Source organism: Gordonia sp. NPDC062954 (assembly GCF_044543825.1).
Taxonomy (GTDB): domain Bacteria; phylum Actinomycetota; class Actinomycetes; order Mycobacteriales; family Mycobacteriaceae; genus Gordonia; species Gordonia tangerina.
The window spans coordinates 112,608-167,926 of the sequence record NZ_JBITWL010000010.1 but is presented as its reverse complement, the minus strand read 5'-3'; the positions used below and the strand labels follow the sequence as shown (position 1 = coordinate 167,926).

General features: G+C 67.2%; 54 protein-coding genes (1 of these 54 only partly in view). 30 read left to right on the top strand and 24 right to left on the bottom strand.

The window, feature by feature from the left end; translation table 11 throughout:
• Positions 1 to 229: 229 nt before the first annotated feature.
• On the bottom strand, positions 230 to 1,501 hold the full coding sequence (locus tag ACIGKQ_RS12435) for a VWA domain-containing protein (RefSeq protein ID WP_396573848.1): 1,272 nt from the start codon (positions 1,499 to 1,501) through the stop codon (positions 230 to 232).
• 97 nt (positions 1,502 to 1,598) lie between these two features.
• Between ACIGKQ_RS12435 and ACIGKQ_RS12430 the strand changes: the two genes are divergently transcribed.
• Entirely contained in the window at positions 1,599 to 2,315 is a 717-nt protein-coding gene (locus ACIGKQ_RS12430; protein ID WP_396573846.1) for an NrtR DNA-binding winged helix domain-containing protein, read from the top strand.
• Positions 2,316 to 2,382: 67 nt separating this feature from the next.
• Here ACIGKQ_RS12430 and ACIGKQ_RS12425 read toward each other — a convergent pair whose 3' ends face one another.
• Together ACIGKQ_RS12425 and ACIGKQ_RS12420 are read right to left on the bottom strand one after the other, a co-directional pair.
• Positions 2,383 to 2,853: a hypothetical protein gene (locus ACIGKQ_RS12425; protein WP_396573844.1), complete on the bottom strand. Its 471-nt coding sequence runs from the start codon at positions 2,851 to 2,853 to the stop codon at positions 2,383 to 2,385.
• 144 nt (positions 2,854 to 2,997) lie between these two features.
• The gene (locus tag ACIGKQ_RS12420; RefSeq protein WP_396573842.1) at positions 2,998 to 3,870 is read right to left on the bottom strand and encodes a MerR family transcriptional regulator; all 873 of its coding nucleotides are present in this window, start codon (positions 3,868 to 3,870) and stop codon (positions 2,998 to 3,000) included.
• A 125-nt stretch (positions 3,871 to 3,995) separates the two neighbouring features.
• Here ACIGKQ_RS12420 and ACIGKQ_RS12415 point away from each other — a divergent pair, with 125 nt between their 5' ends.
• The 6 genes from ACIGKQ_RS12415 (at position 3,996) to ACIGKQ_RS12390 (ending at position 10,332) form a co-directional block, all read left to right on the top strand.
• Complete coding sequence (locus tag ACIGKQ_RS12415) at positions 3,996 to 4,976, top strand: alpha/beta hydrolase (RefSeq protein ID WP_328715622.1); 981 nt, start codon at positions 3,996 to 3,998, stop codon at positions 4,974 to 4,976.
• Positions 4,973 to 5,830, top strand: coding sequence for an SDR family NAD(P)-dependent oxidoreductase (locus tag ACIGKQ_RS12410; RefSeq protein WP_328715624.1), 858 nt, complete (start codon positions 4,973 to 4,975; stop codon positions 5,828 to 5,830). Before ACIGKQ_RS12415 ends, ACIGKQ_RS12410 begins: the two co-directional genes overlap by 4 nt.
• Before the next feature lies 1 nt (position 5,831).
• Positions 5,832 to 6,749, top strand: coding sequence for a ferritin-like domain-containing protein (locus ACIGKQ_RS12405; RefSeq protein WP_328715626.1), 918 nt, complete (start codon positions 5,832 to 5,834; stop codon positions 6,747 to 6,749).
• Complete coding sequence (locus ACIGKQ_RS12400) at positions 6,746 to 8,254, top strand: flavin-containing monooxygenase (RefSeq protein ID WP_396573839.1); 1,509 nt, start codon at positions 6,746 to 6,748, stop codon at positions 8,252 to 8,254. The genes ACIGKQ_RS12405 and ACIGKQ_RS12400 overlap by 4 nt, the downstream gene beginning before the upstream one ends.
• Before the next feature lie 93 nt (positions 8,255 to 8,347).
• Positions 8,348 to 8,653: a hypothetical protein gene (locus ACIGKQ_RS12395; RefSeq protein WP_266063273.1), complete on the top strand. Its 306-nt coding sequence runs from the start codon at positions 8,348 to 8,350 to the stop codon at positions 8,651 to 8,653.
• A gap of 113 nt (positions 8,654 to 8,766) precedes the next feature.
• Positions 8,767 to 10,332 (top strand): acyl--CoA ligase family protein, encoded by a 1,566-nt coding sequence (locus tag ACIGKQ_RS12390; RefSeq protein WP_235721630.1) that lies wholly within the window; start codon positions 8,767 to 8,769, stop codon positions 10,330 to 10,332.
• A 71-nt stretch (positions 10,333 to 10,403) separates the two neighbouring features.
• On the opposite strand, the gene ACIGKQ_RS12385 is transcribed toward ACIGKQ_RS12390, so the two are convergent.
• On the bottom strand, positions 10,404 to 10,799 hold the full coding sequence (locus ACIGKQ_RS12385; RefSeq protein WP_235721631.1) for a hypothetical protein: 396 nt from the start codon (positions 10,797 to 10,799) through the stop codon (positions 10,404 to 10,406).
• 177 nt (positions 10,800 to 10,976) lie between these two features.
• On the opposite strand from ACIGKQ_RS12385, the gene ACIGKQ_RS12380 reads away from it, so the two are divergent.
• The 4 genes from ACIGKQ_RS12380 to ACIGKQ_RS12365 all read left to right on the top strand — a co-directional run bounded on the left by ACIGKQ_RS12380 (position 10,977) and on the right by ACIGKQ_RS12365 (position 14,434).
• On the top strand, positions 10,977 to 11,453 hold the full coding sequence (locus tag ACIGKQ_RS12380; RefSeq protein ID WP_266063275.1) for a hypothetical protein: 477 nt from the start codon (positions 10,977 to 10,979) through the stop codon (positions 11,451 to 11,453).
• A gap of 412 nt (positions 11,454 to 11,865) precedes the next feature.
• Positions 11,866 to 13,158, top strand: a complete 1,293-nt coding sequence (locus ACIGKQ_RS12375; protein WP_396573836.1) for a hypothetical protein — start codon at positions 11,866 to 11,868, stop codon at positions 13,156 to 13,158.
• A 43-nt stretch (positions 13,159 to 13,201) separates the two neighbouring features.
• Positions 13,202 to 13,723: a nuclear transport factor 2 family protein gene (locus ACIGKQ_RS12370; RefSeq protein WP_235721634.1), complete on the top strand. Its 522-nt coding sequence runs from the start codon at positions 13,202 to 13,204 to the stop codon at positions 13,721 to 13,723.
• A 216-nt stretch (positions 13,724 to 13,939) separates the two neighbouring features.
• A complete protein-coding gene (locus tag ACIGKQ_RS12365) occupies positions 13,940 to 14,434 on the top strand; it encodes a hypothetical protein (protein WP_396573834.1) in 495 nt (164 codons plus the stop codon).
• Here ACIGKQ_RS12365 and ACIGKQ_RS12360 read toward each other — a convergent pair.
• Both ACIGKQ_RS12360 and ACIGKQ_RS12355 read right to left on the bottom strand, forming a co-directional pair.
• A complete protein-coding gene (locus ACIGKQ_RS12360; protein ID WP_396573832.1) occupies positions 14,427 to 17,699 on the bottom strand; it encodes a BTAD domain-containing putative transcriptional regulator in 3,273 nt (1,090 codons plus the stop codon). The two genes, ACIGKQ_RS12365 and ACIGKQ_RS12360, sit on opposite strands and share 8 nt — an antisense overlap.
• A gap of 217 nt (positions 17,700 to 17,916) precedes the next feature.
• The gene (locus ACIGKQ_RS12355; protein ID WP_235721637.1) at positions 17,917 to 18,342 is read right to left on the bottom strand and encodes a DUF309 domain-containing protein; all 426 of its coding nucleotides are present in this window, start codon (positions 18,340 to 18,342) and stop codon (positions 17,917 to 17,919) included.
• Between the two features lie 84 nt (positions 18,343 to 18,426).
• Between ACIGKQ_RS12355 and ACIGKQ_RS12350 the strand changes: the two genes are divergently transcribed.
• A complete protein-coding gene (locus ACIGKQ_RS12350; RefSeq protein WP_266063281.1) occupies positions 18,427 to 18,594 on the top strand; it encodes a hypothetical protein in 168 nt (55 codons plus the stop codon).
• A 132-nt stretch (positions 18,595 to 18,726) separates the two neighbouring features.
• Here ACIGKQ_RS12350 and ACIGKQ_RS12345 read toward each other — a convergent pair whose 3' ends face one another.
• From ACIGKQ_RS12345 to ACIGKQ_RS12335, 3 genes are all read right to left on the bottom strand, one after another.
• Positions 18,727 to 20,001, bottom strand: coding sequence for an APC family permease (locus tag ACIGKQ_RS12345; RefSeq protein WP_396573858.1), 1,275 nt, complete (start codon positions 19,999 to 20,001; stop codon positions 18,727 to 18,729).
• Positions 19,998 to 20,900, bottom strand: a complete 903-nt coding sequence (locus ACIGKQ_RS12340; RefSeq protein WP_396573830.1) for a serine hydrolase — start codon at positions 20,898 to 20,900, stop codon at positions 19,998 to 20,000. The genes ACIGKQ_RS12345 and ACIGKQ_RS12340 overlap by 4 nt, the downstream gene beginning before the upstream one ends.
• A gap of 154 nt (positions 20,901 to 21,054) precedes the next feature.
• Entirely contained in the window at positions 21,055 to 21,939 is an 885-nt protein-coding gene (locus ACIGKQ_RS12335; RefSeq protein ID WP_396573828.1) for a phosphoesterase, read from the bottom strand.
• Positions 21,940 to 22,116: 177 nt separating this feature from the next.
• Between ACIGKQ_RS12335 and ACIGKQ_RS12330 the strand changes: the two genes are divergently transcribed.
• Positions 22,117 to 23,229, top strand: coding sequence for a ferredoxin reductase (locus ACIGKQ_RS12330; protein ID WP_396573826.1), 1,113 nt, complete (start codon positions 22,117 to 22,119; stop codon positions 23,227 to 23,229).
• Positions 23,230 to 23,237: 8 nt separating this feature from the next.
• The gene (locus ACIGKQ_RS12325; RefSeq protein WP_396573824.1) at positions 23,238 to 24,479 is read left to right on the top strand and encodes a fatty acid desaturase family protein; all 1,242 of its coding nucleotides are present in this window, start codon (positions 23,238 to 23,240) and stop codon (positions 24,477 to 24,479) included.
• Positions 24,480 to 24,576: 97 nt separating this feature from the next.
• On the opposite strand, the gene fmdA is transcribed toward ACIGKQ_RS12325, so the two are convergent.
• On the bottom strand, positions 24,577 to 25,830 hold the full coding sequence (gene fmdA, locus ACIGKQ_RS12320) for a formamidase (RefSeq protein ID WP_396573822.1): 1,254 nt from the start codon (positions 25,828 to 25,830) through the stop codon (positions 24,577 to 24,579).
• A gap of 153 nt (positions 25,831 to 25,983) precedes the next feature.
• Here fmdA and ACIGKQ_RS12315 point away from each other — a divergent pair, with 153 nt between their 5' ends.
• The gene (locus ACIGKQ_RS12315; RefSeq protein WP_396573820.1) at positions 25,984 to 26,271 is read left to right on the top strand and encodes an FmdB family zinc ribbon protein; all 288 of its coding nucleotides are present in this window, start codon (positions 25,984 to 25,986) and stop codon (positions 26,269 to 26,271) included.
• A gap of 56 nt (positions 26,272 to 26,327) precedes the next feature.
• Here ACIGKQ_RS12315 and ACIGKQ_RS12310 read toward each other — a convergent pair whose 3' ends face one another.
• Positions 26,328 to 27,581, bottom strand: a complete 1,254-nt coding sequence (locus ACIGKQ_RS12310) for a lipase family alpha/beta hydrolase (RefSeq protein WP_396573818.1) — start codon at positions 27,579 to 27,581, stop codon at positions 26,328 to 26,330.
• Positions 27,582 to 27,918: 337 nt separating this feature from the next.
• Here ACIGKQ_RS12310 and ACIGKQ_RS12305 point away from each other — a divergent pair, with 337 nt between their 5' ends.
• Together ACIGKQ_RS12305 and ACIGKQ_RS12300 are read left to right on the top strand one after the other, a co-directional pair.
• On the top strand, positions 27,919 to 29,037 hold the full coding sequence (locus tag ACIGKQ_RS12305) for a hypothetical protein (RefSeq protein ID WP_396573816.1): 1,119 nt from the start codon (positions 27,919 to 27,921) through the stop codon (positions 29,035 to 29,037).
• A gap of 19 nt (positions 29,038 to 29,056) precedes the next feature.
• Positions 29,057 to 29,524 carry a hypothetical protein gene (locus ACIGKQ_RS12300; protein WP_396573814.1) on the top strand — a complete coding sequence of 156 codons (468 nt, stop codon included), beginning with the start codon at positions 29,057 to 29,059 and terminating at the stop codon, positions 29,522 to 29,524.
• Between the two features lie 188 nt (positions 29,525 to 29,712).
• Here ACIGKQ_RS12300 and ACIGKQ_RS12295 read toward each other — a convergent pair whose 3' ends face one another.
• Positions 29,713 to 30,381, bottom strand: coding sequence for a fasciclin domain-containing protein (locus tag ACIGKQ_RS12295; RefSeq protein ID WP_235721647.1), 669 nt, complete (start codon positions 30,379 to 30,381; stop codon positions 29,713 to 29,715).
• 200 nt (positions 30,382 to 30,581) lie between these two features.
• Between ACIGKQ_RS12295 and ACIGKQ_RS12290 the strand changes: the two genes are divergently transcribed.
• Positions 30,582 to 32,111: a molybdopterin-dependent oxidoreductase gene (locus ACIGKQ_RS12290; RefSeq protein WP_396573812.1), complete on the top strand. Its 1,530-nt coding sequence runs from the start codon at positions 30,582 to 30,584 to the stop codon at positions 32,109 to 32,111.
• On the opposite strand, the gene ACIGKQ_RS12285 is transcribed toward ACIGKQ_RS12290, so the two are convergent.
• Positions 32,103 to 33,617, bottom strand: a complete 1,515-nt coding sequence (locus ACIGKQ_RS12285; protein ID WP_396573810.1) for a flavin-containing monooxygenase — start codon at positions 33,615 to 33,617, stop codon at positions 32,103 to 32,105. The two genes, ACIGKQ_RS12290 and ACIGKQ_RS12285, sit on opposite strands and share 9 nt — an antisense overlap.
• A gap of 337 nt (positions 33,618 to 33,954) precedes the next feature.
• Here ACIGKQ_RS12285 and ACIGKQ_RS12280 point away from each other — a divergent pair, with 337 nt between their 5' ends.
• Both ACIGKQ_RS12280 and ACIGKQ_RS12275 read left to right on the top strand, forming a co-directional pair.
• Positions 33,955 to 34,530 carry a TetR/AcrR family transcriptional regulator gene (locus ACIGKQ_RS12280; protein WP_235721650.1) on the top strand — a complete coding sequence of 192 codons (576 nt, stop codon included), beginning with the start codon at positions 33,955 to 33,957 and terminating at the stop codon, positions 34,528 to 34,530.
• An 88-nt stretch (positions 34,531 to 34,618) separates the two neighbouring features.
• Positions 34,619 to 36,868, top strand: coding sequence for a molybdopterin-dependent oxidoreductase (locus tag ACIGKQ_RS12275; RefSeq protein WP_396573808.1), 2,250 nt, complete (start codon positions 34,619 to 34,621; stop codon positions 36,866 to 36,868).
• On the opposite strand, the gene ACIGKQ_RS12270 is transcribed toward ACIGKQ_RS12275, so the two are convergent.
• Both ACIGKQ_RS12270 and ACIGKQ_RS12265 read right to left on the bottom strand, forming a co-directional pair.
• Positions 36,829 to 37,398 carry a DinB family protein gene (locus ACIGKQ_RS12270; protein WP_235721651.1) on the bottom strand — a complete coding sequence of 190 codons (570 nt, stop codon included), beginning with the start codon at positions 37,396 to 37,398 and terminating at the stop codon, positions 36,829 to 36,831. The genes ACIGKQ_RS12275 and ACIGKQ_RS12270 overlap by 40 nt on opposite strands.
• A 112-nt stretch (positions 37,399 to 37,510) precedes the next feature.
• Entirely contained in the window at positions 37,511 to 39,082 is a 1,572-nt protein-coding gene (locus ACIGKQ_RS12265; protein ID WP_396573806.1) for an AMP-binding protein, read from the bottom strand.
• 135 nt (positions 39,083 to 39,217) lie between these two features.
• Here ACIGKQ_RS12265 and ACIGKQ_RS12260 point away from each other — a divergent pair, with 135 nt between their 5' ends.
• On the top strand, positions 39,218 to 40,027 hold the full coding sequence (locus ACIGKQ_RS12260; RefSeq protein ID WP_396573804.1) for a LuxR C-terminal-related transcriptional regulator: 810 nt from the start codon (positions 39,218 to 39,220) through the stop codon (positions 40,025 to 40,027).
• A gap of 140 nt (positions 40,028 to 40,167) precedes the next feature.
• Here the strand turns inward: ACIGKQ_RS12260 and ACIGKQ_RS12255 are convergent, their stop codons facing one another.
• Positions 40,168 to 40,437: a Rho termination factor N-terminal domain-containing protein gene (locus ACIGKQ_RS12255; protein WP_235721654.1), complete on the bottom strand. Its 270-nt coding sequence runs from the start codon at positions 40,435 to 40,437 to the stop codon at positions 40,168 to 40,170.
• 165 nt (positions 40,438 to 40,602) lie between these two features.
• On the opposite strand from ACIGKQ_RS12255, the gene ACIGKQ_RS12250 reads away from it, so the two are divergent.
• From ACIGKQ_RS12250 to ACIGKQ_RS12225, 6 genes are all read left to right on the top strand, one after another.
• The gene (locus ACIGKQ_RS12250) at positions 40,603 to 41,091 is read left to right on the top strand and encodes a Rho termination factor N-terminal domain-containing protein (protein WP_235721655.1); all 489 of its coding nucleotides are present in this window, start codon (positions 40,603 to 40,605) and stop codon (positions 41,089 to 41,091) included.
• 112 nt (positions 41,092 to 41,203) lie between these two features.
• Entirely contained in the window at positions 41,204 to 42,457 is a 1,254-nt protein-coding gene (locus ACIGKQ_RS12245) for a LuxR C-terminal-related transcriptional regulator (protein WP_235721990.1), read from the top strand.
• Between the two features lie 146 nt (positions 42,458 to 42,603).
• Positions 42,604 to 43,692, top strand: a complete 1,089-nt coding sequence (locus tag ACIGKQ_RS12240) for an S-(hydroxymethyl)mycothiol dehydrogenase (protein ID WP_235721656.1) — start codon at positions 42,604 to 42,606, stop codon at positions 43,690 to 43,692.
• Between the two features lie 2 nt (positions 43,693 to 43,694).
• Complete coding sequence (locus ACIGKQ_RS12235; protein WP_396573801.1) at positions 43,695 to 44,321, top strand: MBL fold metallo-hydrolase; 627 nt, start codon at positions 43,695 to 43,697, stop codon at positions 44,319 to 44,321.
• Positions 44,322 to 44,390: 69 nt separating this feature from the next.
• A complete protein-coding gene (locus tag ACIGKQ_RS12230; RefSeq protein ID WP_235721658.1) occupies positions 44,391 to 44,843 on the top strand; it encodes a DoxX family protein in 453 nt (150 codons plus the stop codon).
• Positions 44,844 to 44,991: 148 nt separating this feature from the next.
• Complete coding sequence (locus ACIGKQ_RS12225) at positions 44,992 to 46,518, top strand: ATP-dependent DNA ligase (protein WP_396573799.1); 1,527 nt, start codon at positions 44,992 to 44,994, stop codon at positions 46,516 to 46,518.
• Between the two features lie 207 nt (positions 46,519 to 46,725).
• Here ACIGKQ_RS12225 and ACIGKQ_RS12220 read toward each other — a convergent pair whose 3' ends face one another.
• The 7 genes from ACIGKQ_RS12220 to ACIGKQ_RS12190 all read right to left on the bottom strand — a co-directional run bounded on the left by ACIGKQ_RS12220 (position 46,726) and on the right by ACIGKQ_RS12190 (position 53,206).
• Entirely contained in the window at positions 46,726 to 47,514 is a 789-nt protein-coding gene (locus ACIGKQ_RS12220; protein ID WP_396573797.1) for an anti-sigma factor, read from the bottom strand.
• Positions 47,507 to 48,193 carry an ECF RNA polymerase sigma factor SigK gene (gene sigK, locus ACIGKQ_RS12215; protein WP_268899804.1) on the bottom strand — a complete coding sequence of 229 codons (687 nt, stop codon included), beginning with the start codon at positions 48,191 to 48,193 and terminating at the stop codon, positions 47,507 to 47,509. Before sigK ends, ACIGKQ_RS12220 begins: the two co-directional genes overlap by 8 nt.
• A complete protein-coding gene (locus ACIGKQ_RS12210) occupies positions 48,190 to 49,014 on the bottom strand; it encodes a DUF1295 domain-containing protein (protein WP_396573794.1) in 825 nt (274 codons plus the stop codon). Before ACIGKQ_RS12210 ends, sigK begins: the two co-directional genes overlap by 4 nt.
• On the bottom strand, positions 49,011 to 50,363 hold the full coding sequence (locus tag ACIGKQ_RS12205) for a class I SAM-dependent methyltransferase (protein ID WP_396573792.1): 1,353 nt from the start codon (positions 50,361 to 50,363) through the stop codon (positions 49,011 to 49,013). Before ACIGKQ_RS12205 ends, ACIGKQ_RS12210 begins: the two co-directional genes overlap by 4 nt.
• The gene (locus tag ACIGKQ_RS12200) at positions 50,344 to 51,186 is read right to left on the bottom strand and encodes a DUF1365 domain-containing protein (protein ID WP_266063314.1); all 843 of its coding nucleotides are present in this window, start codon (positions 51,184 to 51,186) and stop codon (positions 50,344 to 50,346) included. The genes ACIGKQ_RS12205 and ACIGKQ_RS12200 overlap by 20 nt, the downstream gene beginning before the upstream one ends.
• A gap of 212 nt (positions 51,187 to 51,398) precedes the next feature.
• A complete protein-coding gene (locus ACIGKQ_RS12195) occupies positions 51,399 to 52,697 on the bottom strand; it encodes an NAD(P)/FAD-dependent oxidoreductase (protein ID WP_266063306.1) in 1,299 nt (432 codons plus the stop codon).
• Positions 52,698 to 52,786: 89 nt separating this feature from the next.
• The gene (locus tag ACIGKQ_RS12190; protein WP_235721667.1) at positions 52,787 to 53,206 is read right to left on the bottom strand and encodes a YccF domain-containing protein; all 420 of its coding nucleotides are present in this window, start codon (positions 53,204 to 53,206) and stop codon (positions 52,787 to 52,789) included.
• A 97-nt stretch (positions 53,207 to 53,303) separates the two neighbouring features.
• Here ACIGKQ_RS12190 and ACIGKQ_RS12185 point away from each other — a divergent pair, with 97 nt between their 5' ends.
• A complete protein-coding gene (locus tag ACIGKQ_RS12185; protein ID WP_235721993.1) occupies positions 53,304 to 53,549 on the top strand; it encodes a hypothetical protein in 246 nt (81 codons plus the stop codon).
• A 6-nt stretch (positions 53,550 to 53,555) separates the two neighbouring features.
• Here ACIGKQ_RS12185 and ACIGKQ_RS12180 read toward each other — a convergent pair whose 3' ends face one another.
• Positions 53,556 to 54,134 carry a TIGR03086 family metal-binding protein gene (locus ACIGKQ_RS12180; RefSeq protein WP_266063307.1) on the bottom strand — a complete coding sequence of 193 codons (579 nt, stop codon included), beginning with the start codon at positions 54,132 to 54,134 and terminating at the stop codon, positions 53,556 to 53,558.
• A 37-nt stretch (positions 54,135 to 54,171) separates the two neighbouring features.
• Here ACIGKQ_RS12180 and ACIGKQ_RS12175 point away from each other — a divergent pair, with 37 nt between their 5' ends.
• Positions 54,172 to 55,017 (top strand): AraC family transcriptional regulator, encoded by an 846-nt coding sequence (locus ACIGKQ_RS12175; RefSeq protein WP_266063308.1) that lies wholly within the window; start codon positions 54,172 to 54,174, stop codon positions 55,015 to 55,017.
• 100 nt (positions 55,018 to 55,117) lie between these two features.
• Positions 55,118 to 55,319, top strand: the 5' portion of a protein-coding gene (locus ACIGKQ_RS12170) for a GAF domain-containing protein (RefSeq protein ID WP_396573788.1). 1,070 nt of this gene lie beyond the right edge of the window; 202 of the gene's 1,272 nt are visible here — the first part of the coding sequence; it begins with the start codon at positions 55,118 to 55,120; its stop codon lies off the right edge, out of view.

The following is a 55,319-nucleotide window of genomic DNA, read 5'->3' as shown; positions in this document are numbered from 1 at the left end:
ACCGCGCCGCCGCGATCAACCTGCGCCGCCTGATCACCCTGGGGCTGAGCACCACCAACAACACCTGGACCCTGACCACCGCCTGACCCCGCGGGACAAGCGCCCGAGCAACACTCGCCCGCGATCAACAGACCCAGCATTACCGACGGCCAGCCGCACACAGACCACTTCTTCAGCAGCCTCCTAGGGGCTCGCGGGCTACTCGACCAGCAGTTACTGGGTATCGAGATCAGTCCCGCCGACGGCCGCGCTTGCGGTTGCCGAGGTGGTAGGAGTCGCGGGTGGCTTTGGAGGCATAGATGGCTCCGGTAATGGTCGCCTCGGCGCTGAGCTCTTCGATCATGGTGAGTTCGGCGTCGATTGCCGCGCGATCCTCGGGCATCGCCAACGCGGAGGCGGCCTGCAGGCGGTCGCGGGAGGCGCGCATCGACGCCAATCCGGCGTCGAGGTCACCGGCCTCGTAGGCCTGCGATGCCTCCAACTTGGCCGCCTGCGCTTCCTGGTACAGCCGCTCGGACTGCACCTTCGGGTCGGGCACGCGGTCACCGAGCTCGTCGCCGGGCACCACGTTGACCGAGATCGGCAGCGACACCGTGTGTTCGGTGAGGGTGGCCGTCTCCACATACCGCAGTTCCAGCGATGCGATCTGCGCGAGTCCGAGTGCGGCGAGGCCGTCGACCTTCATCCGCAGCAACAGTTTGCGCTCCTCGAGCGCGTAGAGATCACCGAGTTCGATCATCACCTCGCCGTCGGCGGTCTGGTGCGCGGGTAGGTCGTTGTACACCGAGAGCTCCTGAACCTGCGGCACGAACCGCACGGTCAGCGTCACCGCCTGCGCCGACTTCGCCAGCAGCCCCTCGACCTCGCCGGCGATGGCGCTGCCGGCGGCGTCCGGGTCGTCGGCGAACACGTGATTGCCGTTGCCGGAGCGGGCAATCGCCGACAGCAGTGTCTCGTCGTAGCCGCGGCCGTACCCCAACGTGGAGGTGACGATGCCGTCGGCGGCGGCCTTCGCGGTGATGCTCGCGAACTCGTCGAGATCCTGAATCCCGCGGTTGACGTGTCCGTCGCTGATCACCAGCACCGTGCCGCCGCGGATGCCGGCCGCGGTGGTGGCGCGACGCAGTTCCTGCAGACCCCGCAGGTAGCCCGACGACAGGTCGGTGCAGCCGCCGGGCGTGATCGCGGTGATCGCGTCGGTGGCGCGTTGCTTGTCGGCCAGTGTTGCGGCGGGGACCACGACCTGGGCGGAGTCGTCGAAGGTGACCACACCGAACACATCGGACGGATCGAGCTGCGCGACCACCCCGGCCAACGCTGCGCGGGCACCCTCGAGAGGCGGCCCGGACATCGACCCGCTGCGGTCGAGCACCACCTGCAGTGCGGTGGGGGCACGGTCGGTGCCCGGCGCGGCGGGTGCCTGCAATTCCAACAACACGGTGACCTCGTCGGCGGCCTCGTGAGCCACCACCTCGACGTCGAGAGCGGCGGAGAGTTTCATCGTCATTCCTTCCTCCCACCTGGCATCCGACCGAGGCGGTGACTTTGCGCGATTTTGAGAATACAACTTTGCGCAGACATTCGCATAGGGTTGGGTCGTGAGTGCATGTTCGACCTCTCGCCTCAGCGACTATCCGCGGCCCAACGTCGCCGTCGACATCGCCGTTCTCACGGTGCTCGACGGTTCGTTGTGCGTGGTGATCCAACGAAATCCGGACTCCGCAGGTGCGGCGTTGCCGGGCCGGTTCGTCCGCGAACGGCGGACCGTCGACGAGACGGTGCGTGAGGTTCTCGAACTCAAACTGGGGCTCTCGCCCGACCACGTCCGACCGCATCTGTTGGCGGTCTTCAGTGATCCAGATCGAGATCCTCGCGGGTGGACGATCTCGATCGCGCATGCCGTGGCATTGCCTGCCGCGGACTTGTCCGAGGTCGACGGTGAGCTCGCACCGCTCACCTCGCACGGTCGGTTGGCCTCAGGTGAGCGGTTGCTGTTCGACCACGACGCGATCATTGCAGCCGCCACCGACAACCTTCGTGATCGCTACGAGGACCAGCCCGATCCGGACAACCTGCTGCACCCGCCTTACACGCTCTCGGAGCTGCGTGAGCTGCACGAAGCCATCCTCGGACGGCGGTTGATGCGTGATTCGTTCAACCGTCGGGTGCAGCCGCTGCTGGCCGCCGAGATCACCCCGGAGGGCAAGCCGGCGACGCGAGTCGGTGGTGGGCGCCCGGCGCGGCTCTACACCAAGGACGCACCGCCGACGGCGACGTTCGGGTGGCGGCTGCCGACGGCGGAGAGTGGGGAGTAATCGACCGGCCGCGCGCGAGTTGGCTCGCCGAAACCGCCCCAGGGGCCGCCCACTCCCATCGGCCCACTCACCACTGATCGAAGCCGACGTTCACATTCGGGTAGCGGCTGCTGATGGTGTGGCTCATCCAGTAGTTCTGGGCGTGCGGGCCCCAGATGCCGCTCATCGAGGTGTTGACGTTGCCCTTCATGTTCTCGATCTCGTAGTTCGCGGTCGGTCCGACGTGGCCGATCTTGTACTGCGCGTTGGCCGTCAGATAGTTGCTGAACGGGGCCACGGCAGTGATGGTTTCGCTGGCACCCGGGTACAGCACACGCTGCGGCGCATTCACCCACTGACCGGACTGTCCGGTGGTGGCCCCGATGAGGTACTCGGGCTTGTCGGTGTGGTTCGTGATGGTCATCGCGACGGTCGGTTCGCCGGGACGCGTGACGGGCAGGGTGCCGGCGTTGGCGGCTCCGGCGACGGCGAATCCGATGCCCGCGGTGGCGGCGATAACGGCTGCTCCGGCGGCGATGCGGCGAGTGGTGGTGTTCATGATCGTTCTCCTGGGTTCGGGCCGGGGCGGTGGTCGTTCCGGCGACACCCATGACTCTGCTCCGGTCGGCACCGATGCGGATTCCGCCGACCGGGTGATGTGCCGGTGGACTGCGGGGTCCACCGATTGGGGGACAGTCGTTGCTCAGTCGGCAGTCGGTCCGCTGGTCTGATCCGAGAGTGACTGTGCCAGCAGCGTGTTCGTCGTCTGAGTGAGTGTGGCGCGGGTGGCCGCATCGGCCAGTGCCCGTAGTTGGATCAGGGTGAGGGTCACTTCGGTGAGCTGTTGATCCGAGGTGCCGCCGGCCGGTGTGGTGAGCGTGTCGGCGGCTTCGACCAGCGTCTGATGTAGCGCCTCGAAGGCCGGGTAGACGCGCTCGACGACGTCGATCACGGTTGCGGCCGAACGGGTTTCGGTGATCAGCGGCAAGATCGCATTCAGCACGTCCGGCTCGTCGACCGTCACCTCATCGTCGGCGATGATCGTGATGATGTTCAGCTTCGCCAATCGGGTGGCCGCATCGTCGTCGATGCCGGCCTCGGACAACTCGGCCAGCGTGGTGCTCCGCACACCACCGGACTCCTGGATCTCGGTCAGATCGTGTTCGAGGCCCAGGACGTCGGCGATCTGACCGCCGTTCTGCCAGGCGGTCAGCAACTCGTCGATGTGGGCGAGGGCGTAGCCGCGCGACAGCATCGAACTGATCAACGCCAGGCGCGAGACATGCGCGTCGGAGTACAGCGTCACGCGTCCGACGCGGCGCGGTGCGGGTAGCAACCCCCGCTCGCGATACACCCGGATGTTGCGAGTGGTGACCCCGGAGACCCGCGCCAGATCGTCAATCCGGTAGCGCGCCACCTCGGGTTGGCGTGACGCCTGATGGGTGGCGCCGGCGAGGAATCGGGCGACCGCAGTTTCGAGATCACGTGACTGTTTTCCGACGTATCGGGGTGTGGCCGACAGTTGCTCGATCAGCGTCGTCAGCTGAGCCAAGCGCGTCGACGGCACTCGCGCCATCTCCCTGGTACCTCCCGACCTCCGTGGTGCGCCCCACCTTACAAGGCAGGTCCGGCGGGGCCCGGCAGCCAGGCATTACTGATTGTGCCATTGACAGATGGCGCAGTCAGTGTTGCGATCTGGGTGTGACGGAAACCTCATCGGCCTCTCGCCTCGCGAACTGGGTGACCCGGCGGACGCTCCGACCGTTCGCCGAGATACTGCCGGGTGGCGCCCTGCAGATCCGGACCTCGCGCATGATCGTGGCCGCCGGCATGCTGATCGGCTGCCCGCCGCCGCACCACGTTCGCGTTGAGCGTCTGGCCACCGGCACCTTTCGTGGCGAATGGGTGTATCCACCCGACGTGATGCAGTCGCGCCAGATCATCCTCTATGTTCACGGCAGTGGGTATGCCGTGTGCTCGGCGCGCACCCATCGCGGTCTCGTCGCCCGCCTGACGCATCTCACTGGAATGCCGGCGTTCACCGTCGACTACCGCCTCGCCCCGGAGCATCCGTTCCCGGCGGCCGCCGACGACGTAGAAGCCGCCTACGCCTGGCTGCAGGACATCGGCTACCGGCCGGAGAACATCACCGTCGCCGGTGACTCGGCGGGCGGCCACCTCATCCTGGATCTGTTGGCCGAGAACGTTCGTCACGGGCGGCCGCAACCCCGTTCGGTGGTGTTGATGTCGCCGCTGGTCGACCTCACCCTGACTCTCGCCGCACTGCGCGAACGCGAGCACGGCCCCGATCCGCTGATCTCCGCGCGGGCGGCACGCAGACTAGTGCGGCACTACACCCGAGGCCAACCCGACGACCTGCCACGGCTCAAGCTCACCCTCGAACGCGCCGACGATCTGCCACGCAGCCTCATCCATGTCGGCGGCGCCGAGATGCTGGGGACCGACGCCCGGCAGGCGCAGCGGATGCTCATCGACGCCGGCAGCGACTGCGAACTCCGGGAATGGCCGGGCCAAACCCATGTGTTCCAAGCACTTCCGGCGCTCATTCCGGAAGCCACCCCTGCCCTGCGGCAGATCGCCGCGTTCATCCGGCAGCCCTTCGGTCCATCCGCAGACGTCGATGTGACCGTCGCCCAGCAGAAGGATCACGCCACGACATGACCAGTAAACGATCACACCAGGCCCGCGCCGTCGTCACCGGTGCAGGCAGCGGTATCGGACGAGCCTTCGCGCTGGAACTCGCCGCCCGCGGCGGTCGCGTACTGTGCGCCGACATCGACGTCGACCGCGCCCTCGACACCGTCCGGCTCATCGGCGATTCCGGGAGCGGCCAGGCCGAGGCGCTGTTCTGCGACGTCGCCGACCCCGACGACATGCGCACCCTGGCCGCGCGGGCACCCGAACTCCTCGGCGGACCCACCTCGCTGATGATCAACAACGCCGGCGTCGGCATCGGCGGGCGCGCCGTCGGCGACATCGGCATCGACGACTGGGACTGGGCGCTGGGAATCAACCTGCGCGGCATGGTCTTCGGCTCGGAACTCTTCCTGCCGCAACTGCGCGAATCCGGCCGAGGCGGACTGATCAACGTGGCGTCGGCCGCCGCCTTCGCCGCAGGCCCCGGCATGGCGCCCTACAACGTCGGCAAGGCCGGGGTGCTGGCGCTGTCGGAGACCATCTCCGCCGAACTGTCCGGCACCGACCTCGCCGTCACCGTGCTGTGCCCGACCTTCGTCAAGACCAATGTTGCCGCCGACGGCCGGATCACCGGGGAGGCACAGAAACTCGCCGAGACCCTGATGCGCGTCAGCGGCCGGTCACCCGAGCAGGTGGCGCGGCAGACGCTCGACGCCAACGACCGCGGCCACCTGTATGTGGTGCCCCAACTCGAAGCCAAAGCGATCTGGCTGACCAAACGACTGCTGCCGCGCACCTACACCTTCGGCGCCGGCATTCTGCACCGACTCGCACCCACCACCACCCAACCTGCCGATCGCATCACGGAAGGAGCCTGACATGCCCATCGTGCTCGAGGACATGCTGCAGACCATCAAAGACCGTCAATGGGCGCTCGCCGACATCGACTGGGACGCCCCGGGTGCCGAGCTGATCACCGACGAACAGAAACCGAAACTCAAGGCATTCATGGCGGATCTGGTGTGGATCGAGAACGTCGGCGCCCGCGGCTTCGCGGCCCTGGCCAAGAAGGCCCCCGACGACACCCTCGCCGAGATCTACCGATACTTCCACGCCGAAGAACAGAAACACGCCAACGCCGAACTGGCCCTGATGCGGCGGTGGGGCATGCTCGAAGACGACGAGGTGCCCGAACCCAACGTCAACATCCGGCTGGCCATCGAATGGCTCGACACCTTCGCCGACCGGATGTCGTCGCCGGTGCTGGGCACGGTGATCCCCATGCTCGAGGTCGCGCTCGACGGTGCGCTGCTGAAGTTCCTGCTCGAAGAGGTGCACGACCCGGTGTGCCATGAGGCGTTCCGCAAGATCAACGCCGACGAATCACGCCACCTGGCCGTCGACTTCCACGCGCTGGACATGATCGGCAACGCCCGCGCTCGCAAACTCGTCATCGAAGCCGTCGGTACCGTCGCGTCGCCGGGCGTCCTCATCGGCGCCCTGATGTATGTTCCGCTGCTGAACAAGATGCGCGACAACATCGTCGACATGGGCCTCAAGGAAGAACGACTCTACGAAGCGATGAAGCGCTTCAAGAAGAACGGCGAGCGCGGCAACGGCACCCGGCTCATCACCTATCAGGTCCTCAAGTATCACGCCGGCTGGGTCATCAACCGCGACAGCCCCTATCACTACTTCGCCGACACCATGGTGAAGCTGACCGACCACTATCCACGCTTCCTGCTGCGACCTCAACCCAGTTGGTCGAAGGAACTGACCTACGAGCCGGTCGCATGAACGGGGGCACCACGGTGGTCGCCGACACCACCACAGTCATCATCGGCGCCGGATTCGCCGGCATCGGTACCGCCATCCGGTTGTTGCAATCCGGCCACGACGATTTCGTGATTCTGGAACGCGATGTGCGGCCTGGCGGTACCTGGCGCGACAACGACTATCCGGGAGCGGCTTGTGACATCCCGTCGCGGCTCTACTCGTATTCGTTTGCGCCCAATCCGGACTGGTCGCACACCTATTCGGGTAGCCGCGAGATCCTCGCCTACATCGACACGATGATCGCCGACCACGGTCTCGACCGACACATCCGCTACTCCCATCTCGTCACCGGCCTCGAGTTCGACGAGACCGCCGGCACCTGGCGTGTCGACATCGCCGACCGCAAACCGATCGTCGCGCGCACCGCAGTGATCGCATCGGGTCCGCTGTCCACGCCGGGCTACCCCGACATCCCGGGTATCGACGAATTCACCGGCCACCGCATGCATTCGGCGGCGTGGGACCATTCCTACGACTTCGCCGGCAAGAAGGTCGGCGTGATCGGTACCGGCGCGAGCGCGGTGCAGATCATCCCCGAACTGGTCCGCGACGGTGCCGATGTCACCGTGTTCCAACGCACCCCGGGATGGGTGCTGCCGCGGCTGGACAGAGCCATCTCCGGTTCGGCGCGACGGCTATACGGCGCCATCCCGCTCACGCAGAACCTCGCGCGTCAGCTGTGGTTCTGGGGACATGAGTCGGTGGCGGTGGGCGCGGTGTGGAATTCGCCGTTCACCCGGGTCATCGAGGCCGTCGCCAAGGCGAACCTGCGCGCACAGGTGCGCGACCCGTGGATGCGACGACAGCTGACCCCGGACTTCCGCGCCGGCTGTAAACGCCTGCTGATGACCAGCGACTACTACCCTGCGCTGCAAGCCGACAACTGCACGTTGGTGACCTGGCCGATCGCCCGGATCTGCGAACGAGGGGTGCGCAGCGTCGAAGGCATCGAACGGCGCTTCGACTGCCTGGTGTTCGCCACCGGCTTCGAGGTGTCCAAGCAGGGCACGCCCATCCCGATCCGCGGACGCGGCGGCCGGGTGCTGGCCGACGAATGGTCACGCGGCGCGTACGCGTACCGGAGTTTCGCGGTGTCGGGCTATCCGAACCTGTACTTCACCTTCGGCCCCAACTCGGGACCCGGCCACAACTCGGCGCTGGTGTACATGGAGGCGCAGATCGACGCGATCGTCACCGCGATCGGCTTGGTCCGCGACCGCGACCTCACGCTGCTCGACGTCCATCAACCGGCACAGGACGCCTACAACCGCGCCATCCAGAAGCGGCTCGAGCACACCACCTGGAATTCCGGTTGCCGCAGTTGGTATCTCACCGACGACGGCTTCAATGCCACCATGTATCCGGGCTTCGCGTCGCAGTTCATCGCGCAGATGCGGACGGTCGACTTCACCCGGGACTTCCGGGCGGTGGCGGCAGCCGATAGTCGGGAGCCCAGCGCGGTGTAGGGGTGGAGGCCACGACACGTCCCGATGTCCTCGGGTCTGCCGCGGTTGCCTCGTAGAGTGAGGGCCAGGCGACAACCGAGGATGGGCCGTGCGATGGGCAAGAAGCGTGACGTGGCGAAACGTCTCGAAGCCGACGTGGCCCGGCTGCAGTCGGAGTTCATCCGGGTCGACACCTACCTGCGTACGCGAATTTCGCGCCTGGAGAAGACGGCCGCCGAGGTACAGGCCTTGGTGCGGACGGCGACGGAGACGACTGCGGCGCCCGCTGTGCCGACGACCCCGACACCGGCGCCTGTCCGCCGGCCACCGCCCGCCGTCGTCGTCTCGCCGGCCAAGAAGGCCATCGCGAACTGGCCGGCCGTGACCCGCACCTACCTGGCGCCGACCGCCCCGCCGTAGGGGTCGTCGGATAGTTCCTCCCCCGGGTGTTGCTTTGTCCCCCGACGGCCGCTGGCGGAGGAAGCGATACCCGGGGGACGAACCGCGAGCGACGACGAAGGAGTCGAGCACCTATGACGGACCCGGACCGACCCGCGCCGGCCGACTTCACGTTCGCGTCGCTGAGTCCGGTGTCGTTTCTGTCGCGTGCTGCGGCGGTGTTCGCCGAGCGCACCGCCATCATCGACGGCGACCGCACGTTCAGCTACGCCGAGTTCTACCAACGGGCATCGCAGCTGACGGCGGCACTGGCCGGCCTCGGCGTCGGGCCGGGCGACCGCGTCGCGGCGCTGTGCGCCAACAGTCACGTGATGCTGGAGATGCACAACGCAGTACCGGGCTCCGGAGCGGTGCTGGTGCCGCTCAACATTCGACTGTCCGAAGCCGAGCTGGGCTACATCCTCGATCACAGCGGCGCACGCCTGTTGGTGGCGACGCACGAGTTCGCGGATACGGCGCGGTCGGTCGCCGAGGCGGTCGGCATCCGGGTGGTGATCGCCGGCGGCACCGACGACCAGTACGAGCCGCTGCTCACCACCTCCAGCACCCCGATCTGGCGTGACGTCGACGAACGCGGGCTGCTCGCCATCAACTACACCTCGGGTACCACCGGGCGGCCCAAAGGCGTTATGTACCACCATCGCGGCGCCTACCTGCAGTCGCTTGCGATGGCGTATCACTCCGGTGTTGGTCCGGGCTCGAACTATCTGTGGACGCTTCCGATGTTCCATTGTGACGGTTGGTGTTTCACGTGGGCGCTCACCGCGGCCGGCGCCACCCATGTGTGCCTTCGCGCCATCGACACCTCTCAGATCTGGCGGCATCTCACCGCCGACGGCATCACCCACTTCAGCGCCGCGCCGACGGTGCTCACAATGATCGCCGAGGACCCCGCCGCCGCGCGCCTCGAGCACACCGTGCAGGCCGCGACCGGTGGTGCGCCGCCATCACCGGCGTTGCTGTCGCGGATGGCCGACCTCGGCATCGAGGTCACCCACCTGTACGGGCTGACCGAGACGTTCGGCCCGATCGCCGTCAACCAGTGGCAACCCGAATGGAATGCGACTGATCCGAGCGAACGCGCGATCCTCAAGGCGCGTCAGGGAATCGGCAACATCTCCGCTGGTGTGCTGCGCGTGGTGACCGAGGACGGCGCCGACGTCCCGGCGGACGCTGCCACCGAGGGCGAGTTGGTGGCGCGCGGCAACAACGTGATGCTCGGCTACTACCGCGATCCCGACGCCACCGCCGCAGCCACGATCGACGGTTGGCTGCGTACCGGCGATGTCGCGGTGATGCATCCCGACGGCTACGCCGAGATCCGCGACCGCAGCAAGGATGTGATCATCTCCGGCGGCGAGAACATCGCGTCGGTGGAGGTGGAACGCGTGCTGGACAGTCACCCCGACGTCGTCGAGTCGGCGGTGGTGGCCCGCGCCGACGAGCGGTGGGGTGAAGTGCCGGTCGCCTATGTGACGGTACGTCGGGGCGCGGAGCTGACGGCCGAGGATCTCATCGAGTTCGCTCGAGAACGTCTGGCGCGCTTCAAGGTTCCCAAGCAGATCGTGTTCGCCGATCTGCCGAAGACGTCGACGGGAAAGATTCAGAAGAACGTTCTGCGGGGACGGCAGGGCGGGTAGTTGTCCCCCGGGGTTTTGGCAGACTCTCCCTAAACGTACGGAGAATGTGGCGATACCCGGGGGACGAACCTTCAGCGAGTCTTCTTGAGGGTGTAGTCGGCGACTGGGATGCCACCGAGAACGTAGTTCGTGCCGCGGTAGCCTGATTTGGTCTTCGACCACTCGGTGCGTGCGTACCACTGCATCAAAGGGTGCGTGGTGAGGGTTGACGTAATGCCACCGCGGCGTGTCTGGTCGATCTCGAAAGTCGAGGAGTTCGATGGGCCGACGCCGTAGAAATCCTGATACATCCGGTTACCGACGACCTTGACGTTGGTGTCGGGGTAGGGAATGAACCCGTAGACGCGCGACTGCATCTTGTATTGACCCGGGTCGATCTTGGCTTCTGCCGATCCGGCTCCGACGGAAATACCCAAGACCGCGGCCCCACCGATCAATGCGCCCGCGATGATTCGATTGATGTTCACAAGGGGCGGACTCTATCGAATTCGCTACGGGGCAGACGAGGCGATTCCCGCCTTGTCGTTCGTGCGAATGGTGGGGGACGACTCCGCCGTGATCGGAGTCAACCGGCATGCTCGGGACAACTGCTGGCGGCCTCGAAGTCGTCCCCTGGCGAGCGCGCGACGTGGTATCAACGGCGCATGCAGGATCGATGGGCGGGCGTCCGGCGTGAGCTGACACCGCTGCGCGCCGGCATCGGGCTGGTCGTGACGGTGATCCTCGTCGTCGTCATCTGGCAGGGCTATCTCACGATGCAGGGCCGGCAGAGCAGCGAAGAGGTCGCCACCTCGGCCTGTACCGAAGCGCTGCGGTCGAAGGTGCAGGCGACGTTCGACGCCGTCGGTGTCGGTACCGCCAACGGCGAGGTTGGTGAGGCTGCCGAGTTCTCCGAGGTGTCGACCCGTCCCGTCGGTCTCACCGACGACGACCGCACGACGGTCGAGAACGCGGGTCACAGCGTGGATACCATCGACGTCGCGTGGGCGATGTCCGGCAGTATCACGATCCCCGGCTACCGCTTGAGCGAGGCCGCGTACGGACCGACGAACACCTTCGCGTGCACTGCGGCCGTGGTGGACGACGACACGGCGGTCGTGGTGCGCGCGACGATCAACTGATCGCTGGCGGTCGCTGCCTCAGGTGAGTCAACCGAATGAATGAATCTTGTCCCGTGAGCCGCTTACCCGGTGCCCCGATTCGCTGCTTTCGCCCCACGCATGTCAGAATCCGAGACGCTACGCCACCGATCCACATTGGTGCATCGGTGGACGTCGCGGCAGAGCTTTGTCGGGGGTAAGTGTTGTGATGCTGCTGTCGGGGGAAGTCGGTGCGTCCTGTGGGGACGGTGCCGACGTTCTACTTCGATGCTGACGTTCTCAGCGACACCGTCCGGCCTGGCGGCCCGATCAGGGTGTCCGTCGACGGGTTGTACGCGCGACCACCAGCGGTAACCACGCGAACAACCGCAGCACGAAATCAGCACGACCAGGCGCTCGGGGGAGGGTTCTGGATGACAGGGGAGTTGTATCGATGGGTGATCCATCACAGCGCACACAGGGCCGTCGCGAGAACGGTGAACGCCGCACGCCGGTGATGATGGGCTTGACCTCGGCGGCCGTGGCGGCCTCCATCGCGGTCGGCTTCGGAGCCGGAATGGCGCAGGCGGCACCGCATCAGGGCGGCACCAGCCCGAGCGACACCGCACCGCAGCAGGGCGGGACCACTCCGGAACAGGCCGCTCCGCAGCAGGGTGGCACCACACCGACGCCCGAGGTCGTCCCGGTTGTGGTGCCTGGTCCGGGTGCAATCCCCGCGCCTCCGCAGGAAGCGCCGTACCAGCCGTACGTCCAGCCGAGCACCTACACCGCACCGACCTACGAAGAGTCTTACGACCCGGTGCCCCAGCGCCCGCTGACCGCTCCGAAACCCGTTGCGCCGGTGCGTCCGATCGCGCCGCCGCCGGAGAAGATCCGTGTCGGCAACTTCATCACCGACATCCCGGAAGGCATGTCGGAGAAGGACGTCAACTCGGTCAACGCGTGGTCGGCGTACGGCGAGGCCAAAATCGCCCAAGGGCTGATCTCGGTGGGTGTGCCCGAGGACGAGGCTTCCCGCCAGGCGGCCGCGACGATCATCGGTGTGATGACGGGCGGTACGGCAGGTGCTGTGGCACTGGGTATCCCAGCTGCCGCGATGGGCGCTGTGGGTGGCGCGATCATCGGCACCGGTGTCGGTGCGGTTGCCGGCGGCATCTACAACGCGGTGACCTTCGCCGGTGTGAACGTGATCCCTGGTTTCGGCCCGATCGGGTACATGAATGCGATTGGGCTCGGTGCGCTGGCGGGCGCCGGTATCGGCCTTGCCGCGGGCGGCGCCATCGGTGCCGTGGGCGTGGGCGCTGCGGGTGCTGCAGTCGGTGCAGCCCTCGGTGGAACCGCCGGCGGTGCCGTCGCGTATGCCTTGGGTGCCGGTGACCCCGGCGCCAACCCCGACGAGCCATGGCAGCCGGGCGATCCAGAATCCACGCCGCTGCCCAACCCGGATGCCAACCAGTTCGAGCTGACGCTTTCGCGCGAGGACGCGCAGAAGGCACGCCTGCCGCCGATCGACTACGTCGTCAACTCGCGCGGCGATGTCGATGCGTCGATCGCCGGTTTCGACCTCAACTGGTCCGCCGAACAGGCGATGGCCCCGTACAGTGTGCTCGGTGCCGGCGCGGCCAAGTCCGCCCAGCAGGCCACCAAGCAGCGCACCGAGGAAGCGAAGAAGTCGATTCCGAACCTGCATGTCGCGTGGCCGCAGGAGATCGCACCCGTCAACTGACGAATCGGCGCGCCGGTCTCGGCGCCGCACCTATCGTGACCGCATGACGTCCACCGACGACCTCGCGCGCCGACTCGACGACCTCGACCGCATCGAGGCGATCAAACAGCTGAAACACCGCTACTGGCGGGCGTGTGACGGCAAGGACCCGAACGGTTTCCGCCGGTGTTTCATCCGGTCCGGTGCACGCATCGACTACGGACCGCTGGGCGCGTTCGACGACGCGACGCCGATGACGCGGATCTTCGAACAGGTGGCGTTGCATCGGGTCGACGGACAGTACGTCATTCTCGACATGCATCACGGCCTGCACCCCGACATCACGCTCACCTCCGCCACCACGGCGACCGGCCGTTGGACGTTGAAATTCCGACAGGTCAACCTGCTCGACCGCACCGAGCTGCTGATGACCGGGGAGTATGACGACGAGTACCAGATCGAGGACGGCGAGTGGAAGATGTCGGCGAGCACACTCACCCCGCGGTGGTCGTTGCGGCGGCCGCTGGGTGAGGACACTGTCGTGACACCGGTCCCCGCCGACCACCGGCGTGGTGGGTTCGCCTGATCGCCCGAACCGCATGCCTGGGCGGAACGCGGGTCGTCTTCGTTTCCGCAGGTCGGCGCGATTCGCGCGGGCGGTCGACGGCCCGCGTTCTCTGAGCCGACCTGCGCCGTCCGAGGCGACCCGCGCAACCCACCACGTCGGATCTGCCCCATTCGCAATACCGCCCGGTGTGCGGGAAGGTGGATACATCGGCGAACGACTGTTGGGAGGTGCGCGATGAAGGACGTCTTTGCCGACTACCATCGCGAGCTCGCCGGCATCGAACGGCGGGTGGCCCGCGAGGTGCGTCCCGGCGGACCGCGCCGGCGCGGACTGTGGACGGCGGTCGTGGTGGCGGCCGCCTCGTCGGCCCTGCCGCTGACCTTCCGCGGTGCCGGGTTCGCCGGCGGGCCCGACGCCTCGCTCCTGATGCGCGCCGACATCATCCTGGTGCTCGCGGTGGCCGTGTTGTCGGCGGCGGCGCTGTGCACCCGGCGCTGGGGTCTGGCGGCGTGCGCGTTCGGCGTCGGCGGTTTCACCTCGGCGTTCGGGCTCTTCGCGCTCTGGTCGCAGAACACTCTGCCCGAGCCTGCGCCGACCGTCTCACCGCTGTACCTGGCCGGATGGATCGCGACGATCGTGGGCACCGTGCTGTGGGCGGCGGTCGTGACCAGTCGCCCGGCCACCGATCGCGACACGACCGACCGGAACGGGCCGACACCCGCTAACTGATCGCCGCCAGACCGCGCCGCACCTTCTCCTCGACATCCGCAGCGATCTGCCGATGACGTTCGGCCGCAGCATGTTCACCGATCAGGTCGGCGAGCTCGGCCAGCACGACATCGATTGGGCCGAACGAGACGCTGGCGGCGTTGAGGCCCGCGATGGTGCCCGACCAGTCGATCAGCAACCGGTAGAGCCGGGCGGCTTCGTCGACCATGCCGAGCTTGACCAGCGCACGCGCATGGAAGACCTCCATGGACGTCCAGTAGTAGTCGCGGCTGGCGTATGGGTCGGTCTCGGCGATGGCCCGAGCCTCGTCGATGCGACCAGCGTCGATGAGCGCATCGACGTACACCCATCCCACGGAGTGCGGGGTACGCTCGAACACCGCGGCGACCTCGTCGACGAGATGGCCGATGGAGCCGCGGAACCAGCCGACGCACAAGTGCCCGATCAGGTCGAACTCCCCGCCGGCGGGCATCCCGGCCGCCCGCAGCTGCGCGCTGAGCGCGGTGTATTTGGCTGCTGCCGAATCGAGTTCGCCGCGCAGGACGTCGGTGACCGCGCTGAACGCCGACAACACCACCACCAGCTCACCCACCCGACCGCTGGTGGCGCATTGCATGCCGGCCTGCATCTGCGCCACCGCACCCGGCAGATCGATCTGCGACATGCGGAGCAGGAACAGATAGAAGCGGGCGGCCGCCTCGTAGCCTCGGTTGCCGGATTCCTGGGTCAGTTCCAGGAATTCGGCGGCCAACGCCGGGTATTGATCGCGGCTGTCGGGGCCCAGCGCGGTGAACACGCGTGCGTTGAGTGCGGCACACAGCAGGTCGACGTCGTCGGCGTCCCGGGCCAGCCGCAGCGCCTCTTCGGCGCACTCGATGGCGAAGGCGTCATCGGAGCCCTCGAACTCGAACACGGCGCTGATCAGCAGATGCATCCGGTCGATGCCGGTGGCGCCGGACAGCGCATCCAGCACGGCCGCCGTTATCACTTCGTCGGGAACGCCTTTGGTGCGTGTCGACCAGATCCACGGAGTGCGCCAGCAGGTCAACGCCGCCACCACCAGGTCCGGGTCGTCGACGGTTCGTGCCAGCCGCAACGCGTCCTCGCGCCGAGCGCGGGCGGCAGAGATCTCGCCCCGATGAGCCAGCGCGGTCACCAGATCACACAACGCGTGGACCATCCGCACCCGATCATCGGCCGATGCGGTGGAGCGAGCGTGACCGGCCAGGTCGTGCAGATCCACCGCGTGCTGCCACAGTGGCGCGGAGTCGGCGGCGAACTCGGACGAAAAACGATGACGCGCTGCCTCTTCCACGATTCTCAACGCATCGTCGGCGGTGCTGCTCGATGCGCCGAGCGCCGCGTGCACGGCCAACTCGTCGGTGACCGTGGGGTTGCGGGCGGCCAGCAACTGCATGGTGCGCCAGTGCAGCCGCCGGCGCCGCAACGTCGGGATGGCGTCGTAGACGGCGTCACGCATCAGAACATGGGTGAACCGCACGCGGTCGGCTTCGGCGCTGAGCAGACCGGCCACCACCGCCGAGTCGATGGCGTCGAGCACGGTGTCCTCGGCATCGTCGTCGGGCCAGAGTCCGATGATCGTGTCGACGTCGCACTCACGGCCGCAGACGGCGGCCAGGCGCAGCATCGTGACCGTCTGTTCGGGGAGTCGCTCCACCCGGCGTAGCAACACCTCCCGCACTCCGCTGGGCACCGCCGTCTGCGCGTCTCGGGTGCCGCGGGAGGCCACGAGTTTCGCCAATTCGCGTACGAACAGTGGGTTCCCGTCGGTGCGCGAACGCAGCAGCGCCAAAGTCGGGTCGTCGACCGGGTCGAGGCCGGCGTCGGCGGCCAGCGCCCGGATTCCGTCATCGGACAGTCCCGCCAGAACGAGATGATCGGCGGTGGCGGAGATCAATGCGGCTGCGGTGGCGAGTAGTTCGATGCTCGCCTCCGACGGCCGGTAGGTTGCGACCACCAGTGCCGGCCGGTCGGCCAGCCAGGTGACGAGTTGTCGAAGTACCTGCAGGGTGGCGCTGTCGGCGCGGTGGGTGTCGTCGATGATCAGGGCCACCCCGTGGCCGTCGGCGATGCGGGACTCGCAGGCACCACGCACCTGCCGGGCGATCAGGAACGGGTCGTCGATCTCGTTGTCGCCGTCGAGTTCTGCCACCACCTCACGCCACGCCCAGGCGCTCGGGGCGCCGTCGACCTCCGGGCACTGCCCGAATGCGGTGACCCATCCCGACGCGCGCAGGTGCTGACCGAAGGTTCGTGCCAGGGTGGTCTTCCCGCCACCGGCCTCCGCGGTGACCCACACGATGCGTAGCCCGGTACGTCGCGCCGTCTCGGCATGCTCGGCGAGCTTCTCGAGTTCGGATTCCCGTCCGGCGGACTCCCGGTGTTCCGGACCGGCGGAGCGGTCCACCTCGGGTGGGTCGGCGTAGACGGTCGGCGGGGCCTCGGGAGCCCGTGTCGCGGTGGGTGCATCGAGCGCGGGGTCCTGTCGCAGGATGTCCGATTCGAGAGTGCGGATCTTGACCGACGGGTCGACGCCGAGTTCGTCGGCGAGGTACTCGCGCAGCGATCGCAGGGTGCGCAATGCGTCGGCCTGGCGGCCCAGCCGGTACTGGGCAAGCGCCAGCAGCCGGAACAACTCCTCGCGGGTGGAGTGGGATTCACACAGCGCGGGCAGTTCGGCGACGACCTCGGCCGGACGGCCCAGGTCGAGCGCGGCGGCCGCACGCTGTTCGACAGTGTGCAGCCGGAGCTCCTCGAGCCGGGCCACTTCCGCGCCGGCCCACTCGTCGCCGGCATGCGGACCGAACGGGTCACCGCGCCAGAGCGATTGCGCCTCGCCGAGGCGGGCGTAGCGGCCAGCCGGGTCGGGGCCTGCGGTCCCGGCCAGATCGGCGAAGCGCCACAGGTCCACCGCATCTCGGGGTAGGTGCAGCGCATAGCCGGGAGGTTCGCTCACCAGGATCCGCGCCGGGGTGCGTGGCGCCCGCTGCGGTTCGAGGATGCGGCGCAGGTTGGAGATGTGCACCTGCAATCCGGCGAGAGCCTTCGGTGGCGGCTCGCCGTTCCACAGGTCGTCGATGAGTCGATCGGTGGACACCACCCGGCCGTCGGCGGCGGCGAGGCGCGCCAGAACCGCGCGCCCACGCCGCGACTTGATCTCGGCGGGACGGCCGTCGACGTCGGCGCGGACGGTCCCGGACAGGGTGAGAGACACGACGGGACCCGCTTCGACGTCCATCGACATCGTTCACGCTCCTCGCCGCCCGCGGCGCGCCATCCGCCGTCCCCATCGAAGATTATCGCCGTGACGTGGCAATTGCGTGCGGTTCATCCGTCTGGTCGACGACTGTCCGATTCTCTCGGCGACATCGGCGTTGCCGTCGGCAGGGTTCGGGTGCCCCGCCGGCATCGCCGGAGGCGGTAGGGCGCCCAGGGCCTACGCGTACCGGTCGGGCCCGTGATCAGCCGCCGAAACGTTCCTGCGCGCAGCTGCAGATGGCGTCGAGGTGCAGGCCGAAGGTGAGGCCCCCGGTCGCGCCGTATTCGGTCAGGCGCTCGGCGCCGCGGGCGTACAGGCGTCTGGCTCCGGTCGGGTTGCCGCGCTCGTGATGGGTGAGACCCACGCAGAGCTGTGCGAGCCCCTGCCACAGTGGACGCTCATCCACTGGGCAGTCCTTCCAGCGGTTCTCGAAGACCTCGTGGGCGGAAAACGGCCGCCCCTCGGCGAGTAGTCGGCGGGCCAGCTCGATCGTCTGCTGTGGCGGCAACGCCTCCTCGGGAACCGGCTCGACACCCTCCGCGCCGTAGGGCAATGGTCGCCCCAGCCGGTCACGCGGACGCGCCTGGCGGGCGTGACCCTCGCTATCGCGGTCGCGGTGCTGAGTCATGACGCCACCACTCGCATGACTCCGACTCTACGTCGTGGGTCACGTGCCGAGAAACGAGATGACCTCGCTGGTCGGTGACCAGCGGTGTTACCGACCCGGCGAGACGAGATCGACGAAGCGGCGCTCGAACGACTCCATCAGCACAACCTCGGCTGCGGAATCGGCGACCGCTGTGGCATCGACAACCGCGACGACACCGCCCACCTGCAGCCGATCAACCCGAGTTTCGAGAACACCTGGCCGCGTTGGTGAGTGCCTCCTGAAATCGGCTTCGTGGGGGTCGTCCGAGGGGATATCCCCTCGGATGGGCCTGACACGGCTGATTGCGGTCAACGCTCTCGGACTCCAGTCACTTTCATGGGAATCCGGAATAGTTGGTTGGTACTACCTGCGGGGATGCCGTATCGTCCGCACCAGATAGACGGCCACGCCGAGTGCGACCACCACGCAACCGGCGATCACCGAGCCGACCGGCAAAGTCGCGGCGAGGCTGACACAGCCGACGAGACCCAGGGTGGTGACCACCCGCGCCGGCCGCCGCTCATCGCGGGTCAGGGTGGCCGCCGACGCGTTGGCGATGGCGTAGTAGAGAAGCACACCGAACGACGAGAACCCGATTGCGCCACGCACATCGACGGTGGCGGCCAGCACCGCAACGATGACGCCGATCGCCAGTTCGGCATGATGCGGCACCCGGTGCTGTGGATGGATCGCGGCCAGCCAGCGGGGCAGGTGACCGTCGCGCGCCATGGCGAGGGTGGTACGCGAGACACCCAGCACCATCGCCAGCAGCGAGCCGATCGCCGCGACCGCGGCACCCACTTGAACCACCGGCGCCAATCCGGAAGCACCTGCGGCGCGCACGGTTTCGACGAGTGGTGCCGCTGCGTCGGCCAGCCCGGCAGGTCCGACGACCGCCAACGCGGAGACCGCCACCGCCGCATAGACCACCAGGACGATGCCCAAAGCGGTGGGGATCGCACGACCGATGGTGCGGGCGGGGTCGCGGACCTCCTCGCCGAGCGTGGCGATCCGCGCGTACCCGGCGAAGGCGAAGAACAGGAGTGCGGCAGCCTGCAGAACCCCGTACACGGACGCATCGTCGCCGATCGCGAGGTGCTCGCCCGTGTCGGCCGGAGTCGACGACACCGCGGCCACCACCACCGCCGCCAGCACTGCCAGCACCACCGCGACGATCGCACGCGTCACGAGCGCCGACTTCCGGATGCCCCGATAGTTGACCGCCGTGACTGCGACAACTGCGGCCACCGCGACGGCGTGCGCGTGGTCGGGCCACAGGTAGACACCGACCGTCAAAGCCATTGCGGCGCACGATGCCGTCTTGCCCACCACAAAACACCACCCGGCGAGGTAGCCCCAGATCTCGCCGAGACGTTCGCGGCCGTAGACGTACGTGCCTCCGGAGACGGGGTACAGCGCGGCGAGCCGGGCCGATGAGGTGGCGTTGCAGTAGGCGATCACCGCGGCAATCGCCAGACCCACGAGCAGGCCCGATCCGGCCGCCCGCGCGGCCGGCGCCAGCACGGCGAACACGCCGGCGCCGATCATCGATCCGAGGCCGATGGTCACCGCGTCGCCGACGCCGAGGCGCCGTGTGAGTGCACCACCCGACGTGGCGTCGTTCGTCACGACGGTCAGTGTAGGTGGGCAACCACCCCGGGAGGATGAACGTTCGGTACCGCGAGCTGGCCGGCGCCAGGTGAACCGATGCGACCGCGTAACACGCCGACCGCTGCTGTCGCAGCCATGGTCACCGACCGGCGCAGCGTCTGCCAGTCGGGACCCGGGAATGTGTGCCGACCGAGAACTGCGACCACGAATCGCCGGTCCGCGCCGACGAACCCGGCACTGTGCAGATATGCGGTGTCTGTTCGCCACCGCATCCAACCTTGTTTGGCTGCGGTGACGTCACGAATCCCGGGCGCCTGCAGACCGAAGTCCTGCGCGAAACCGTCGGCGGCGACGGGCGGTGCCTGTGCGAGAGCGCCGATGATGACGTCGGCGTCGGGTGGCGGCATCTCGGCCACGTAGGCCAGCAGCCGTGTCGCATCGGATGCGGTCGTGGTCATCCAACCCCAGATATCGGGCTCGATCGGGGCCGCGGTGTCGGTCAGCCCGAGTCGAGTAGCCACCCGTCCGACCGCGCCCATCCCGTCGAACCTCGTCCACAAGTCGTTCATCGCGCTGTCATCGCTGGGACCGAGTGCGCGGCGGATGAGTTCGACATCGCTCGCGCTCAGCGGGAGAGCATCAGAACGTCGGCGATCCAACACGTCCACCGCGACGACGACTTTCGCCAACGATGCGCTGAACATCGGCCCTGTGGCCTGGCTGTTCCCGACCACGTCGCCGGTGACGCGGTCCAGGACGGCCACCGCCACGTCGACGTCGGCTATTGCACCCGCAGCGACGTCGGCGGCGCGCATCGCCCGTGACCCGATGCTCGACGAGTGGGCCGTGTCCGCGGCCGCCGTGGTCCGCTCGGCCGGCAATCGTGCTGTCGGAACGCGCAATCCGATCATGGCGGTGATCAGCAAGATCGTGGCGACCCCGGCCCACCGCGTGACCGCACCACCCGTGCGCCTGCCGGTGATGGGTCGTGTGCCGCAACGTCGTCTCGTAGGTCCGATATGTCCGAATCTACGCCGTTGGCCGCTGTGCGGCCGCTCGCGCGCGTTGGTGCCGAACGCGTCAGCGAAGGGTCGGGGGTGTCGCGCCCACGGTCGGTCTGGCCTCGGCTGTCGGGTTGCGATTCGCGCGGCGCGCGGTTCGGCCCACCCCGAGCGCGAGGACGGCCATCGACATCACCGCCGCGATCGCGCCGGCCGCGGCGACCTGCGTGATGGTCGGATAGAAGTTGGCCACCACCGTGGGCGCCGACACCGTGATGAGAAGCGGAATGGGTAGTGACCACCGCGGCGCCTGTCCACGGACCGTGCCCCGCCACGGGTCGGGCAGCAGCATGCCGGCGCCCACGACCAGCAGGGTCGAGATGATGACATCGCTGGGTCGGTGCCAGCCGGCGGCGACGATGACGAATTCGAGCACCGCGGCCCAGGTACCCACCAGGGTGCCGACGTAAGGGCGCAGGAGTGGCGGACTGGCCAGCACCAGTACCACCACGACCGCCGTCACCGCGGCGGCATGACCACTCGGCGCGGAGTTCGCGGTCTCCGCGATCCAGGAATGCAACTGCGGACGCGTGAGCACGTGATCACGCAGGAACTGCACGACCAGCACCGTCGCCGGCGCGAAGGCCAGCAGTGCGGCGGTGCTCGCGAGGCCACGGCGGGCGTCGGTGCGTGAGGAGAACCGGCGGCACTGCACCAGCACCACCACCGACGCCGCCACCGCGATCCACAAGGCGGGATGGGAGACGACGTCGATGGTGAGCGGGAGAGGGAGGTCATCGACCGCAGGGAGGGCCCGGCACACGTCGAGCAGCCATTGATCGACGCGCTGGCCGGGCCGCGTCCACACGGCCACGGCGAACACCGCGGCCGCAATGAGGAATGCAGCCGTCACCACCGCTGCGCGCGAGAGGGAGGAACGTCGCGCAGCGGTGGATCCGGTCACGAAAGCCAACCTAGAGGCCGAAGCTGGGAGCATTCTGCAGACAACCTGAGGACTCTCAGTGTTGACTGGGTGTCTGCGGTCGACTCGAGCCCACGGTCGACCGGAAATCGATGGATCGGGCCCCGCCCGCGCGGTTCTGTGTACAGTCGTGCACAAGGTTCACCGGAGGTGCCACGCATGGATCTGCTCAAGTGGAGCAAACGCCCGGCGGCCGACGTCGAGGCCAGAAAACCAGAGGTCAACATCGTGCGCGGGCTCATCGCCCGCGCCACCACGCCATTGCTGCCCGACGACTACCTGCACCTGCTCAACCCGCTGTGGTCGGCGCGCGAACTGCGCGGCCGCGTGCTGGAGGTGGTGCGCGAGACCGAGGACTCGGCCACGGTCACCATCCGCACCGGTTGGGGGTTTCCGGACTCGTACAAACCGGGCCAATACGTCGGGATCGGGCTGCAGGTGGGCGGTCGCTGGCATTGGCGGTCGTACTCGCTGACGTCGATCGGCGACACCTCCGACAAGACGATCGCGATCACCGTCAAGGCCAATCCCGACGGTTTTCTCTCCACCCACCTTGTCGACGGCGTGTCGCCGGGGACCGTGATCCGGCTCGCCGCACCCAAAGGCGATTTCCATCTGCCCGAGCCGCTGCCCGACAGCGTGCTGTTCCTCACCGCCGGCAGCGGCATCACTCCGGTCATGTCGATGCTGCGGTCGCTACGGTCGCGGGAGAACGTGCCCGACATCGTCCACGTGCACTCCGCGCCGACCCGCGACGACGTGATCTTCCTCGAGGAACTCGAGAAGATGGACGCCGACGTCCTCTCCTACGACCTGCAGTTGCAACTGACGCGCGAGCAGGGCAAGTTCGACATCGGGCAACTCGACGCCGAGGTGCCGGACTGGCGGGACCGCCAGTGCTGGGCGTGCGGGCCGGTGGCAATGCTCGACACGGTCGAGGAGCGCTTCACCGAGGAGGGGCTGCGCGACCAGTTGCACATCGAACGGTTCGCGATCGCGCGGACCGACGTGGGTGGTGAAGGCGGCACCGTCACCTTCGCCAAGTCGGGGAAGACCGCCGAGATCGACGGCGCCACCACACTCCTTGAAGCAGGCGAGGAGTTGGGAATCCAGATGCCGTTCGGCTGCCGAATGGGTATCTGCCAAACCTGCGTGGTACCCCTCGCCGGGGGATATGTGCGCGACCTGCGCAACGGCGAGGAACGCCGCGAGGGTGAACGAATCCAGACATGCATCAGCAGCGTGTCCGGGGAATGCACACTCGACCTCTAGGGGGATCGATGGCCATCACCGACATCGACCAATACGCTCATCTGACCGACGCCGACGTCGAGGCCCTCGGGGCCGAACTCGACGCGATCCGGCGCGACATCGAGGAGTCCCGCGGCGAAGCCGATGCCCGCTACATCCGACGGGCCATCACGATTCAGCGCAGCCTCGCCGCCGGTGGCCGGCTCGCATTGATGTTCAGCAACCGCAAGTCGGCATGGGTCGCCGGCACCGCCATGCTCTCGCTGGCCAAGATCATCGAGAACATGGAGCTCGGTCACAACGTGATGCACGGTCAGTGGGACTGGATGAACGATCCCGAGGTGCACTCGTCGTCGTGGGAGTGGGACACCACCTGCCCCAGCGTGCAATGGAAGCACTCGCACAACTTCGTGCACCACAAGTACACGAATGTGGTGGGGATGGACGACGACGTGGGCTACGGGATTCTGCGTGTCACCCGTGACCAGCCGTGGGAATGGTGGATGGTCGGCAACCCGATCTACAACCTGACCCTGGGCACGTTCTTCGAATACGGTGTGGCGCTGCACCATCTGGAGACCGAGAAGCTGCGCAACAAGGAGAAGTCGTATCGTCAGGCGTTCAAGGACCTGCGGATCATCGCCCGCAAGGTGGGCAAGCAGGCCGCCAAGGACTACCTGATCTTCCCGGCGCTCGCCGGCCCGAACTGGAAGCCGACGATCGCGGCGAACTTCACCGCCAACATCGTGCGCAACTACTGGGCGTACATGGTGATCTTCTGCGGCCACTTCCCCGACGGCGCCGAGAAATTCACCGTCGAGGAGTACGAGAACGAAGATCAGCCCCGCTGGTACCTGCGACAGATGCTGGGCTCGGCCAACTTCCGCGCCGGACCGCTGATGCGGTTCATGAGTGGCAACCTCAGCCATCAGATCGAGCACCATCTGTTCCCCGACCTGCCGAGTAACCGGTACGAGGAGATCGGTGTCCGGGTGCGGGCGTTGTGCGACAAGTACGACCTGCCCTACACCACGGGTTCGCTTGCCCACCAGTACTTCCAGTCGTTCCGGACGATTGCGAAGCTGGCCGTGCCGAACGCTTTGCTCAAGGCGACGTCCGACGATGCACCGGAGACCGCGTCGGAGTTGCGGTTCGCCATGCGCGAAGGCATGGCGAATCACTTCGGCGTCGATCCGGCGACCGGGAAGCGTCGGGGTCTGCGCACCGCGCTGCGCGAACTGAAGAACGCGCCGGTGCAGCCGGCCGCTTAGCAAGCCCGGTCCCGACCGGTTCTTCCCCTGGGTATCGCTTTGTCCCCCAGTTGCTTTGGGCGGGGGAAGTGATATCCGGGGGAGGAACGGTCGGCGGTCAGAAACTGGCGGTGGGGGCGCCCATGCCGGGGTCGATGGTGGTCGGTCCATCCTTGGACGGCGCGACCGGGAAATCGAAGATGGCGGTCGGGATGTACACCGTGGCACACGAGTTGGGGATGTCGACGACGCCGGACAGTCGGCCCTCGATGGGAGCGGACCCGAGGAGTAGATAGGCCTGTTCGGGGCTGTAGCCGAATTTCGTCAGGTAGTCGATGGCGTGCAGGCAGGCCCGCTGATAGGACAGGTCGGAGTCGAGGTAGCGCTGCTCGCCGTCGAGGGTGACCGACGTACCCGAGAACGCGATCCACTCCGAGTACTGCGGATCGGTGTTGCCGGGCATGAAGATCGCATTCTCGGTGACGCCATAGGTGTCCATGCCGCCCTTGATGAGATCGACGTGCAGATCCATGAAGCCACCCATCTCGATGGCGCCGCAGAAGGTGATCTCGCCGTCTCCCTGCGAGAAGTGCAGGTCGCCGAACGAGAGCTTCGCGCCGGGCACGAACACCGGGTAGAAGACGCGGGTGCCCTTGGTGAGGTTCTTGATGTCCTGGTTGCCGCCGTTCTCGCGCGGCGGCGCGGTTCGGGCGGCTTCGCTTGCCACGCGGTCGAATTCGGCGCCGGTCAGGGTGCCCAGGATGGCGTCCTTGGGTTGCGGCGGCAGCGCGAGTGGCGGCACCCGCTGCGGATCGGTGGCGATGAGCGCCGCCTCACGTGCGTTCCACTTTCCCAGCAGTTCGGGTGACGGCGCGGTGCCCATCAGGCCGGGATGGACGATGCCGGTGTACTTCACGTGCGGGACATGCCGCGACGTCGCGCTCTGGCCGCTGAAGTCCCAGATGGCCTTGTAGGCGTCGGGGAACTGATCGGTGAGGAAGCCGCCACCGTTCTGCTTGGCGAAGATGCCGGTGTACCCCCAGCCCTGGCCGGCGAGTGGGCCCGAGTCCTCCTGCGGGATCGGCCCGACGTCGAGGATGTCGACGATGAGCAGGTCGCCCGGCTCGGCGCCCTCGATCGCGAACGGCCCCGACAACACGTGCACACCGTCGAGCGGAGCGTTGAGGATGTCCTCGGCCGAATCGTCGTTGTGGATGGCGCCGTCGAACCATTCACGACAATGCGCACGAAACGTGTCACCGGGTTTCACGGTCACCGCCGCCGGAATGTCGGGATGCCACCTGTTGTGGCCGACGATCTGCTGATCGGTGAACTTCTTCGATGAATCGAGCGGGTACAGCGACTCCGGCATGACACGTCCTCTTCTCATCACGATGCTCTGGTCGCGAGTGCGGTCGAGACCCTGCTTCCGAATGGAAGTAACGGTGATGAGTGTAGTGATCGAGGGCGCGGATGGCAGGCCAACGGCACACGGGATCCGGGCGCAAGCGCTACGGTGACCGACATGCCGACTTACGTGTACCGGTGTCCGGCGGACTGCCCCGATTTCGTCGAACGCCATCCGATGGCGTCGATCCCGGATCGGTCGGCCTGCCCGGACTGCGGTGACGATGCGCGGCGGGTCATCGGTGCGCCGTCACTGGGCGCAGGGGATTCGGCGGCGATGCGATTGCAGGATGCGACGCGAGCGAGTTCGGAGACACCGACGGTGGTGTCGAATCTCCCGGACAGCACACGCCGCTCAACCCCGATCTCCACCAACCCACTGCACCGCAAGTTGCCCCGCCCGTGACCCCGCCACCCCCGCCGATTTCGTAGTACGAACCGGCGATTTTCGGTCGGTTCGTACTACGGATCCGGGGGTGCGCTTGGCAGCGCGCGGCGTGGTCGCAGCTGGGCGAGCAGCCAGGTGTAGATGTCGTCGTTGTTCAACAACGTGAAATGGTGTGCACCGCCGAGGTCGAGGCCGTCGGAGAACCGCAGGCCGAGGCGGCTGCGGGTGGGTTCGCCGCGACCACTCGGTGCGAGGACCAGGCCGTCACCGATCAGGCGGCCGAACGGGTGAGCGGGGTTGCGTGTCATCGTCGCGGTGACGAACAGGTGCCGCGCGGTGGACAGCAGCGGGACGTCGGCGCCGGGGGGATGCTGCCAGGCGTCGCGATCCTGCTCCGCCCAATCGGCTGCGGTGAGATTCCCGTGGAACAGATCGCGTACCCCGGCGCTGCGCCGACGCAGCAGGTTGCTGATCGGACGTGTGGCCGAGAGCGGCTGCAGCATCGACGACAACACATGGACGCCGCGCTCGAGCGGTGCACCCAGATGCGGCGTACCCAAGCACACGGTCTCCGTCACGAGTCGAGGCCACCAGTCGCCGCGCTCGGTGGCGTGATGGCACGCACTGCGGATCACCAACCCACCCATGGAATGCCCGATCAGGGTGAGTCGGGAGACCGGCACCGGCCACAGCAGCACCAGATCGGCCAGCAGATCGGCGAGGTCGAGCCCGTTCTGGCTGATGTGCCGGCCGGAGTTGTACCGGATCTGGACCTCGCTGGCCGAGATGTCCCCGGAGAGTCGGTGTCCGTAGCTCGGCCGACCCCCGATGGTCCACGCCTGTTCGGACTCCATCAACCCGTGCAGAAAGACGACGACGTGGCCGCGTGCGTCGGAGAATTCGTCTGCGATGGCCGCGGGACGAACCGGGATCGGCCGACCTGCGGACCGGATCGACATGCGGGCGGCCAGGGGTGAGTCCGCCGCGTCGAGGTCGTCGCCGATGAGCCCGTTGAGAACGCCGAGGGCAACGGCGCCGTGGGGGGTCTGGGAGACGGCGAATGTCGAGGCGGGCATGGCATCGGCGGCCGACCACGCGGTGTCGAGCAGGGCATCCATCGAGAGGTAGGCGCCGTCGGTGACGGCGTCGTGGACCATCCGTGGCGAGTCGATGGCTGACCCGAGAACCGGCCGAAGCGCGCCGAACACAGTGCCCGCGACCGACCGGTGCATCGCGCCGAGGCCGGACACCGCGGAGCGCAACTCGGTGACGCCCAACTGGGCGAGCGCGCCGAGTTCGTCGGTCCGGGCCGTGGGAGATCCGATCATGCCATTGAGTGTACGCCCGTTCACTTAGTATCGACGTTCAGTCGTCGATGTGATGCACGGCCGGGTATGCCATCGGTCCGGCCGACCGGTACCCGCCCGGGGGCCGACCGCCACGTCCGCGTCGACGCGACGGCGGCACGGTTTTGTTCCCCGTGTCCATCCATCGGACCAATGGCCGTCGTTCGCAGGAAAGACATTCGGCTGCTGCAGATTCCGGTCTGGTGACGAGCGACTTACGTTCGGATCGCTCCATCCACCACACAGAACGGATCGAGACATCATGCGAGCACACGTCTACAGAGCTTCACTGGTCCGCGCATGCCTCACCGTTGCGACGATGTTCCTGATCGTCCTCTTGCCCCTGACGCACGCCGAGGCGGCGTCGGCCACGGGTATGGGTAACGATCGGTCATTGTCGCAATCCGGAGATGGCAAGAGCGGCAAAAACAAATCGTCCCCGTCCGGCGGAGGCGGGATCAACAAGATGACCCCCCGGGCCCAACCGGGACCATCGGCGGGCGGCCGCAACAGCGGACCGTCGTCGGGCGGGAACGCCGGCAACGTGCGGCAGCGGACCGCACCGCCCGCGGCCGACAAACCGAACCGCCCGCGCAAGGCCACCCCGAAACCGGATCGGGGACCGAACAAGTTCTCCCCGAAAACCCGAGCGCCACAAACTCAGACGAAGAACTCATCGGAGCGGAGTCGGTCGTCGCGCAAGAAGCGCGAGCGGCGAGAACAACGGCAGCAGGAACAACGGGACAGACGGACCGCTCCGTCTGCCGACCGACCCGCGCCGCGGTACGAGCCGACATCGCCGCGCCGCGATGATGACGATGGATCCACGAGGCTGCTGAACGGTCCCGGGGCACACGGAATTGACGGCGAAGACGACGATCACGACGGCATCGTCGACAACGAGCAGTGCGATGTCGTATGCCCGTTGTCGCCGGTTCCGCCGATGATCGGTGGCGGCTTCCCGGGAATGCGACCCCCGGCCGTCCCAGGACGGCAGGCACCTCCGAAGACACCTGCGCCACGTCAGTCACCCGCTCCGAGGACCACCGAGCCGCGGCCAAGCGAGGAGCCGGACGAGTACCGCGACCGAGGTGACGGACGCGACGCGAAGGGGCGCTACGCCAACGGAAACGACGGTCGGAGCGGCAAGGACGCGGAGAAGCGAGAGCTCGACAAACTCGAGGACGACTTCGGCGTGCCCATCATCCGGGACCAACGTCGCGCGTCGTTCGAGGGTGGAAAACAAGGTCGCTTCTACGACGGGTTGATCCCGAACGGCGACGGCACGTACTCGGGGATCGAGATCAAGAGCGGAAGCGCGGGCAAGACGCCGCAGCAGAAGCAGTTCGATGCGCGTGTCAGTCCGGAGACCCCCGCAACGGTGACACTCCCCGACGGCACCAGAGTTAAGATCACCCACGTGATAGACCGGCCATGAACGCGAAGGATGACTTGCGATGAAACCGACGCATGTGTACGAGTTCTCGGACGGCACCACCGTGACGATGGACTCCGGGATGCCCACTCGATTCGTCACTCACCCGCTCACCCGATTGAACGGCGGAACCAAGAAGCACATCATCCTGTCCCGGCTCGTCCGCCAGGAGTGGCTCGACGACTTGAGCGAGCACGAACGCGACGAATCGTTGTCATCGTTCCTGCAAGCCGGCGGCAGCGCAGACGCGATGACATTGGAGGTGCGGCGCAAGGAAGCAGACGGGGCCTATCGCCAGTACGTTCTGGGGCGAGGAGAGGTGGCCGATGCGGCCGGCGGCGCGGATGTGGAGATCGCGGTCGGGGAACACTCCTACCGGGTTGCCCAGAACGAGGTCTTCACCGCCGAGGCTGCGGGCACGGTGTTCCTGCATTACCTGCGCCACAACGAGGTACCGGCCGGCATGTCGCTGCGCGAACTCGTCCGGTGAGGTGATCCGGCCGTAGCAACGACGACGAGGAGCGTATCGAGACCTCCGCGCAGGGTGGTCTCGATACGCTCCTCACTACGTTCGTCACTACTCGACCAGCGACTGAAGCCGTGTGGCGATTACCTCCGCCGGCGGCGTCAGCGCCGTATCGACCAGCGACTGGAGCCGTGGTGCGAGCGGTGTGGCGATCACTCTGCCGGCGGCGTCAGCACCGTATCAATCAGGTAGACAGTGGCATTGGCGGTCTGCACGCCACCGCACACGACGCCCGCGTCGTTGACCATCAGCTCGTCGCCCTCACCGGTCACCTCGACCGACTGGCCCTCGAGTAGGGTTTCGTGCTCACCGACGACTGCATCCGGGGCAGCCTGGCCGGAAACCACGTGGTAGGTGAGGATGTCGGTCAGCATCGCCGAATCGGTCTTGAGCGTCTCGATGGTCTCCGGCGGGAGCTTCGCGAACGCGTCGTCGGTCGGTGCGAACACGGTGTACTCACCGTTGTTGAGCGTATCCACCAGATTCACTTCGGGATTCAGCTCGCCGGACACCGCCTGGGTCAGCGTGGTCAGCATCGGGTTGGCGGCTGCGGCGGTGGCGACCGGGGCAGTGGCCATTCCCTCCACCGAACCGGGGCCGGTCGGGTTGGCTTCGGCGTACGCCGCGCAACCGGGGCCGACGAGGCCGGATGCGGCAGTGTCCGAATCACTTTCGGAGGCCATGCTGCTCATCGGCGCGCTGGTCGCGGCGGTCGTCTCGGAGGAGGAGTCGTCGTCGGATGAGCAGCCGGCGACGAGTCCGACGGCGAGCGTGACACCTGCCGCGGCCGTCAGAACACGTTGAATTCGCTTGAGAGCCATGATCGATCCAATCTGTGGTTGACACCCCGCCGCGTGGCGGGTTGTAGGTCATTCGGCGCACCTGCGCAGCCGGATGGGTCGGATTTGCGGGATTTCGAAAACTGGCTCATCGATGCAGGTCGGCGCGGTGCACCAATCCGGTGAGTCCGCGCGGACGAATGCCTGGCTGAGACCTGAAGGCCGCGGCGAGGAGGCAGACCATGCGAGTCGAAACATATGTACGCGCAGCCGTGGCAGGCATCCTCGCGGTGGCGGCGGGGGTCGCGGTCGGTGAGCTGGTGGCCGTGCTGGTGTCACCGTTCGCGTCGCCCTATCAGGCGGTGGCTGCGTTTCTCGTCGACCACGCACCCGCGTTTGCCCGCGAATGGGCCATCGATACGTTCGGCACCGCCGACAAGCCCGCGTTGATGGTGGGTGTCGGCGCGGCGTTGCTGGCGCTGGCCGTGGTGGCCGGGATCATCCAGGTGCGCAAACCCCCCTGGGGGATCGCGGTCGTCGTCGCGTTCGCGGCGTTCGGTGTGGTGGCGACGACGACGCGGCCCACGTCGGACCCGTCGTTCGTGCTGCCGCCGCTGGCCGCAGGCATCGTCGCCGCCGGCGTGCTGGTGCTGCTGTGTGCCGGATCGAGGATCCGGACGGCGGAGGCCGGATGGAATCGCCGACAGTTCCTGACCGCCGCCGTGTTGATCGGCGCGGCATCGGGCGCGTCCGCGCTGGTCGCGCGGCAACTGTCGCGGGCGGGCGATGTGCTGGCCGAACGTCGGCGCGTGAGGTTGCCGGTGCCGGCATCGGCTGCCGAGCCGATCCCGGATGGCGCACAACTGCAGATCGAGGGCGCCACGCCGTTCGTCACCGACAACGCGGAGTTCTACCGCATCGACACCGCTCTGCAGGTGCCGCGGCTCAGCACGCAGGACTGGCGGCTGCGGGTGCACGGCATGGTCGACGACGAACTGACCCTCGACTGGGATGACCTGCTCGCGATGTCCATGTCCGAACGTGTCATCACGCTGAGCTGCGTGTCCAACGAGGTCGGCGGAGATCTGGCCGGCAATGCCCGTTGGCTCGGCGTGCCGATGCGCGACATCCTGGACCGCGTCGGAGTGCGCGGCGACGCCGACATGCTGCTGTCGACCAGCGTGGACGGCTGGACTTCGGGTACCCCACTCGAGGCCGTCACCGACGGGCGCGACGCGCTGCTGGCCATCGGCATGAACGGCGAGCCCCTCCCGCTGGAACACGGCTACCCGGTGCGTCAGGTGATCCCGGGTCTGTACGGATTTGTGTCGGCCTGCAAATGGGTCACCGACTGGGAGATCACCCGCTTCGACCGCGCCGAGGCCTACTGGACCGAACGGGGTTGGGGTGTGCGTGCGCCCATCAAGACCGCCTCACGCATCGACCGGCCCGCGCCGCTGTCCACACAGCCGGCCGGACGTGTCGTGGTGGCCGGCACCGCCTGGGCGCAGCATCGGGGCATCAGCGCGGTGGAGGTCCGGGTGGATGACGGCCCGTGGCAGCGGGCCGAACTCGCGGAGCAGTACTCCATCGACGCCTGGCGGCAATGGACTTTCGCCTGGGACGCCGTACCCGGTCAGCACACCATCTACTGCCGGGCGACCGACGGCGCCGGCCGGGTCCAGCCCGAACAGCGCGTCGCCCCGATCCCCGACGGCGCGACCGGCTGGCACAGCCGGGTCATCCGCGTCGCGGATGCCCAGTCACAGTGATCGTGCGCGTACCGGCACATGGCCGAACACCATTGACTTCTCTATGTCGTCGGTGTGGTGATCGATGGCGTCGCGGTAGTAGTTGTGGCGCACCTTCCAGTAGCCGTGGGTACCCGACTTCGGGAGTGCGTCCGGCGCCCGCAGGACATAGCCGGCCTTGAGATCCCACAACGGCTGCGACGGCATGGACACCTCGCCGAGGTGCGGATATGCGTGGGTGTAGCCGTGGGAACGCATGTAGTGCAGCAACTTCGCGACGGCGCGTGCGGTCATGTCGGCACGTAGCGTCCACGACGCGTTGGTGTAGCCGACCGACCAGGCCAGGTTCGGGACATCCTCGAGGAGATGAGATTTGAAGACGAACCGGTCGTGGGGCTTGACCTCGGCATCGTCGACCCGGATGCGGACTCCGCCGAAGGCCTGCAGATTGAGTCCGGTGGCCGTCACGATGACATCGGCATCGAGATGCCGTCCCGACTTCAGTGCCACCCCGGTGGTATCGATCCGGTCGATGTGATCGGTCACCATCTCCACCGAGCCCGCCGAGATCTGCTCGAACAGATCGGCATCGGGCACCATGCACATGCGTTGATCCCACGGGTCATATGACGGATTGAAATGCACCTCCACCGGATAGTTGTCCGGAAGCTCCTTGCGCACCCCACTGGTCAACAGCTTGCGGCCGATCTTGGGGAAGCGGTGCAGGGCATGCACCATCGCGGCGGTCTGAGCTGCGTACCGGGTGCGGATTACCTGATGGGCTGCTTTGGGGGGCAAGAGCTTTCGGATCAGGGGATTGAGCTTCTGGGCCTGGGACATCGACACGATGTAGGACGGCGAGCGCTGCAGCATCGTCACGTGGCCGGCGCTCTTCGCCAACGACGGAATCAGGCTGACCGCGGTGGCGCCGCTGCCGATCACCACGATGTTCTTGCCGGTGTGGTCGAGGTCATCGGGCCACTGTTGCGGGTGCACCACGGTGCCGGTGAAGTCGTCGATGCCGGCGAACTGAGGTGTGTAGGGATCGTCATAATCGTAGTAACCGGTCGCGAAGTAGACGAACCGGGTGCGGTAGCTGCGGGACGCGTCGTCGGCGGTGGCCGAGATCGTCCACGTGTCGGTGCTTGAATCCCAATCTGCTGCGGTGACATGCTGACCGAAACGGATGTGGTCGGCGATGCCGTACTTCTCGGCGGTGTGCTCGACGTAATTGCGGATGTCGGCGCCTTGGGCCAACGCCTCGGGTCGTCGCCACGGCTCGAACGGGAAACTGAGGGTGAAGATGTCGCTGTCGGAGCGGATGCCCGGGTAGCGGAACAGGTCCCAGGTGCCACCGACGCGTTCGCGGCGCTCCAGGATGAGGTATCGCAACGTCGGGTTGTCCTGGGTGAGCCGGTAGGCGGCGTCGATGCCGGACAGGCCGGCGCCGAGGATGATCACGTCGTAGAAGTCGTCCCGGTCGCCAGGCTCATCCACCGGGGACACGCTTGTGTCGATCTCACTCATCGCAACCTCCTCGTCGAGCGATGCCGTGTCGCGGTGGGCAGCGCCTGGCACACACTCCCACCATTGGGGTCACGGTAGTTCCTCGCGACCGCGAATATGGCGGATTCGGAAAGTGCTCCGACTGCGAATCGTGTACTGGCGCAACGATGACCCGGGGGTCTGGCGGTGGCCGGTCGGCGTCGGGACCACCCCTCGAACGATCCACGCGCACACCGATGTCCGCGGTTGTCAGCGCCGCGACCGTCGCGCGTCCGGCGTGCGGCCCCGACCGCTGCACGCCGGCGCACCGACTGCCACCGCCGTCGCCGAAATGCGACATCGGTGTTGCATGTACGCTATGCCTGTGACGCACGCCACGCAAGTTCGTGCCGACGTCGAACGCAATCGCGCGGCCATCATGACTGGTGCGATCGGGCTACTCGGCGTCGAGCCGAACGCATCGATGCAGCAGATCGCCGAGGCGTCCGGGGTGAATCGGGCGACGCTGTACCGGCACTTCGCCAGCCGTGACCAGCTGATGAGTGCACTACACGCGAAGGCGCTCGACGATTCGGCCGAGGTCGCCCGTCGGCTGCCCGCCGACGGGCCGGTGGTGGCGGCCCTGCGGGCATTCCTCGACGATGCGATCACGATCGGAGAGCGCTACCGCTTCATCCTGATGTACCACCGCACCGATCCTGGGCTGTTCGACGTCGAGGCCCGGGCCACGGTTCCGGTCCTCAAGGCCATACGGCGAGGTCAGGAGGCCGGTGAGATCGATCCGCGCCTTGAGCCGGTGTTCGCTGCCGGCCAGATCACCATGCTGGTGATCGGCGTCATCGGACTCGTCGAACGCGGTGCGATGACACTCGAACAGGCCCGTCGGCAGGCGCAGATCAGTTTCGGCAACACGTTGGCCGTACCGGTTCGATGAGGCCGGTCGCGGCCTTCGCCCATGACCGCGACGGTATCGTGCAACACTTGTTGTCAGATCGTGTTGGCATCAGCCCTGGGGAGTCACCATGCGTCAGGAGAAGGTCACTTACTGCCGGATCTGCGAGCCCCTCTGCGGGATGATCGCGACGGTCGAGAACGACGAACTCATCTCGCTGCGACCGGACAAACAGCATCCACTGTCGAAGGGCTTCGCCTGCCCGAAGGGCATCGCCTTCACCGAGATCGTCAACGACCCCGACCGTGGGCTGCATCCGCTGCGGTGCACCGCGGACGGCGGGTTCGAACAGGTCTCCTGGGACACCGCGCTCGCCGACATCGGTGAGCGTCTACGTGGGGTGCATCGGCGTCACGGCAGTGCGGGGATCGGGTGGTACTTCGGCAACCCGGCGACCTTCTCCACCGGGCACACGCTGTGGACCGCGACGTTCATGAACCTGCTGGGCAGCCCACACGTCTACTCGGCGGGGTCGCAGGACGTGAACAACCGGTTCGTGGCGAGCCACTTCCTCTACGGCAATCCGGTGGCAGCCCCGATCCCGGACATCAATCGCGTCGACCTCCTGGTGATCATGGGTGCCAACCCGGTCGTATCCCACGGCAGCGTGATGAGTTCGCCGCGCATCCGAGAAGGGCTCAACGCCATCACCGCGCGCGGCGGGCGAGTGCTGGTGGTCGATCCGCGGCACACCGAAACCGCCCGCGAGCACGAGTGGTTGCCCATCGTGCCGGACACCGACGCGTTGCTGTTGCTGTCGCTGCTGTACGTCATGTTCGAGGAGAAACTCGCCGACGACACCCGGCTGCGGCAGCGCGCAGTCGGACTCGACACACTCAAGCGCATCGTCGGCGAGTACCCGCCGGAGCAGACGGCGACGAGCACCGACATCGACCCCGACACGGTCCGGGCGCTCGCGCGCTCGCTGGTGCACACCGAACGGGCCGCCGTCTACGGCCGGATCGGCACCTCGTTGGGCCGCGCCGGCACCCTGACCACCGCGTTGCTGGACATGGTCAACCTGGTTGCCGGCAATCTCGACGTCGTCGGCGGGTCCATGTTCGGCGACCTCGGCATTCCCGGCCAACGATTCGGAGTTGCCGCCCTGCAACGTGTGTCGCGGTTTGCGTGGTCGGGGCGGCGGAGTCGGGTGGGGGATCTGCCGCAGGTGCTGGGGACCGCGCCGGCGTCCGTGATGGCCAAGGAGATCACCACGCCGGGGCGCGGGCAACTGCGGGCGTTGTTCGTCAGTGCCGGAAACCCGGTGTTGTCGGTCCCCAACGGCACCGAATTGGCCGACGCGCTCGACGATCTCGACCTGCTGGTGTCGCTGGACATCTACCGAAACGAGACCAACGCCCACGCCGACTACATTCTGCCCGCCACCACGATGTATGAGCGCGGCGATTTCCTGCTGCCGTTCCAGGCGTTGTTCACCACGCCGTTCAAACAGGCCACCGACCCGGTGATCGCACCGCGAGGTGAGGCGCGTGAAGAGTGGACGGTCATCAACGAACTCGTCGGAGCCTTGTCGCGGCAGGTGCCCATGTTGGGGGCGCTGCATGCGATGAACACGATGGCCACACGGGTCGGTCGGGCGTGGGATCCGGAGCGGCTGTCTGATGTGGTGGTTCGAATGGGTCTGGGCGGCAATCGGTTCGGTCTGCGCCGCGGTGGGCTGACGTATCGACGGCTGGTGCGTGACGAACCGCACGGCGTCGTCGTCGGCGACGGTCTGATGCCCGGTCGGTTACGCGACACCATCACCCACCGTGACCGCAAAGTGCGCCTCGACGCTCCCGAACTGGTGGCCGAGCTCGACCGCGTGGCCACCGCGGCAGACCCGCGACTCCCACTGCGACTGATCGGGATGCGCGAGATCAGGTCGGAGAACAGTTGGCAGCACAACGCCCCGATGTTGCTGCGTGGTGGTCGTGAGCACGCGGCGCGGCTGCACCCCGACGACGCCGAGACCCGAGGTATCGGCGAAGGTGATCTTGTGGTGGTGCGCTCGGCGCACGGGCAGGTGGAGCTGCCGGCGACGATCACCGACGACATAAAACCCGGTGTGGTGGCCATCCCACACGGGTGGGGGCACAACGGTTCCGGCGGCTGGACACGGGCCAACGCCGCCGCTGCCAACGATCTCGGCAGCGGCGGAGTCAATGTGAATGCGTTGATCTCATCGGACCCCGACGATCTCGAGCGACTTGCGGGTATGGCCAACATGACCGGGGTGCCGATCGAGGTGAGCTTACTCGCCGGTGAACGCGACGAACGTCAGTCGATTGCCCACTCGGCGGGGTCGGGCCCGTCGTAGAGTGCTGCCATCGTGCTCTGACCGTCGAGCGCTTCGCGAATGATGTCGGCGTGACCACAGTGGTGCGCGGTCTCGCGGAGCTTGTGCAGCAGCATCTTGCGGATGGTCCACCACTCGCGCTCCGGCTGCCACGGTGCGGTCATCTGCGGGATCAGTTCGTCGAGGCCGGCGGACTGTGCGACGTAATCGTCGAGGGCGGCGGCCGCCCGGTGGTACTCCTCGACCCACCCGGCGAAGGTCTCGTCGTTGGTCAGCTCGTAGGCGTGCGCGGCTTTCTGCATGTCGAACTCCGCTGTGTCGTCGCGTTCGACGAGCTCCTCCAGCGTGCTCTGCTCACCCATCGCGAGGTGTTTGACCAGTCCGCCGAGTGTCAGCGTGCTGACCGTGGTGCGCTGGCGGGCCTGTTCCTCGGTGATCCCTCGTAGCGTCACCGTGAACATCTGCCGCTGATCGGCGAGGAGGGTGAGCAGATCCTCCTTTTCGCCGCTGACGGTGAACGGAAGTGTGACGGGTGTGTAGGTGCCGGCCATGATCGTCCCTCTCGTTGTCGTTGCTGGTGAAGTCAACGCTAGGAGGGAATGCGGACAACTTCGGTCCTGGTTTCTGGCCGATCAGGGGTGCGGCTGGTGAGCTCGCTCCTGGTCAGCTTTCTTGTTTGCGCAGGATGAACCGTTGGATCTTGCCGCTCGGGGTCTTGGGCAGCGCATCGACGAAGTGGACGGTGCGCGGGTAGGCGTGGGCGGCGAAGCCGGTCTTGACCAGCTGCTGCAACTCGGCTTCGAGGGCGTCGTCGCCGTCGACCCCGTCGGCGAGCACCACGAACGCCTCGAGAACCTCGCCGCGCAGCTCGTCGGGGCGACCCACCACCGCGACGTCGACCACCGACGGGTGGGTGATCAGCACGCTCTCCACATCGAACGGCCCGATACGGTAGCCGGCCATGATGATCACGTCGTCGTCGCGGGCGGTGAAGTAATACCGGCCGTCGTCGTCCTTGCGGCCGGTGTCGCCGGTCAGATACCAGGCGCCGTCGGGGGTGAAGCGGGCCGCGGTCTTGTCCGGTGCGTCGAGGTAACCGGTGAAGAACAGCAACGGGCTCTGTGCGACCTCGATGGCGATCTGACCGTCGACGATGCCGGTGGCGAATCCGGGCATCGGGGTGCCCATCGATCCGGGCACCAACGGCTGCGCCACGTCGGGATGCCAGTGGTTGTTGATGAACATGCCGTGCTCGGTCTGCCCGTAGTGGTCGCGCACCTCGGTCTGCAATGTCTCACGGGCCCAGTCGATGACGTCCGGGGTCAGCGGCTCTCCTGCCGACGACGCCCGGCGCAACGCGAAACCGGTGAACGACGGGTCCTTGGACAGCGATCGGTACACGGTGGGCGCCGCGGCGAAGTTCGTGACACCCAGCTGCTGCATCACCTTCGTGGTGACGTCCGGGGAGAAACCGGCGTGCAGCAACAGGTTTCGCCGACCGATCGCCATCGGCCCGAGGATGCCGTAGTACAGGCCGTAGGCCCAGCCGGGGTCAGCTGCGTTCCAGAACACATCGTCGGCGTTCACGTCGAGCCCGTAGTGCATGTAGCAGCTGAATGCCGCCAACGCCCGCACCGGAACCGGTACGCCCTTGGGTGCGCCGGTGGTGCCGCTGGTGAACAGCAGGATCAACATGCCGTCGCCGCCCACCGCGACCGACTCGTCCACCGGGTCGTGTGCGGAGACGAGCCCGTCGAACTCCTCGCCGGCAACGACGGTCGTGATGCCGTCGATTCCGTCGAGCTTGCCGACCTGGCTCGGCTCGGTGATCACCACCCGGGCGTTGCCGGCGGTCAGCCGCATCTCGATGGCGGGCGTCGCGAATGCGGTGAACAGCGGGATGTAGACGGCACCGAGACGGGCGATGGCCAGCAGCGACACCACGAGTTCGGCGCGTTTGCCCATCAGTACACCGACGGTGTCACCGCGTCCGACGCCCATTTCGGCGAGCGCGGCGGCGAATCGTTTGGAGGCGTCGGCGAGTTCGCCGTAGGTCAGGTCGACGGTCACCAGGCGATCGTCGTCGACATCGATGGTGGTGAAGGCGACCGCGGCCGGGTCGTGCCGGTCGACCAAAAGGTGCGCGGCGTCGGCGGTGTCGGAGCCGAACGTGGCGATCCACTCGTTCAGGGTCTCTTCCACGGACGGATGGGCAGTGGATGCGGTCTGGGTCATCGTCGAACCTCGGGTCGGGATCGGTGGTCATCGCCGCGGCACCGGTTGCCAGGCCACGGGTAATGTGGGTCACATTGTGCGCGTGCCGCGGCGGACGGACCACCCCCCGAAGAGGGGGAGAACCCAGGAGGTGACATGAGCGAGACCACATCTGTGCGCGATGCGCTGCGCCGCATCCGGCGGTCCAGTGGTGTATCGCTCGCGTTTGCCGGCATGGTGTCGGTGCCGCCCACCCGACAACGGCAGGCTGTGCGTCTCGAACACTTCGAAGGCGCCACACGTGGCGCCCTCAACGGTGTTGCCGTCGACGTCGGGCACGGACTCGGCGGCAAGGTGGTGACGATGCGTCGACCGCTCGCGGTGGACGACTACCTGCGCACACCGCACATCACCCACCGCTACAACCCGATCATCGCCACCGAGGGACTCGGCGCGATGGCGGCCGTGCCGGTCATCGTGGATCGCAGCCCGATAGCCGTGCTCTACGGGGCGGTGCACACCGACAACCCGCTCGGTGGACGCGCCTTCGACATCCTGGCCGACGAAGCCCGTGCGCTCGAGCAACGCATCGTCGCCGAGCGGCTGTCGGTGGCGTCGCCGGACCGCGACGAGCTGCGGGACCGCCTCACCGACGCATACAGCCGGCTGCGTCGGTTGCAACGATCCGTCGCCGACGAGACGTTGGCTGCCGAGATCGAACGCATCGGCGACGGCCTGCTCGATGACACGCCCGACGTGAACCCAGCGGTGCGGCTCACCCAACGTGAGCAGGACGTGCTGGCGCTGGCCGCGCTCGGTCACGGCAACGCCCGGATCGCCGAGGAACTCGGTATCGGCGTGCAGACCGCCAAGGGGTACATGAAGGACGCGATGGCCAAACTCGGGGCCACGACCCGACTGGAGGCGGTTGTGCTCGCCCGGCGGTCGGGTCTGCTGCCGGGGTAGGGGAACCGCCTCGGGTGTCCGCCGGCATCACCGGTGAGCGTGCCCGGATGGATTATCCAGCTGACGGCGGCCAGCGGTGATGCCGGCGGACATGTGGTCGTGGCCGAATCGACCGATCGCGCTTCGTCCGGAGAGGCGGCCTAATGGTTGCGTAGCTTCTCGATCAGCTCATCCTTCTTGAGGTCTGAATAACCCGTGATGTCCAGTTCCTTTGCGCGGTCCTGCAATTCGTCGACCGTCCAGTCTTCGTAGGCCGGCGACTGGCCGCCCTTCTCGCCGACCGACGACCGGGACTCGTTGGCTGCCGCGTTGGCGATGCGCGCGGACTTCTCCTTCGAATTGCCTTCGTCCCGCAGCTTTTCGTAGAGCTCGTCGTCCTTGACCGAAGGGCCCGGATCACGTTCTGGCATATCGACACCTCCTGTGAGTGGAACGGACGCCTTGTGGGTACCCACTATCTCCCGACGTTACGCCGACGCGCCATCGAAGACGGCAGCTCCGCCTCGACCTGCCCGTTAGGGTTTGGTGGAGACCGACATATCTCGCAGACGGCGCACGACACGGAGGAGACGCACATGGGCAAGAAGAAGAAACTCATCGGCCGCCTCGAAAAAGAGGTCGGGCGGTTGCAAAGTGAACTCGAACGCGCCGAGAAGGACGCCAAGAAGCGACTCAAGAAGGTCGAGAAGGACGCCGCTGCCCTGCAGGACAAGGTCCTCGCGCTGATCGGGCAGAAGGATTCGGGCACGGCGACGCCAGCGAAGGCGACGGGGGACAAGGCGACCGGCGACAAGGCGACCGGGGACAACGCAGGGAGTGCTCAGGAGAAGCCCGGGTCGTCGGCGTCCGCTTCGGCGCCAAAGGCGGCTGAATCATCAGCGACGAAGGTGCCTGACGCCCCGGAGTCGACTCCGCGTCGGCGGGCACCGGCCAAGAAGACCGCGTCCAAGTCCACGGCCTCCGGGCAACCGACCGTCGCCCAACTGCGGTCGGAGGCCAAGACCAAGGGCATCAAGGGCTATTCGACAATGACGAAGGCGCAACTGATCGACGCGCTCGGCTGATCGGGCGATCACCGCCCGACGGCCGGGGGCTGCGCAGCACTACTGTTGACCCGTGACCACGCGCGAGGTGCGGACTGCCGTCGAGCCCAGCGCTGCGCAACGCGACGGCTGCCTGCAGCAGCTGCGGGCGGTGCTCGACGGTCCGCTGCCGGAGATCGCCGCACGATTCTCCCGCTTCGTAGGTCCGCAGTGGCCGCACCGTGCGTTGATCATCTTCACCCGCGAGTGCACCGGCCGTCCGCGAAAAGTCGCCGGCGACCGGGACATCGTCGACCGCGTCACCATCGACGAACTCGACGCTCTCAAGGAGACGGTCGACCCGGGAACCGCAGCGACCGCCATCGCGGTCGTCGGTGGCGTGACCCGCGACGTGCTGGTGGTGCGGGATGAGACCGACACGCTGCTCGTGATGATCCCGAAGCCGTCGAGGTCCGCTGGTCCGGGCGCCGGAGACCGCCTGGTGTCCTGTGATCAGCTGCGGGGATGGTTCGCGATCGTGGCGACCTCGATCCGCCAGCAGGTGGCGCAGGCCAGCCCCGACTACCTCGCCGAGTCCCGCGCCGCCTCCAGTGAACGCGCCCGGACCATCGCCCAACTCACCCAGACACACGAGGACGCGCTGGTGTCGATCCTCGGGACATTGCGTGCGCGCGACCTCGACGATCGGACAGCACGGTCGGCGGCCGCGGAAACCGCATCGGCCGCGCTGATCGCGTTGCGGTCGGTGAGCGACTCCGACCACAAGCTGGCCACCGAGGATGTCGACTCGGCGTTCGCGCGCCTGCGAGTCGAGTTCGGGCCCGTCGCCGAGCAACTCCACGTCGACGTCGACTACGTGGCCCCCACCGCACGCGGACGGAACTTGCCCGGCGAGATCGCGCACGCGGCCCGAGCCATTGTGCGCGTGGTGGCGGTCGCATTCGGTACGCAGCGCACGGTGTCCAGGTTGCGTATCGCCTGGGACTGTAGCGGCAACGAACTGGTGGTCGACGTGCGCGATCAGGGCGCCGGTGATCTTGACGGTGATGCGCTGACCAGGCAGTTGGCCGGCCGGCTGCAGACCCTCGGCGGGCGGCTGGAAGTGGAGACGCTGGCCGGCTGGGGGAGTCGGGTGACGGCGCGGATGCCGCTGGACAGCGCCGCGGAACGGCCCGACCAGAACGTGTTGTCGACGCTGAACCCACGCGAACTCGAGGTGCTGGGTCACCTCGCGTTGGGTCGCCGCAACAAGGCGATCGCAGCGGAGCTCGGGGTCAGCGAGAGCACCGTCAAATTCCACGTGACCGCGATCCTGCAGAAGCTGCAGGTGTCCAACCGGGGTGAAGCCGGTCTGCTCGCGGCGCGCGCGGGGATCACTGCGGAGTGAGCCGACGCACTACCGCTGTACTTTCGTCTAGGTAGAACCATCCATTCGGCCGGATGCATGTATCCGTCGACGTCACGAGACTGAGACGAGTAGCGGACCGTCCGGTGGCAGTCCACCCACACATCGAGAGGATCGAGAAAACCGATATGTCGCAGACAGTCAAGGGAGTCATCTCACGGAGCAAGGGCGCGCCGACCGAGGTGGTCGACGTGGTGATTCCCGATCCCGGACCACGGGACGTGGTGGTGTCCATCAAGGCGTGCGGGGTGTGCCACACCGATCTCGCCTACAAACAGGGCGGCATCAACGACGAGTATCCGTTCCTGCTCGGTCACGAGGCCGCCGGGACCGTCGAGTCGGTGGGTTCGGATGTGACCCACGTCGAGGTGGGCGATTTCGTCGTCCTCAACTGGCGAGCCGTGTGTGGTCAGTGTCGGGCCTGTAAGCGGGGTCGTCCGTGGTATTGCTTCGACACCTTCAACGCCAGTGTGCCGATGACGCTCGATGACGGCACCGAACTGACTCCGGCGTTGGGTATCGGCGCGTTTGCGGAGAAGACCCTGATCCACGAACTGCAGTGCACCAAGGTCAATCCGGAAACCGATCCCGCAGTGGCCGGGCTACTGGGGTGTGGCGTGATGGCCGGTCTCGGTGCCGCGATGAACACCGGCAACGTCGGGCGTGGCGATTCGGTGGCCGTGATCGGTTGCGGTGGTGTGGGTGACGCCGCGATCGCGGGTGCGAAACTCGCCGGCGCGACCACCATCATCGCGATCGACCGCGACCCGGCCAAGCTCGAGTGGGCCACCGACCTGGGCGCCACCCACACCATCAACGGACTCGAGGTCGACGATGTGGTGACCGCCGTGCAGGATCTGACCGACGGCAATGGTGTCGATGTCGTGGTGGACGCGGTGGGACGGCCGGAGACCTACAAGCAGGCCTTCTACGCACGCGATCTGGCCGGCACCGTGGTGCTCGTCGGCGTGCCCACCCCGGAGATGACCCTCGAGATGCCGCTGATCGACTTCTTCTCGCGTGGTGGTGCGCTGAAATCGTCGTGGTACGGCGACTGTTTGCCTGAACGCGACTTCCCCATGCTGATCGACCTGTACGAGCAGGGGCGGCTGCCGCTGGAGAAGTTCGTCACCGAGCGTGTGGGACTGACCGACGTCGAAGCGGCGTTCGAGTCGATGGAGGCCGGCAAGGTGCTCCGTTCGGTGGTGGAGCTGTAATCATGGCGTTGAACATCGAGAACGTGGTCACCTCAGGCAAATTCGAGCTCGACGGCGGATCCTGGGATGTCGACAACAACATCTGGATCGTCGGCGACGATTCCGAGGTCGTCATCATCGACGCCGCTCACTCGGCCGCCCCGATCCTGGATGTGGTCGGAGACCGTACCGTGAAAGCGATCCTGCTCACCCACGGCCACAACGATCACATCACGGTGGCACCGGAACTGTCCGAGGCCACCGGCGCTCCGATCCTGCTGCACCCGGGTGACGACATGTTGTGGAACGAGACGCATCCTGATGTCTCCCATCAGGATTTGACCGACGGTCAGACGGTGCAGGTCGCTGGCACCTCGTTGACGGTGATCAACACACCCGGACACTCGCCGGGGTCGTCGGTGATCCATGCGCCGGAGGCCGGGGTGCTGTTCTCCGGAGACACGTTGTTCCAGGGCGGGCCGGGAGCGACGGGCCGGTCCTACTCCGACTTCCCGACGATCATCGCATCGATCCAGGAGAAGATCTTCTCGCTCGATCCGGAGACCAAGGTCTACACCGGGCACGGCGACGGCACTACCGTCGGCACCGAATCGCCGCACCTCGAGGAGTGGATCAAGCGGGGCAGCTGACGTTGTGGGATGGCCCACAACATGCGGACGGGTATGGAACTCGCGCCCGCGAGGTGCTCTAGTTAGGCAATGCTTACCTATCTAGAGCGTCTCGCCCCGTGGGTCATCGCCGCATTCCGCATCGTCGTGGGGTTCGTCTTCTTCTGTCACGGAACGTCAACCTTGCTCGGGTGGCCGGTCGCCCCCTACGGGGGCGACACCGCGGCATTCGGTGCCTGGCCATCGTGGTGGGCCGGAGCGATCCAGCTGGTCGGTGGGCTGCTGGTGATGCTCGGACTCCAGACCCGGGTGGCCGCCCTGATCGGCTCCGGATCGATGGCGGTGGCCTACTTCTGGAAGCATCAGGGCGACGGACTGCTCCCGATCCAGAATGACGGGGATTCCGCGGCGCTGTTCTGCTGGGCCCTGTTCCTGTTGGCGTTCATCGGTTCGGGCAGGCTCGCCATGGACAACCTGCTGAACCGATCGCCCGATCGCAGCGAGCCGTCCGCGGATCGTTCGCTGGCCGAGCCGGTCTCGTAGCATCGTTGCGCTGCGACGGCGTGGTGGCGTGGTTGGGTGCGTGCACAGTGATCGGAGGCCGTTGACGCGGTGCCAACCGGTATCGTGGCACCGTGGGTCGATTAGCCGATGGTGACGCGGACCTGATCGACGGTGGGACAGCACGACCATGAAACTCGCGCGGGTGGTCGAGACGTCGGCAGCGGTCGCCGCGACGCGGTCACGCAAGACCAAGACCGCCGAACTCGGGGCGCTGCTCGACGAGGCCACCGCCGACGAGATCCCCACCGTGGTCGCGTGGTTGTCCGGGGTCATCGGACAGGGGCGTCTCGGAGTGGGCTGGCGTTCCCTGTCGTCGATGGGCGGGGCGCCTGCCGGTGAACCCACGCTGACTGTTGACGGTGTCGACGAGGTATTCGATCGGCTGGCCGGAGCGCACGGTCCGGGGTCGGCGACGCTCCGCAAGGACTTGCTGATCGAAATGTTCGGTGCCGCCACCGAAGCCGAGCAGGGTTTCTTGCGTCGACTGATGACCGGTGAACTCCGACAGGGTGCGTTGGCCGGCGTGATGGTCGATGCGATCGCGTCGGCCTCGGGGCAGCCGCTCGACCTTGTGCGTCGCGCCCACATGCTGACCGGTTCACTGCCGGAGACCGCTTCACTTGCCGTGCACGGCGGAGCCGATGCGCTCGCGGCCGTGGGCTTGCAGGTAGGGCGGGCGGTGGCGCCGATGCTGGCGACACCGGCCGATTCGCTGGCCGACGCCGTCGTCACGCTGGGCCCTGATGTGGTGGTGGACTTCAAACTCGACGGGGCGCGGGTGCAGGTGCATCGTCGCGGGGACGAGGTGTCGGTCTACACCCGTAGCCTGCGTGACATCACCTCCGCGGTCCCCGACATCGTTGAGGTGGCGCGCCAGTTGCCTTGCGACGCAGTTATCCTCGACGGTGAGACGCTCACCCTGGACGCCGACGGACGTCCGCGTCCCTTCCAGGACACCATGAGTCGTTTCGGGTCGGCCGGAGTGGCCGACGACGATCCGGCTGCGCTGCTGCGCCCGTTCTTCTTCGACTGTCTGCACCTCGACGGGGTCGATCTGATCGACCGGCCACTGACCGAACGGCTCGATGCCTTGACCGCACTCGCGGCGGACCTGCGCATCCCGTCGGTGGTCAACCCCACCGTCGAGGAGGCGCAGAGCCATCTGGACGCGGCGCTCGCCGCAGGCCATGAAGGCGTGATGGTGAAATCGCTCGCCGGACCGTATGCGGCGGGGAGACGCGGGAAGGCCTGGCAGAAGGTCAAACCCGTGCACACCTTCGACCTGGTGGTGCTCGGCGCGGAGTGGGGATCGGGGCGCCGCACCGGCTTCTTGTCGAACCTGCACCTCGGTGCACGCGACCCAGACGGCGGCCCGCCGATCATGGTCGGCAAGACCTTCAAGGGCCTCACCGACAAGCTGCTGCAGTGGCAGACCGACGAATTCCCGAAGCACGAGAGTCATCGAGACTCGTACACCGTCTACCTTCGGCCCGAGATCGTGGTGGAGATCGAACTCGATGGCGTGCAACGCAGTTCACGTTATCCCGGCGGTGTGGCACTGCGATTCGCGCGAGTCGTGCGCTACCGGCCCGACAAGTCCGCCGACGAGGCCGACACCCTTGCGACAATCCGCGCGTTACTGCCGGATTCGTAGGTCGAGCGGGTTCCCGACCGCTGGTCGAATGGGTGCTGACCGCTGGTTGGGAGGCGCCATCCGCTGGTCGAGTAGGTCCGAGCCGCTAGGCGAGGACCGTATCGAGACCAGCAGCAAGGGTTCTCGTTGGCTGTGGTCTCGATACGCGGGCTCGCCTGGCGGCTCGCTCGTTACTCGACCAGCCATGGGAGTGCGACCGATCCAGCGTCAGCTCAGTGGCAACTCGGCGACGAACGGACCGGACGGCTGCGTCGAACCGCCAGGCGGTTCGACGGTGAAGGCCAGCGCGGTGGCGTCGCCGAGATCCTTGATGACCGCGGTGGTCGAGGGAGCGACGTCCTCGTCGGTCATCGTGCCCGCCGACGTCTCGCCGGTAGGCCCGACCAGCCACATCTGATAGACCGTGCCCGGCTGGGGCGGCGGCACGTCGTTCATCACCAGCACCCCTGCGTCGGCGGTCGGCGAGTAGGTGACGGTCGCGCGGCCGCTGGCCACGTCACCCGACGAGGTGCGCACGTCCTTGGCTGCGAACACCTGCTCGGCGGTGGGTGGTGTGGTGGTGTCGGTCGTGGCGACACCGATCACCCAGCCGACGGCGCCGACGGCGACCGCCACCACGGCAGCGGCGGCGGCGTACATCAACCGACGCCGGCGATGTATCGGGGTGACGGATGCGACCGGTCGTGCATCATCAGAACCATCGTCGGGTGAGGGCGCGGCTCGCAGCCGCGTCACCTCGGGGGTGGTGTCCGGGCGTTCGGCCTCGGCTCGCGCGGCCGCGAGCACCCGCTCGCGCAACGTCGCCGGGGGAGTTGTCGCGGTGACGTGGCTGATACCGGCCATTGCTTCCCGAGTGGCGGCCACCTGCCGGTCGAACGCCGCGCGGACCTCGGGCGCTTCGGCATCGAGTCGGCGATGCAGATCGTCGAGTTCGGCAGATTCCACCGCATCGAGGCCCACTGCGGGAGCCAGGTCGAGGAGTTCGTCGTCAGGCATCACGATCCCCCAGACACTGTCGTAGCCGCTTGAGGCCGTCGCGGATACGCGACTTGATGGTCGGCAGGGCTACGGAAAGCCGTTCGGCGACCTCCCGGTACGACAGGCCGTGGTAGTAGGCGAGGTCCACTGACTGACGCTGCACCTCGGTCAGTGTCTGCAGACAGCCAAGTACCTCGCGGGTGACCTCCCGGGATTCGACGGCCTCGGTGACCTCGTCGAAGGTTGACGGGATACCCGCCAGCCCGTAGTTGACGTCGCGTCGGCTGGCCGCCGATTCCGAGCGCACCCGGTCGACGGCACGACGGTGCGCGAGGGTGATCAGCCAGGACAGTGCCGATCCGGCGTTGGGATCGAACGACCGCGCCGAACGCCACACCTGCAGGAACACCTCTTGGGTGGTCTCCTCGCTGAACCCGGGGTCACGTAGGACGCGTAACACCATGCCATACACGCGGTCGCAGGTGAGGTCGTAGAAGCGTGCGAAGGCCTCGGAGTCGCCGGTCGCGATCCGATCGAGCAGGGCCGGCAGTACGGCTACGTCGGATGCGGGATCTGCGGTCACCGCGCACACTCGGTCGTCATCGACGATCAGCCTAGTAGGCGGGCGGCCGACCCTCAACGACTTCCCGGTGGATACCCGAACGGGAGCCGAGCCGCCGGGGGCGAGCACGGTCATGGTGTCGACTCCGACCGCGCCCGCGGCGGGCGGGGCAGGAAGTAGGACGTGCGCTGCTGGTACTCGGGATAGCCCGGTCGCTTGCTCATCGATTCTTCGAGCAGCCGGGCGCCCGTGGCGAAGACGAGGAAGTAGGTCATCGCCACCGGCGACAGCACCGTCAGTACGCCGGGCCAACTGCTCGCGGCGATCAGCCACACACCCCACCAGACACTGGAGTCGCCGAAATAGTTGGGATGCCGTGTCCACGACCACAGACCGCGGTCCATGATCTTGCCTTTGTTCGCCGGGTCGGCCTTGAACCGCCTCAGCTGGGCGTCGCCGACCGCCTCGAACGTGAAACCCAACAGCCACAGGACGACACCGGCCACCAGCACAATCGTCCAAACGCCTTCGGTGGCGTCGACCACCGCCGACACCTGGATCGGCAGCGACACGAACCACTGCGAGATCCCTTGCGTGGCAAAGATCTTGCGGGCCACAATGCCGATCTCGGTACCGCCGGAACGCTCCAGCATCTCGGTGTAGCGCGGATCCTCACCCTTGCCGGCCGACTTCTCGTACATGTGCCAACTCAGCCGCAGGCCCCACACGGTCACCAACGCCGCGAGCAGCCACCGGCGAGTCGCGTCGCCGGGGCCGAGGATCAGCGCCAGCCAGGAGATCCCGACGAAGCCGAGGCCCCACGAGACGTCCACGACGTTGTAGCGGCCGATGCGATGGCCGATCGCCATCGTGGCAGCGTGCAAGACCAGCAGGAACACCAGCGCTGCCGCGGTGAGGATTCCGAAGACCGCCCACGGGGATGTGTCGGCGATCATCGCGGGTCCTCGACCGCGCCGCGGGCGAACACCAGCTGGTGTACATCGAGATAGCCGGCGCGGAAACCGGCCTCCGAGTACGCCAGATAAAACTCCCACATGCGGCGGAAGGTTGCGTCGAAGCCGAGGGCGGCGACCTCGTCGCGGCGGGCGGTGAAGCGTTCGCGCCACAGTCGCAACGTCTCGGCGTAGTGGGCTCCCATCGCCTCACCCTCGATCAGACGGAGCGACGTGCGGCGACGGGTCACCGCGTCGAGAGCCTTCAGCGAGGTCAACTGACCGCCGGGAAAGATGTACTTGTGCACCCAGGTGTAGGTGCTGCGCGAAGCGACCATCCGGTCGTGCGGCATGGTGATCGCCTGGATGGCGACCCGTCCGCCCGGCGCCAGCACCCGGTCGATCGTCTGGAAATAGGTCGGCCAGTACTTCTCACCGACGGCCTCGATCATCTCCACCGACACCACCGCGTCGTACTCGCCCCGGACCGCGCGGTAGTCGCAGAGGTCGATCTGGACGCGATCGGCCAGCCCGGCGCCGGCCACCCGCTCCCGGGCGAGGGACTGCTGCTCCGACGACAAGGTGACCGACCGGACCGTGGCGCCGCGGGCGGCGGCTCGCAGGCACAATTCACCCCACCCGGTGCCGATCTCGAGCACCCGGGTGCCCGGGCCCACACCCGCGGCATCCAGCAACCGGTCTATCTTGCGGCGTTGCGCGGATTCCAGATCCGACCACGGTGGACGTGTGCCACGTTCGAGGTCGGCGAACAATGCGCTCGAGTAGGTCATCGTGTCATCGAGGAACAGTGCGAACAGATCGTTGGACAGATCGTAGTGACGCGCGATGTTGCGGCGCGTGTTCTTGGTCGAGTTCTCCTCTGACTCTGGATGTTTCGGCAGCACGACCGACCGTAGTGTCTGCAGAGGTCGCGGCACCAGCCGCGCCACCCGGGTGGCGAACGGGGTCAGCACGCCGACGAGGTCGTCGGTCGTCCAGTCGCCGGCCATATACGACTCGCCGAAGCCGATCAGCCCGCCGGTACCGACCCGCCGCGCGAACTCCGTCGGACGGCGGATGATCATCCGCGGCAACACCCGATCGCCGTGGTCACCGAGCACGGTGCCGTCGGGCATCTCCACCCGAACATCCACGCCACGGACGGCATGCCGGAACAGGCGGGCCGCTGCGGCGCTGCGGATCGCGGTGGTACGGCCTCGTGGCGGCTGCGCGACATCGGGCCAGCGTGCGGCCTCGGCGGGCGTCAGATCGGAGGCGGCGTCGTCGGCGACGGTTGCGGCCTGGGTGTGGTCGGCTGAGTCGCCGGAGAGATCACGAAGCGGAGCGTTCATCGTCGTCCTTTCGCGAGACGGGAGTGCCGGATGCGGGGCATGCGGAGACGGTCATGGAGTCGGGGTGTGCAGGGCGTGGGATGACCGGGAGTCGGCGAAGCCACAGTCGAATTCCGTGGATTCGGATGCGTGCCGACACGAGCACAGGAGCGAGCGGCGCGCGCAGTTGGGTGCGGATGATTTCGGCGGTGGTGGCCGGTCGGGCACGCCCGGTGACCGATGCGGTGAACGGGTCCTGGCCGTCGCGGTGCAGTGTCACCGACACCGCGACCCGACCGTCGGCGCGCGGCGGCGGGACATGGAGCCGGTAGGTGCCGTCCACGTCGTTGAACGGAGAGACGTAGAACTCCTTGGGTACCAACGCATCTCCGTGGGAATCCGGGGTCACCACGTAGCAGTGCCGCTCGCCGTAGGTGTTGTGCACCTCGGCCACCACACGGTCGAGCGTGCCGTCTCGATTGTGGCACCAGTACACGCTGAGTGGGTTGAAGACGTGACCGGCCACCCGCGGGGACAGCAGCGCCACCACCCGACCGGAGGGCGGTGCGAGGCCGGCGGTCGCGAGTTGGTGGTGGAGGCGGGAGCGCAGCGTGTCGCCGGGGTGAGTGGGTTGCCCGAAGTGGTCGGCGGCACGGAAATGTGCGAAGGGCCGCAACCATTTTCCGGTGATGGGTGGGTGGTCGACATCGATCAGCCACGCGACGCTGCGGTGGGTGAACGCGTGCCGGATCGGCGATGTGCGGGCGTGGCGGATGCGGGTGTGGACGATCGCCGGGGTGGGTGGCCCTTCGTGACGCTCGCAAGCTCGCTCCTCAGGGACCAGGTGACGCTCGCAAGCTCGCTCCTCACGGACCAAGCTGATGCCGCTGCTCCCTGAGGAGGCCCGGAGCGTGCGGAGGGCCGTCACGAAGGGTCCCACGAGGGAAGACGTGGTCTCCTCACGTGGTCTCGATACGCCCCCTCGCCTAGCGGCTCGGGAACTACTCGACCACCGACGTGGGCCAACGACGGAGATCGGCGCCAAACGGTTGCCGGTCATACCGACACCTCGGGCTCGCCGGCCGGCCGCATCGCGCCGAGGTGTTGTGCGGCACGCAGCCCGGACACCGCCCCGTCCTCGTGGAATCCCCAGCCGTGGTAAGCGCCGGCGAACGCGATGCGGTCGGTATTCGCATCCGGCAACAGAGCCTGTGCGGCAACGGATTCGGTGGTGTACACGGGGTGTTCGTAGCTCATCTCGTCGATCACGGTGGACTCGTCGACGAGGTCGGTGCGGCCCATGGTAACCAGCATGCGGGGCTGCTGCGCGGACAGACGCATGAGACGGGTCAGGTCATAGGTGACGGCGACATCGGAACCGTCCGAGCGGATCTGGTAGTTCCACGATGCCCACGCACGGCGCGCCCGCGGTAGCAGGGTGGTGTCGCTGTGCAGGACCGCGCGCTTCATCGAATACCCGATGGCGCCGAGTGCACGTTGTTGCGCGGCGGTGGGTCGGGTCAGCATGCTCAGCGCCTGGTGCGGATGCGTGGCGACGACCGCCGCATCGAACCGCTCGGGGCCGGCATCGGTGCTGATCTGCACCGCATCGTCGATGGTCTCTACCGCACGCACCGGAGTGCTCCGGCGCACCATGCCGCCGGTCGCGTCGATCCGATCGGCGATCTTCGCCACGTAACTGGCCGAACCACCCACCACCGTGCGCCAGGTGGGTGAGCCGAACACCGAGAGCATCCCGTGGTGCTCGAGAAAGGTGAACAGGTAGCGGGCCGGGTACTCTGCGGCCAGGTCGGCGTCACACGACCACACGGCGGCCACCAACGGGACGAGGAAGTTGTCGACGAAGTAGCGGGAGAAGCGTTCGCGAGCCACGAACTCCGACAGCGGCTCGTCGGAATCCGGGGTGTCGAGAAGCCGTCGGGCACTGCGGTGGAAGCGGGTGACCTCGCCGAGCATCATCAGGTAGCGGCCGCGGGTGAGGTTGCGTGCGGTGGGGAACAGGCCACCCACGCCCAATGCCCCGGCGTACTCGAGTCCGGTGAGCGTCAAGGACACCGACATCGACATGTCGGTGTCCTGGGTCGCGACATCGAGATCGTCGAACACCCGCAGCAGGGTTGGATAGGTGCGGTCGTTGTGCACGATGAACCCGGTGTCGACCGGCACCACTTGCCCGTCGGGCATCGTCACGTCGTGTGTGTGCGCGTGACCACCCAGGCGATTGTCGGCTTCGAAGAGGGTCACGGTGTGGCGGTCGGCCAACAGGTGTGCGGCGGTCAGTCCTGCCACACCGCTGCCGACCACGGCCACTGATCCGAACGGCGTTCTGCTCATGCCCGGTGTTCGGTACCGGGACACGATCGGATGGGTGCAGTGGCGTGTGACCTGCCGCAGAGCCGTGCGGGGTGGTCATCGCCGTCAGATCAGTACGCCGGGCGCTGCCCGGGCGCTGCGCCGGTGACGACGTCGCTGTCGGTGGAGACGATCTTGGCGCCCAGCGGCAGCAGCGACACCGGCACCATCTTGAAACTCGCGATACCCAGCGGGATGCCGATGATCGTCAGGCACATCGCCAGGCCGGTCACGATATGGCCGATGGCCAGCCAGATGCCGGCCACGATCAGCCAGATGATGTTGCCGATCAGCGACATCGCGCCCGCGGTGGGTTTGCGGACCACGGTGCGGCCGAACGGCCACAGGGCGTAATTGGCCATCCGGAACGAGGCGATGCCGAACGGGATGGTGATGATCAGGATGCAACAGATGATCCCGGCCACCGCATACCCGATCGCCATCCACACGCCGCACAGCAGGAGCCAGATCACGTTGAGGATGGTCTTCATGACGTCATTGTCCGCCACCGGCCGACCCGGCGTCGAGGAGTCGGGCAACCGAGGCGGCCGCACAGAGATCTGTTCGCAGGCCCGTTACCCTGGCGCCATGGCCGACCGGGGGCGTGAAGCGGTGTGGGCGGTGCTGACCACCGTCGTACTCGTTGTGCGCATGCTGGCCACAATCGCGCTGGTGTTGCTCGCGATCGGGTGGGCGGTCGCCGCCGTGCGCGACAGCATGAACAACCAGTTCCTTTGGCCGGCGGTCATCACCGGAACGGTGCTGCTGCTCAGCACCTACCTCTACAGCTTCCTGCGCGCCCGGTATCCGCGCCGCAATGGGTGGATTCCGTAGCGCGGGTCAGGCTTGTCGCCCCAACGTTGCCAGCAACCGTGTCTGCCGGTCGGCATCCGGCGCCACCTCGACGCCGGGCTTGCAGACGCCGTCGCCGTACAGAGCCGGGCCGAATCCGGCTGCGGCGGTCTCCATCAGGGTCATTTCGTCGTCGCTGAACCGCACGTCGAGGCCGGCGGCGCTGCCCACATCCCAGCGATGGGCCACCATGTCGAATCCGTAGAAACGCATCAGTGTTTCGCCGATGGTGGTGGGTCCGAAGTGGCCGTCGAAGGATCGGTCGCCGACGGCGGGGTCGGTGAGGGCCTCCGAAACCCGGTCGGCATGAGTTTGCCAGGCGGTCACCGGGTCGTCGAGATCCGGGCGCGCGCCGAGGTCGATCCCGTGGCCGTCGAAGAACTGGCGTTGGGTGTCGATGACATGGGCGACGACGTCGCGGGCGGTCCAGCCGTCGCACGGCGAGTCGGCGGACCATGCGTCGGCGGGCACCGAGGCCACGACGGCGGCGAAACCGTCGGCGAGTTGGCGGTAGCGGGCACCGAGGTCGGTGCCGGAATCCTGTGCAGTGTGCGATGAAGTGGTCATGATGGAACGGTAACCAGACCGACCGGGGCGAGAATTGATGAAATCCGACAGTTCGGGGCAGCCCGCAGGCACCCGTATCGACGAGGTGGAACGTGCCCACCTCGTCGACCCCGGCGACACGTCGTTCGCGATCGGCCGCTGGGCGCCTGCACCCGATGTCGCCGACCTGATCAGGCGGTTCTGGGTGCCGATCTGGTCGGTCCCGCCGGGTGCGGAGGCTCCGCAGCGGGTGTTGCAGTATCCGGTGTGTCTGGTGGTGGTGACCGCGGAATACTCGCGGTTCTACGGCGTCGTGACCGGGTTGTCGGAGACGGTGCTCACGGGTGAGGGCTGGGCGATCGGGACGATGCTGACCCCGGCCGCCGGGGGACTGATCACCGGCGGCGCGGTGTCGGACTGGACCGACCGATTCGGCGATCTGTCCGAACCCGCCGGCGCGGCCGGAGCGAGGCTCACCGCCGACGTGCGGGCGGTGATGGCGCCGGGCCCGCGTGACCCAGACCGTCAACACGAGGCGACCGACCTGGTGGAGGCGTGGATTCGTGGGTTCGCGCCGGTCGACGACGACGGGCTGCTGATCAATGCGATCGTCGAGTTTGTCGAGGGTGACTCGTCGGTGACGTCGGTGACCCAGATCTGCGACCGCTTCCACGTCACCGAACGCAGCCTGCAGCGACTGACCCGACGGCGACTCGGGCTGACCCCGAAGTGGCTGATCCAGCGGCGGCGGCTGCAGGAAGCGGCCGAGCGGCTGCGCGGCGCCGACACCACCCTCGCGGTGATCGCGGCCGAGCTGGGCTACGCCGACGAAGCGCACCTGGTGCGTGACTTCCGCACCGTCACCGGGATGACCCCGGGACAGTTTGCCGCACGATTCTCTTAGTGCGACGTGCGTCACGCTAGGCTTGCGGGACGGGGGTCGTGTTGCCCCCACCACTCCGGGCGGCACGATCGGAGCAGATGAGACCGATTACGGAGGGCTGATGAGCGATCCTGTCTCGGCGTCCTCCCGTGTCCGCAGGGCGTATGAGGACTTCCTGTCCGGCATCGCCCCCGCCGACGACTCGGTACGTTCGTTGGTGCGGGACTCTTGGGCGCGTTCGGTCAGTCGGGGCGTGAATCCCGGGGAGGCGGTCCCCGACGACGACACCGCGGCGATGAGTGCCGCAGAATTCGCCGAGTATC

What these genes read in the sequence shown, in the direction of transcription:
- ACIGKQ_RS12435 (WP_396573848.1), bottom strand. Translation starts at nt 1,501, where the DNA reads ATGAAACTCTCCGCCGCTCTCGACGTCGAGGTGGTGGCTCACGAGGCC.
- ACIGKQ_RS12425 (WP_396573844.1), bottom strand. Translation starts at nt 2,853, where the DNA reads ATGAACACCACCACTCGCCGCATCGCCGCCGGAGCAGCCGTTATCGCC.
- ACIGKQ_RS12420 (WP_396573842.1), bottom strand. Translation starts at nt 3,870, where the DNA reads ATGGCGCGAGTGCCGTCGACGCGCTTGGCTCAGCTGACGACGCTGATC.
- ACIGKQ_RS12410 (WP_328715624.1), top strand. Translation starts at nt 4,973, where the DNA reads ATGACCAGTAAACGATCACACCAGGCCCGCGCCGTCGTCACCGGTGCA.
- ACIGKQ_RS12405 (WP_328715626.1), top strand. Translation starts at nt 5,832, where the DNA reads ATGCCCATCGTGCTCGAGGACATGCTGCAGACCATCAAAGACCGTCAA.
- ACIGKQ_RS12400 (WP_396573839.1), top strand. Translation starts at nt 6,746, where the DNA reads ATGAACGGGGGCACCACGGTGGTCGCCGACACCACCACAGTCATCATC.
- ACIGKQ_RS12395 (WP_266063273.1), top strand. Translation starts at nt 8,348, where the DNA reads ATGGGCAAGAAGCGTGACGTGGCGAAACGTCTCGAAGCCGACGTGGCC.
- ACIGKQ_RS12390 (WP_235721630.1), top strand. Translation starts at nt 8,767, where the DNA reads ATGACGGACCCGGACCGACCCGCGCCGGCCGACTTCACGTTCGCGTCG.
- ACIGKQ_RS12380 (WP_266063275.1), top strand. Translation starts at nt 10,977, where the DNA reads ATGCAGGATCGATGGGCGGGCGTCCGGCGTGAGCTGACACCGCTGCGC.
- ACIGKQ_RS12375 (WP_396573836.1), top strand. Translation starts at nt 11,866, where the DNA reads ATGGGTGATCCATCACAGCGCACACAGGGCCGTCGCGAGAACGGTGAA.
- ACIGKQ_RS12370 (WP_235721634.1), top strand. Translation starts at nt 13,202, where the DNA reads ATGACGTCCACCGACGACCTCGCGCGCCGACTCGACGACCTCGACCGC.
- ACIGKQ_RS12365 (WP_396573834.1), top strand. Translation starts at nt 13,940, where the DNA reads ATGAAGGACGTCTTTGCCGACTACCATCGCGAGCTCGCCGGCATCGAA.
- ACIGKQ_RS12360 (WP_396573832.1), bottom strand. Translation starts at nt 17,699, where the DNA reads ATGTCGATGGACGTCGAAGCGGGTCCCGTCGTGTCTCTCACCCTGTCC.
- ACIGKQ_RS12355 (WP_235721637.1), bottom strand. Translation starts at nt 18,342, where the DNA reads ATGACTCAGCACCGCGACCGCGATAGCGAGGGTCACGCCCGCCAGGCG.
- ACIGKQ_RS12330 (WP_396573826.1), top strand. Translation starts at nt 22,117, where the DNA reads ATGGATCTGCTCAAGTGGAGCAAACGCCCGGCGGCCGACGTCGAGGCC.
- ACIGKQ_RS12325 (WP_396573824.1), top strand. Translation starts at nt 23,238, where the DNA reads ATGGCCATCACCGACATCGACCAATACGCTCATCTGACCGACGCCGAC.
- fmdA (WP_396573822.1), bottom strand. Translation starts at nt 25,830, where the DNA reads ATGCCGGAGTCGCTGTACCCGCTCGATTCATCGAAGAAGTTCACCGAT.
- ACIGKQ_RS12315 (WP_396573820.1), top strand. Translation starts at nt 25,984, where the DNA reads ATGCCGACTTACGTGTACCGGTGTCCGGCGGACTGCCCCGATTTCGTC.
- ACIGKQ_RS12310 (WP_396573818.1), bottom strand. Translation starts at nt 27,581, where the DNA reads ATGATCGGATCTCCCACGGCCCGGACCGACGAACTCGGCGCGCTCGCC.
- ACIGKQ_RS12305 (WP_396573816.1), top strand. Translation starts at nt 27,919, where the DNA reads ATGTTCCTGATCGTCCTCTTGCCCCTGACGCACGCCGAGGCGGCGTCG.
- ACIGKQ_RS12300 (WP_396573814.1), top strand. Translation starts at nt 29,057, where the DNA reads ATGAAACCGACGCATGTGTACGAGTTCTCGGACGGCACCACCGTGACG.
- ACIGKQ_RS12295 (WP_235721647.1), bottom strand. Translation starts at nt 30,381, where the DNA reads ATGGCTCTCAAGCGAATTCAACGTGTTCTGACGGCCGCGGCAGGTGTC.
- ACIGKQ_RS12290 (WP_396573812.1), top strand. Translation starts at nt 30,582, where the DNA reads ATGCGAGTCGAAACATATGTACGCGCAGCCGTGGCAGGCATCCTCGCG.
- ACIGKQ_RS12285 (WP_396573810.1), bottom strand. Translation starts at nt 33,617, where the DNA reads ATGAGTGAGATCGACACAAGCGTGTCCCCGGTGGATGAGCCTGGCGAC.
- ACIGKQ_RS12280 (WP_235721650.1), top strand. Translation starts at nt 33,955, where the DNA reads ATGCCTGTGACGCACGCCACGCAAGTTCGTGCCGACGTCGAACGCAAT.
- ACIGKQ_RS12275 (WP_396573808.1), top strand. Translation starts at nt 34,619, where the DNA reads ATGCGTCAGGAGAAGGTCACTTACTGCCGGATCTGCGAGCCCCTCTGC.
- ACIGKQ_RS12270 (WP_235721651.1), bottom strand. Translation starts at nt 37,398, where the DNA reads ATGGCCGGCACCTACACACCCGTCACACTTCCGTTCACCGTCAGCGGC.
- ACIGKQ_RS12265 (WP_396573806.1), bottom strand. Translation starts at nt 39,082, where the DNA reads ATGACCCAGACCGCATCCACTGCCCATCCGTCCGTGGAAGAGACCCTG.
- ACIGKQ_RS12260 (WP_396573804.1), top strand. Translation starts at nt 39,218, where the DNA reads ATGAGCGAGACCACATCTGTGCGCGATGCGCTGCGCCGCATCCGGCGG.
- ACIGKQ_RS12255 (WP_235721654.1), bottom strand. Translation starts at nt 40,437, where the DNA reads ATGCCAGAACGTGATCCGGGCCCTTCGGTCAAGGACGACGAGCTCTAC.
- ACIGKQ_RS12250 (WP_235721655.1), top strand. Translation starts at nt 40,603, where the DNA reads ATGGGCAAGAAGAAGAAACTCATCGGCCGCCTCGAAAAAGAGGTCGGG.
- ACIGKQ_RS12240 (WP_235721656.1), top strand. Translation starts at nt 42,604, where the DNA reads ATGTCGCAGACAGTCAAGGGAGTCATCTCACGGAGCAAGGGCGCGCCG.
- ACIGKQ_RS12235 (WP_396573801.1), top strand. Translation starts at nt 43,695, where the DNA reads ATGGCGTTGAACATCGAGAACGTGGTCACCTCAGGCAAATTCGAGCTC.
- ACIGKQ_RS12230 (WP_235721658.1), top strand. Translation starts at nt 44,391, where the DNA reads ATGCTTACCTATCTAGAGCGTCTCGCCCCGTGGGTCATCGCCGCATTC.
- ACIGKQ_RS12225 (WP_396573799.1), top strand. Translation starts at nt 44,992, where the DNA reads ATGAAACTCGCGCGGGTGGTCGAGACGTCGGCAGCGGTCGCCGCGACG.
- ACIGKQ_RS12220 (WP_396573797.1), bottom strand. Translation starts at nt 47,514, where the DNA reads ATGCCTGACGACGAACTCCTCGACCTGGCTCCCGCAGTGGGCCTCGAT.
- sigK (WP_268899804.1), bottom strand. Translation starts at nt 48,193, where the DNA reads ATGACCGTGCTCGCCCCCGGCGGCTCGGCTCCCGTTCGGGTATCCACC.
- ACIGKQ_RS12210 (WP_396573794.1), bottom strand. Translation starts at nt 49,014, where the DNA reads ATGATCGCCGACACATCCCCGTGGGCGGTCTTCGGAATCCTCACCGCG.
- ACIGKQ_RS12205 (WP_396573792.1), bottom strand. Translation starts at nt 50,363, where the DNA reads ATGAACGCTCCGCTTCGTGATCTCTCCGGCGACTCAGCCGACCACACC.
- ACIGKQ_RS12195 (WP_266063306.1), bottom strand. Translation starts at nt 52,697, where the DNA reads ATGAGCAGAACGCCGTTCGGATCAGTGGCCGTGGTCGGCAGCGGTGTG.
- ACIGKQ_RS12190 (WP_235721667.1), bottom strand. Translation starts at nt 53,206, where the DNA reads ATGAAGACCATCCTCAACGTGATCTGGCTCCTGCTGTGCGGCGTGTGG.
- ACIGKQ_RS12185 (WP_235721993.1), top strand. Translation starts at nt 53,304, where the DNA reads ATGGCCGACCGGGGGCGTGAAGCGGTGTGGGCGGTGCTGACCACCGTC.
- ACIGKQ_RS12180 (WP_266063307.1), bottom strand. Translation starts at nt 54,134, where the DNA reads ATGACCACTTCATCGCACACTGCACAGGATTCCGGCACCGACCTCGGT.
- ACIGKQ_RS12175 (WP_266063308.1), top strand. Translation starts at nt 54,172, where the DNA reads ATGAAATCCGACAGTTCGGGGCAGCCCGCAGGCACCCGTATCGACGAG.